We start from the raw sequence: 57,671 nt of genomic DNA, 5'->3' as shown, positions 1-57,671 counted from the left end.
GGCAATGGTTTTCTATGGATGAAGTCGGCAAGGAAGGTATTGGCGCGGCCTTTCTGATAATTCAGCACTCTCCCGACACGGCGTTTCAGGAAAAGATGTTGCCGGTATTAAAGACATCCTACTTAAATAATGAAGGCGTATCGGGGCAGGAGGTCGCATTATTGACCGACCGTGTACTTATTCATAAAGGGCAAAAGCAACGGTATGGCACCCAAGCAAATCTTGAAGATGGCGAGATAGTGTTTATGCCCATTGCAAATATCGATACAGTAGACGAAAGAAGAGCCGAGATGAACATGCCACCTTTAGCATTTTATAAAAAGCTGATGGAAGAGATGTATGGCATTAAGGACCACCCTGAAATAGATCTCAATTGAGCAACGCATTTTGTTGTTTGAATGATATTTAGCTCGCAGGGCGTTAAGCAATAAGCAATAAGCCTACTGTACTGTGACCCATTGTTTGGGCTAACGGTTAACTATCAGTGTGGAATAATTTTAAAAATCATGGAAGGTACACAGTGAGAATAGTCGTATTATTGGCGGGTTGTTTTATGTTGGCAGGCTGCAACGCTTTAATCGGAGTGCCTGAAACTAGTGACGAACAACCCTGGCGAACGGTTTACCTCATTGCCCTTTCTGCTATATGCATGGTGCCGGTTATTTCACTTAGTACGCTTATTGCGGTAAGGATCACGAGGCCGGCGTTTATCCGGCGCAGTCAGTTACTTTTTGTATTCTCAGCCGGTATGTTTATGCTGCTGCTTTGTGCCTGGCTGGTGTTGGAGCTTTCTTTGCCTAAACACGCTAATATCCGGATAGATCTGTTTATTGTCATCCCGGCGGCTGCGCTGCAAGCTATATTGATTGCTTTGTCAGGGTATTTTTATGGTCATAGCCACAAAGATGCTGCGTAACATGGCTTTTCTGGCGTCTTGCCGCAAACAATTGCGCCTGGCGATATCCCGGCAGATGTGCTGGTGGCGCAAAGAATAAGCGTTAATAGGGAGCTAAGATACGATGAAAGAAAAGGAATTCAAAAACTGGCAAGAAGCAAGAAAGCATGGGGCATTAACATTTACCCTGGTGAAAGGCTTGCTGCCTTGGGTGTCCCAATGTTTATCCTTATGACGTTTATAGTTAATGATGTAATTGATGAACAAGGTCATATTGAGTGGGCTCATATTGTTATCGGAGCCATAGTATGGACTGTCGGGGGATGCCTGTTTGGCATTGTTTTATGGTTTGTTACAGAGCGGCAGTACCAAAATGAGTTACAAAAGCGAGGCAACGAAGAGCAAACCCCCTGATGATGCGTAGTTGCCAATGGACGCGGCCAGCCAGGATTAACGTTGGGATAATCCTCATCGGTTTATTATGCGGATTTAGTTGTTGTGAAAACCGGCCGGTTTAAACCGAAAGCCGGGTGGGCGGTTGCGGCTTTTGTCAAACAATACGGCTACATTGTTTTTGGTGTGTTTGTCTTTTCTTTTTTGTTTACCCTGTTTTTCGGTAATTACCCACAATGGCAGGATGAGAAATACCACGAAGCCTTAAAGCAGTTTTTCGAGCCGGAATTACAACATATTACTTTTAATCGCATCAGCACTTCACAACCGGTGATCAAACTAGTCTTTACTTATTCTGATGGTACCGATCTTTCACTCACAAACTATCAACGTCCGAATAAACAACAACTCAAAGCTGAGTGGAAAACCTCTATTCTTAACCTGGTTTGTGTTCACGATGATTTGAGAAAGCAGCTACAGCGGGGCAGAACGATTGATATTGATTTGCGTGATGGCGATAGCCAAAGCCGGGTAAGCATGATCACCAATATGGTTATCACTGATGCCAGGTGCTAAATCTTGTGAAAAAGCTTAAGCCCGAGAAGCAATAAAAACACAACATATGGAACCGGATTACAAAAACTATACAGTCGATGAACTCTGTGAGGCGCTGGACTCAATTGATAAACAGGTTTATCCGGCGCGGGTAGAATCGATAAAGGCCCAGTTAACACTTAAGGGCTATTCCGAGCCGGTAGAACCGGTTGATGAAGAGTTAGAGCAGCCTGAGGAGGGAAAAAAGCCACTGGGGCCTGCGGCACAGTTTTTTCTGTGTTGATTGCTGTTCTCTTATCATGGTTTGCATTCAATGCAATACAGACCGGCTCTATAAGTGGCCAAAGAGGCAGAGAGTACACCTTTGAGTCTTCGCCCATTATGTTTTTATTCTTACTGTCTGTTGATATTCTTCTTGTAGTGATGCCCCTCTACGCTGTAATCAAGTCCCGGTGGCTCTCGCCAGCGCATTAAAAAGGCTCCCTTGGGAGCCTTTACATTAATTACTGATTTTTTCGGTACTCTTCGTAATCCATATTGCTTAACCATACGGTTTGATAGGGTTTTAACTGAATAAAGCCCAGTACATCATCAATTTGTTCACGGGTAACTAAATCAATCCAGTTATCGGTGCCAATCAGGTTAAGATCAGATAACAGGATAGATTGTTCTTCATCAGTTACGTTCGAGATACAGAAAATACTTTGTTTGCGATTCAGGCTTTGACGCCAGTAACCAAACAGAGTCGCGCCTAACTGCAGGGTAAACTGCGTAGCGTTAGGATGGAAAGCTTCCTGTGCCTTACGGATGCGGATTAACTGCGACAAACGGGTGAGCACCTTATGATGTTGCGAATAAGGTGAGTCCAGCTGTGACTCCAGCTCTGAATAGTCCCAACGTTTGCGGTTTATGGAACGATTCTGGCCGGTATTTGCCACTTTATCGTAGTCGTTGGAGGTACCCAGCAGACTATGAATATACAGTCCTGGTATACCTTCCATCCCCAGCATAATAGCGTGAGCACATAAAAAACGGTCGACCTGGAATTTATCCGGCCCTTTAACCGTGCCTTGCATGGCATCAAATAGCGTAATGTTAATTTCATACGGCTTTTGCTGACCATGCTCACTGGAGCGCCATGAGATGCGGCCACCAAAGTTTTGCATCGACTGCACCAGCGTACCAATTTCCTCGTCACTCAGCAGGCCTTCAGCCGGGCGTAACCCTATGCCGTCGTGGGAAGCAATAAAGTTAAAGTAGGTCGTCCCGTTTTGGGCCGGCGGCATACTCATCATCCAGCTTTTCAGGTAAGTACAGTCACCGGTTACCATGGTGTTAACCAACAGCGGCGGCAGCGAGAAGTTGTATATCGCGTGGGCCTCGTTGGCATTACCAAAATAGGTCAGGTTTTCACGATTGGGAATGTTAGTTTCGGTAATAATAATAATACTCGGGTCAACATGCTCAATCAGCGTGCGCATTAAGCGGATCACTTCGTGCGTTTGCGGCAGGTTAATGCACTTGGTGCCAATGATTTTCCATAAAAAAGCCACTGCATCCAGGCGGAATAATTTGGCACCGTTATCAATGTAATGCTTGATGATTTGGATAAACGTGATCAGGACCTTCGGGTTTCTAAAATCAAAATCCACCTGGTCGTGGCTAAAGGTACACCATACATGCTGGGTACCGTTTGCCGTTTCTGTTTCACGCAGTAAAGGGCTCGTGCGGGGGCGGGTAACATCTGTTAAGTCGGCCGTTGGATCGGCGGTTAAAAAGAAGTCACTGCCCGGGCCTTCGCCTTTAATAAAGTTGTCGAACCACATACTGCGCGACGAGCAGTGGTTGATCACCAGGTCAAACATCAGGCCGTACTCCGCTGCAATACGATGTACGTCTGACCAGGTGCCCAGTGATTCGTTTACACTTGAATAGTTTATTACCGAAAAGCCATCATCAGAACTAAACGGAAAGAATGGCAGGATATGCACTTTGTTGATCGTGCTTTTACAGTAGGTGTGTAAAAACCTGAACAAGGTAAACAACGGTGACTCGTGTTCGTTGACCACGCTGTCACCGTAGGTGATCATGACAATGTCCTGCTCATCCCAATAGTTTCTGTGTGGCTCGGGGATCACTATGTCATCTTCTTTTTGCAGGCCAATGGTATTCATCAGCTCTGTGGCCAGATCGCCTATAGGCGTGCTAGTAACCACATCTGCATAGATAAACTGAAGATGATGACTAATTTTTTCGTGTAAGTAATCCCAGCGTTTTGTCATTGATTATCCTTTAAATTCTTCTGTATCAGCTTCAACCGCTTCGAGCAGACGGTCAAGAATGTCGGGTACTGCACTGGTTACCCGGTTCCAGCTTGGAATAAACGGTGTTTCCATTGGGTTTTCAAGGAAATGCTGACCGGCTTTCATAATGTTACTGGCAAACATTTCAACGGCTTTTTCTTCGCTGTGAATATCCAGTGTCAGGCCATTCATAACCGCATCGTTGTGATAGGTTTCAATGAAATCCAGGGCAATACGGTAATACGTGGCTTTAATCGAACGGAACATTTCATTGCTGAATGATTGCCCCTGAGTCGCTAACTTACGGAACAAGGCTTTGGTAATGTCGATAGACATTTTGGATAACCCGCCTTGCTCATTGTTCAGTGACAGGTCCTGATGTTTGTGATCGTAGGTTTCAGCAATATCGGCCTGACACAAACGGTTGTGCGAGTAGTTGCGGTGCATTTCAGACAGCACGCCAATTTCCAGTCCCCAGTCACTTGGGATACGGATATCGTTAAGTACATCGCGGCGGAATGAGAATTCACCTGCCAGTGGATAGCGGAAGCTGTCCATAAATTCAATGTATTCGTTGTCACCCAGCGTGCGCTTAAGCGCTCGCAGCAATGGTGTTACCAGCAAGCGTGATACACGGCCGTTGATTTTACCGTCGGCAACGCGGGCGTAATATCCCTTACAGAATTCATAGTTAAACTGTGGGTTGGCTACCGGATAAATCAGGCGTGCCAGTAAGTCACGGTTGTAGGTAATAATATCGCAGTCGTGCAGTGCCACCGATTCGGCTTTATTAGAGGCCAGAATATAGCCCATGCAATACCAGACGTTACGGCCTTTACCAAGCTCTTTAGGCGCCAGATCCAGGGCCTGGAGCTCTTCATCGATGGCTTTTAAACGCGGGCCATCATTCCATAAAATACGGTGGTGTTGGGGCAGACGACTGAAAAAGCCCTGTGCATGGCGGTACTGATCCAGGCTCGCGCGGTCCAGTCCGATAACAATTTCAGACAGGTAAGGGACATTCGTTAGTTCGTCAACGATATGGCCTAATGCCGGTCCTTCAAGCTCCGAAAACAGCGATGGCAAAATAAGTGCCATGGGACGTTTCTGAGAAAAGCGTAACAGCTCAGCTTCGAGTGCTTCGGTCGAGCGGCTGGCGAGATTGTGTAGCGTTGTCACGACACCATTTTGGTAAAAATCGGCCATGTGTCCTCCTAATCTTTCAATGAAAGCAATTGTGTAAGCATTTCTGTCCAGCCCTCAGGGCCAAGTTGTGTGCTGGTATATACGTTATCTTTTTTATCTACCGGGGGAGGCTCATGCGTGGGTGACGCAATACGTACGGCAATATCTGCAGCTTCCATCATGGCGATGTCGTTCTTACCATCGCCAAGGGCTATAGATGTTGCAGTTACCGCCGACTGACGTTGATACTCCTCCATAAACCAGCTTAGTGCTTTACCTTTAGTACAGTCTCCGGAAATATGGATGAAACGGCCGCCTTCCAGCGGTGTTGCGCCACGTTCTCTGACTGACTCGATAAATTCGGCTTTGCGAATTTCACTACCAAGCCACATTACCGGTTCGCCAAATTGGCGTTTGGCTGCTAAGCGGGCTTCGTCCTCGCTCAAACCGGTGGCAGCCATTAAATCTTCGGTGCTCATTTCACTAAAGTGGGTAAACTCACCTGCAAAATCAGCTTTAACAATTTCCAGTAGTTTTAACCAGTAGCCCTTTGAAGAGATAAAGGACTTACACCAAAAACCGTCCTGCCAGATCGTGCCGGCCGGTTTTTGTTTAAAAAAGCCATGTGGGATATACGCTGCAGCGCCATTCTCTACCACGAAAGGGCCGTTTAAACCGATTTTTTCCCGCAATTCGGTCATTTCTGCGAAGGTTTTGCTGGTATTAGGTATCACCGGTACCCCGCGTTCAGCCAGCGCATCCAGCGTTGGCTGTGCGGCTGCAAAGCTATAGGTGTGATGATCCAGCAACGTGCCGTCCATGTCAGTAAAGATCACAGTACTTGATTGATCCATTAAACAGCCTTTTCTACATGAGTGATTTGACGGGTGTCGTCCAGATGGTAAACGTAATTACATCGCTCGGGCAATGTCTCCAGACTTTGTTCGGTTAAACGCTGGTAGTGCTGTATAAACCGTTCGATTTCCAGATCGGTCATAATGCCACTGTGCGCCTCAGATGAACCCAGTTTAGCAGCGAGTTTATGTTCCTGCTCTTTGCGCCAGTTGTAAACCTGCCCGAAAGAGGGGGCTTTTAACATGACCCAAAAAGCCATCTGGTCGAACAGCCCCTGATAGCTTTCGCTGAGTTGCTTATTGACGTAGGTCCGCCAGATCCCCAACGGATCCTCATCCTGTTCCAGTGCGTTAACCGGTGTCTCCAGTTGCGCTTTGGTTTGCGGGCTTACGCCCCAGCACCAGCCTTCAACCAATACAATATCCGGTGGCGAGTGGATAACCGGCCAGTCGACCACCGGGAAGGGGTTATCGATAGCTTTATTGAAGCGTGGAATAGACACGGTGCCGTAACCGCGTAACCTGTCAAACGTTGTCTTTGCCAGGTCTACATCGTGTGTCCCGGGGACGCCACGGGTAGCCAGCAGAGGGTGAACTTTTACCGCCAGTGCGTTACGGCTCGACTTGTCCAGATAAAAATCATCCAGCGACAGCGAGACCACATTGAGCTTTTTATACTCAGTCAGATAAAACACTAAAAAGTCACACAGGGTGGATTTTCCCGAGCCCTGGCATCCATTCACGCCCACAAAAAAAGGCTTCTTTGCACTACTTTGGTGCTCATGGATTTCATCTGCTAATGGGATGAACCATTTTTGTGCAATGTCGCGGTAGCTCTCTGGAAGTTGATGCGCCGCAAGAAATGTAGAAATGTCCATAAAGCTGCCTTAGTTATTGATGATTCGCACAGCATGTTCGTAATTTTGTTACAACATTTGTGCCAATTCAGTCGATAATTACTGCTTAACGATCCCTTTTGGTAATGATTGCACAAAAAGCGATCGAATGCAGGTCTCTGCATGCTTTAAGAATGGATTTATCCCTTATTGGCGATAATCACAGCCCGTTTGGGGGCTGGATAGCCCTCAATCGTTTTAGACGGATCCTCAGGGTCAAGAAAATCCACCAGGGAGTGGGTGCTCATCCAACTGGTAGCGCGTTGTTCGTCGGTGCTGGTAACGCATTCATCCACCACCTGACAATCGGTAAAGCCAAGACGCTGCAGCCATACCAGTAAGGCTTTCGAACTGGGCAGAAACCACACGTTACGCATTTGTGCATAGCGGTCACCCGCCATTAGAACGGTTTGTTCGTCACCGTCGACCACCAGGGTCTCCAGCACTAACTGGCCGCCTTTGCGTAATTGTGACTTCAGCTGCTGTAAAAATTCCATAGGATCACGGCGGTGGTAGAGCACCCCCATAGAGAACACCGTATCGAATGCGCCAGTGGCCTGCATTTGTTCGATGCCCAGTGGCAGAAAATGCACCGGCGCGTCGCCAATAAAATGCTTGATGGCTAAAAACTGGATCAGGAATAACTGCGTGGGGTCGATGCCATAAACACCGGCTGCGCCTTCGCCATACATGCGCCAGAGATGATAACCACTGCCACACCCTACATCCAGCACCTGCCTGCCTTGTAATGGCGCAAGATGCGGTAACACCCGGTCCCATTTCCAGTCGGAACGCCACTCGGTATCAATGTGGATCCCGTGCACATGATAAGGCCCTTTGCGCCAGGGCATAAACTGGCGGAGTAAGCCCTCAATTTGTTTTTGGGTGTAAGTATCGATGTCTGCTGCTGCGCCAATGGTAACGCTGTCTTTAAAGTTAAGCGCACCGGCTTCTGTGGCAGGCAGTTTGGCAACCAGCTTTTGCCACTTCTTAAACTCACCGTGCAAGGCGTTGCCATACCAGTCATCCATTTGCCGGGGCAGGGTATTTAACCAGTGTGATAGCGGACTATCGAGTAAGTCTTTATAGCAGTTGTAAAAGAGTTCAGATGCAGACATAAATTCAGGCCCGGATTATTTAATTGCCACCAGTGACATAAAGTTAAAACAGCGATACCACATTACCACATCAGTAAAGCCCGCTGCTTTTAGCCGCGACTGATGAATATCAAAGGTGTCAATTAGCATGACGTTCTCTAAAGCGGCGCGCTTTTGACTGATTTCAAGCTCGCTGTAGCCATTTTGACGTTTAAACTGCAGGTGCAGGTCATTAATGACATTATTACCCTGATCATTGTCGTGGCGAATCTTTTCGGAGATAACGAAGATCCCCCCCGGTAACAAGCCATCATAGATTTGCCTGATAATACCGGCGCGCTCGGCAGGCGGAATAAACTGCAGGGTAAAATTCATTACCGCCATCGACGCATTAGTAATGTCTTCTGATTGCGCAAAACCCTGCTTTACGGTGATTGGGTTGGGCAACTGAAACGCTCCAACTTTGCGCTGACAACGTTCAACCATGGCCGCTGAGCTGTCGACGGCTATAATATTGCAGTGGTCTTGTGGGCAATGGCGTGACACCGAAAATGACGCAGCGCCTAAAGAACAACCCAAATCATACACGTTGGTATTGGCTTTCACATGGCTGGCTGCCAGTTGACCTATGGTTTCGATAATGGTTTGGTAACCGGGAATAGAGCGGCTAATCATGTCGGGAAATACATCCGCAACGGCATCATCAAACTGGAAATCGCTGACCTGTTTTAAAGGCGTTGCAAACAGATTGTCTTTATTCGACACGATAAATTCTTCTTTAGTAGCAGTTTGGTCGGCAATTTTACCCGGTGGCGGCAGAAAACCAAGCCTGTATATAAAAAAATTCGGTTATACGGCATTCTTTACTTCAATCGTTTAATCTTTAGTATTAACCTATACTCATTGATAATAATGACAGCCACCGAGGCACCGATTTAATGAAGTTTATAATTGCCGACGATCATCCGCTTTTCAGGGAAGCTTTATCAGGTGCGTTAACCCCGCTGTTTGAGGGACTGGAAGTTCTTGAAGCTGAATCGACGGATGCATTAATTGAACTCCTGGCTCGCAGCAATGATGCTGACCTCCTGCTACTGGATTTATCCATGCCGGGTGCCAACTGGTTCGAAACGCTCACCACAGTGAAAGAACGTTATCCGGCGTTACCTATTGTGATGGTTTCGGCCAATGACGATATTGATGTTATTTCACAGGCAATCACCCTGGGCGCAAAAGGTTACATCACTAAAGCCACGCCAACTAAAACCATTGCTGAAGCCATTGATATTGTGCTCAGCGGTGAACAGTGGCTACCCGCCGATATTGCCGAAAAAATGACGTTCAACAGCGGTAACATGAATGACATGCTTGAGCGTTTCAAAGAACTTACTCCTAAACAGGTATTAGTGCTGAAATACGTGCGTGCAGGCATGATGAACAAGCAAATTGCGCACGAAATGAATGTTACCGAGGCAACGGTGAAAGCACATATTAGTGCGGCGCTTAAAAAACTGGATATCAATACCCGCACGCAAGCGGTGCTGTTGATGGACAAGCTTCAGATTAACTGATCCACTGTGATAGACCCGCAGCTTCCACTGGTGGATATCCACCGTCACCTCGACGGTAATATCCGCCCTGAAACCATATGGGATCTTGCCACCAGGCATAACATTGCACTTCCTGCTAAAGATCTCGACGAACTTCGCCCGTTGTGCCAAATCCAGGATAAGACTGCCGACTTACTGGCGTTTCTGGCGCGGCTGGATTATGGCATTTCCGTGCTTGCAGATACCGAGGCCTGTTACCGCATCGCTTATGAAAATATGCAGGATGCCAAACGGGCCGGGCTAGACTACGTTGAGTTAAGATTTTCCCCGTTCTACATGGCGCAGTCACATCAGTTAAACGTAGCGGATGTGGTGGAAGCGACCATAGCCGGCTGCGCCGAAGGCAGTCGCGATTTTATGATTAAACATAATTTAATCGGTATCCTGAGCCGCACTTTTGGTACGGATGCGTGCACGCAGGAACTCAACGGTTTGCTGGCACATAAAGATCATATCACGGCACTGGATTTAGCCGGCGATGAGTTGGGTTACCCGGCGCCTTTGTTTACCGAGCATTTTAAACAGGCCAGGGATGCTGGCTGGCAGATAACCGTACACGCCGGCGAAGCCGATGGCCCGCAGAGTATCTGGAATGCCATTGAGCTGCTGGGCGCCAGTCGAATAGGGCACTGCGTGGCCGCCAAAGACGATGACAGGCTGCTCGAGTATCTGGTAGAGCACAACATTGGTGTGGAAAGCTGCCCCACATCCAATTACCAGACCGCCACCGTAGTAGACACTGCCAATCATCCTATGAAAGCTTTTTTAGCAGCGGGTATTGAAGTCACTCTTAATACTGATGACCCGGGCGTATCGGCCATCGACATTAAAGATGAATACCGGGTCGCCAAAGAGGTTGTTCAGCTAACGGATGAGCAGCTGCGGCAAATTCAAATCAATGGTGTTAACCAGTCGTTTATCTCCGCCACAGAAAAACAGCAATTGTTCGAAATGGCTTTAAACCGCTAATCACTATTGATTACAAACGTGGTTGCTTACTATATTTTCAGGGACTGAAAAATGAATAAAATCACCGTGTGTTTTTTAGTGCTGTTTCTGTGTGGGTGTGCGAACACTAAAAACGAATTCTTGGTTGATGGCAGTTCGGCTCAAAGTACGCAAAACAGTTTGCAGAAAATTGATAAAGCGTTGAGTAAGTAACAACGCATCGACTTGTTAATGGCGCTGCTGGCCATTCAGCTTGATAACGCGAAAGCCACGGATTTTATCGCTAATGCCGGGGCAGACGGTAACAAAAAGGTGGGCATGGAATATGGTCCGCTGGGCAGTAAAATTGACGGCCTCAATTACTACCAGATTCTGGAGTTGGCTAAGCAATCCTCAACCCGGGTAAGCCGCCAGTAACTAAGCCTGTAATGAGTTAAGTGAAACTACAAAGATACCGGGCCAGACAGACATAAAAAAGGCTCCTTAAGGTGCCTTTTTTAGTAACGGTTATCGCAGAATTACCTGATTGCGGCAACCAGCTCTTCCGGCGCAAAATCATCGACAGCAATAATCTTAGCGCGGCCTTTTTCGGTGCGCTTAAGCAGCTCTGCTTCTGCTTCACTGATGAGATCCTTCGCCAGTGCTTCTTCGGCCAGTTTGTCGAGCTGGGTAAAGCTGCGTCGTTCACCTAACGCCCTGCAAATATTGTCGAACACCGGCTCGGCAGCCACTACGTCTTCCAGCGTTTGCTCCAGTTCACCAGGCAGGCTGCCCGGCTCGCGGGTAAGATACTGGCCCTGGCCAAGGCGGGTTCTGGCCGTGCCGGGGGTCTGTAACAATCTGGCGATGGCATGCTCGTTAGCGTCACTGGGTTTTGATACCCGATGCCCGAAGGGGATCAGTTTTAGTTTTAAGACCTGTCCCAGCCATTTAATCGGGAAGTTGTCCAGGAAGTCCATCAACGCGGTTTCCAGATTATAAATCAGATCCTGCATTGCCCAGTGAAGCAAAGGCAGGTCTTCATGCTGACGGCCTTCTTCGTCAAACCGTTTAAGGGTAGCACTGGCCAGGTAAATATAGCTCAGCAGGTCACCAAGTCGTGCTGATAACCGTTCACGGCGTTTCAGCGAGCCACCCAGAATCCCCATGGACAAGTCGGTAAGCAGCGCCAGGTTAGCGCTATAGCCCTGTAACAGCTGATAATAACGGGCGGTGCTGTCTTTAAACGGTGACTGATGGAAATAGCCCCCGGTCAGCGTAAACCAGACGCTGCGGTACGCATTGGCAAGGGCAAAGCCGATATGACCAAAGACGGCTTTATCAAAAGCCTGAATGGCTTCCTGTTCATCCGGCAACGCCGCGGCTTTAATCTCGTCAAGCACAAATGGATGACACCGCATGGCACCCTGACCGAAGATCATCATATTACGGGTCAGAATATTCGCACCTTCCACCGTGATAGAGATAGGCATACCCTGATACCCGCGGCCGAGATAGTTATTTGGCCCAAGCATTATGCCTTTACCGCCATGCACATCCATCGCGTCGTTCACCGTGATCCGTGAACGTTCGGTCAGGTGATATTTACAGATGGCCGAAATCACCGATGGCTTTTCGCCTAAATCGACGCCCACTGTGGAAAAGCGTGTCACTGCATCCATCATGTAGGCATTACCGCCAATGCGGGCGAGCATCTCTTCCACGCCTTCCATATGCCCGATGGGGAGCTTGAACTGGCGTCTGATACGGGCATAAGCACCGGTAGACATAGCGCAGGATTTAGCGCCGCCAGCCGAGGTTGAGGGCAGGGTAATACAGCGGCCTACCGACAAACATTCCATCAGCATCCGCCAGCCTTTCCCGGCCATATCTGCGCCACCAATGATGTAATCCAGCGGTACAAAAATATCGTTACCGCGCACCGGGCCGTTCTGGAACGGCGTATTCAGCGGGAAGTGGCGTCGGCCAACGTCCAGTCCCTTAGTGTCGTGGGGAATTAACGCACAGGTAATGCCCAACTCTTTCTTGCCGCCCAGCAGCCCATCGGGATCGTACAGCTTAAACGCCAGACCAATCACTGTGGCAACCGGTGCCAGGGTGATATAACGCTTGTCGAATGTCAGGCGCATGCCGAGTACTTCTTCGCCTTCCCATTCGCCTTTACACACAATGCCCTGGTCAGGGATTGCGCCGGCATCAGAGCCTGCTTCGGGACTGGTTAAGGCAAAGCAGGGGATCTCATCGCCACTGGCCAGGCGCGGCAAATAATGATTCTTCTGCGCCTCTGTGCCGTAATGCTGGAGTAATTCTCCCGGCCCTAACGAATTTGGTACCCCTACTGTGCTGGAGAGCACGGCGCTGGTGCCGGCCAGTTTCTGAATAACCCGAGACTGGGCAAACGCCGAAAATGCCAGACCACCGTATTCTTTTTTGATGATCATGGCGAAGAATTTATGTTCTTTGAGATAGGCCCATACCTCTGGTGGCAGATCGGCATCTTTGTGATTCACCTGCCATTCGTCAATCATGCTGCAGACTTTGTCTACCGGCCCATCCAGAAACGCTTGCTCTTCCGGGGTCAGGCGACCCATCGGGATGGCATGGAGCTTTTGCCAGTCCGGACGACCCGAGAAAATCTCGCCGTCCCACCACACGGTACCGGCGTCGATAGCTTCCTGTTCGGTGGTCGACATTTCCGGCATGACCTTGCGGTAAAATGCCAACATGGGCCTGGTGAGATAAGGAATGCGAATTGACGACACGGCAAAAGGCGCCATGACAACAACAAACACGAGCCAGCTAAGTAGCCCAAGGGAACCAAAAATGGTACCGATCAACAGTACGCCGCCTGCAACAATAATGGCATTCATTAAGGGCAGGCGTTGATAGGCGGCCACACACAGTGACAGTATTACCAGTAACACCCAGATAAAATCAGACATTTTTTCTCCTCGTCCAAGTACTCTTTGTTTTGAGGTCTGACCAGATAATCTAAAGCTATCTTCGCTGCCGGAAAAAATCAAGTTATAGTGACAGGAGAGTTGGCCAGGTAAGTGTCATAAAATGATGACGATTGGCTCACAGTCAGAGGGTAACCGCGCCGGGGAATGGTGGCATGCACGTTCAGAGCATGCCACGAATTGATTAATCGCTTCGCTTGATGGAAAAAGCTTTTAAGCGTAAATCGCCTTGCTCATCACCATCTTTAAACTGTTGCAGGCGTACCAGCTGATAATTGAGATCCGGTGCAAACCAGGCCAGCGTGTGCCGGCTTTTTGATTCACGAACAATCTCTACTTTAATCGCTTCAATTTTGCCGTAGGGTAAATCAACTAGTTCCTTGCCGATCACCCGCATACCGTAATGGCGTTGTTGGCCCCGGTAATTAATAAAGTCGTAGCTTAACGTCTCAGCCCCCCGAGCAAGGCGAATTGGCACGTCCAGGCGGTAAAGCTGATTATCCAACTCACCCTGCCAGGGCAGTGTAAAGGCTTCATCATCTTTATTTAGTTGGATTTGGCCGCCATCAACCTCCGGAAATTCCACTTTTAAACTTTTATCTGGCCCTGTACCCGTGCGCGAGTAGTTATACTGCTGCGGGATCAGATGGTCACCGTCTACCAGAAAAATCGAGTGTTCAAAACGTTTGTCGGAGAGGAAAAACTTCGACACCTTCGACTGATAAGTCAGCGAGTACAGGCCTTCCGATAATTGTTCCAGTGAGATTTTGGCTGAGCCCAGATTATCATCCCATTTGTAAGCGTAGTACACGGCTTCAAAAGGGGTTATCAGCGGGGAGGATTCTGCTGCTGCGGTATCGGCGAGTGCCGACATGCATAAAAAGCCTGACAAGAGTGTCAGGCCAAGGGATTTAGTCGTTCGCGTAACCGTTGTCCGGAAGAACTTTACCATCTAATAATGCCTTATTGTTGTTCATTTTGAGCCGGTCACTGCAATACCAGTGAACCACTAGCGGGTAAATACTACGTTCCTGCTCCTGAACCCGTTGGGCCAGAGCATCGGCGTTATCATCTTCAAACACCGGGACTTTACATTGAATGATGACGGGCCCGCCGTCAAGCTCAGGCGTCACAAAATGAACACTCAGGCCGTGTTCACGGTCACCATTTTCCAGTGCACGTTGATGGGTATTTAACCCTTTGTACTTAGGCAACAAAGACGGGTGAATGTTCAATAAGCGGCCGCTAAAATGTTCAACAAACTCAGTGGTGAGAATGCGCATAAAGCCTGCCAGCACAACACAATCGGGCTGATAGCTGTCTAATGTGGCTAGCAAGGCCTGATCGTAGTTTTCGCGATCTTCATACTGTTTGTGATCCAAACAGATAGCTTCGATGCCCGCAGCGCGGGCTCGTTCCAGACCATAGGCGTCAGGACGGTTAGAAATGACACAAGCAATGTTAGCCTTTATTTTGCCCGCTTCTACCCAATCGATAATGGCCTGAAGGTTAGAGCCATTACCCGAAATCATAACGCAAATGTTAGGTTGTGTACTCATGTGACTAATTGATCTCAACCTGATTGTCGCCGTCGAGTTCGGCTATTTCACCGAGCAACCAGGCCTTTTCACCAGCGTCGTTTAATACCGCGAGGGCGGCGTCAGCATCCTGCTCGTCAACTACCAGAATAAGACCTACACCACAGTTAAAGGTGCGGTACATTTCGTGTGTTTCAACATTGCCGTTTTCCTGCAGCCAGTTGAACACAGCCGGCCATTCCCAGCTGTTTGCATCGACCACGGCTTTTTTATCGTCAGGCAGTACGCGCGGGATATTTTCCCAGAAACCACCACCGGTGATATGTGAGATAGCCGATACTTTAACGCTTTCCAGCAACTTCAGTACTGACTTTACGTAAATGCGTGTTGGGGCAAGCAGTTGGTCGATTACCGGCGAACCGTTCAGGTTGGCGTTAACATCGGCACCGCTGACTTCGATAATTTTACGAATTAATGAGTAACCATTGGAATGCGGACCCGATGAGCCCAGTGCCAGAATCTTCTGACCGGCTTTAACCGTACTGCCGTCAATCACATCCTCGGCTTCAACCACGCCAACGCAGAAACCCGCGATATCGTAATCGTCGCCATGATACATGCCGGGCATTTCTGCCGTTTCGCCGCCAATCAGCGCACAGCCAGCTTGTTCGCAGCCGGTACCAATGCCGGAAACCACTGCCGCAGCGGTATCGACATTAAGCTTGCCGGTGGCATAGTAATCGAGGAAAAACAGCGGCTCAGCGCCCTGTACAATCAAATCGTTTACGCACATAGCAACCAGGTCGATGCCTACGCTGTCGTGACGCTCAAAGTCCATGGCTAAGCGTAACTTGGTGCCAACCCCATCTGTTCCAGAGACCAACAGCGGATTTTTATATTTTTCCGGCAGTGAACACAGTGCACCGAAGCCACCTAAACCACCGCGTACTTCAGGACGGTGAGTACGTTTGGTGACGGACTTGATGCGTTCAACGAGTTGGTTTCCAGCGTCGATATCGACACCGGCATCTTTGTAACTTAATGACGTATTTTTTTCAGACACGGGTAAGCCTTGTTGCATGGACTGGTTTGAATGCGCGGATTCTACCAGTATCCGGGGGTAAGTCCAACGTGTAAGCAGGGTTTACTTGGCAAATTGCACCAATGTTTAAGCTGGTGTCTGTATAAATTGTCGCCAGTCAGTCGGCTTATTGGCAAACAGAACGCAGATAAGCCAATAATTAAGGTGAAAAACGTGTTTAAATAGATAACAATAAACCGCCCAGAGGGCGTGCGCCTTTGTTGGTATTAACATGGAGTTTGCTAAGCTTTTGCCCGTACCAGTATTACTCAGATTACCGAGAAAAATTTCGCAGCTGACCGCCGCAATAACCTTGTTAGTGGGGGCGGGATGGATCGGCGCAGCGCATGCCAGTACCACTATAGAACTCGGTACCGGAAAAGTGATCGTCGATAACAAATCGAGCCGGGCACTGACCAACGGTACCCGCGAAGCGCTGGAACAGTTGCTGGTTAAAATAACCGGTCAGCAGGACATCAGCGATTACCAGACCGTGGATACCCTGCGTAAAAATGCCAACCGCTATTTACGAGCCTACCGCTTTACCGAAGAGCAGGGTGAACTGTTTTTAGTGGCCGAGTTTGACCGCGAACTCATTGAAGCCGAACTGGTTAAACAAGGCTTGCCCATTTGGGGCAGTCGCCGCCCTGATGCGTTGTTATGGCTGGCCATCGAGGATCAGGAAGGTGAACGTCGGATTGTTGACGATGGCAATCAAAGTTCGCTGGCCAGAATGACTCGTCGCCAGGCTGATACCCGCGGTATTCCGCTGGCGCTGCCGTTAATGGATTTAGACGATACACTCACTATTAACGGTTATGATGTGTGGGGATTGTTTCCTGAGCAATTGGTTAACGCAGCAAAACGCTACAATGTAGATTATGTTTTAGCGGCAAGATTATACCCCAATCGCACCCGCGAGCTTGTATATAAGCAGCCCGAACGCCCGGTTTCTACCCGCTTTGTGCCAGCACCGTTTAAAGTCCCTGCGCTGAGAATAAACGAATACGGTGAAGTCATTTTGCCGTTACTGGCAGAGTTGGATGCCATCCAGATGTCCTGGGTAGAAAAAGAATCGGCCAGTGGGCCGGTGTTCACCCAGGAAGAGTTTTCAACCGTTGCGGCACGCGCCAGAAAAGGCCGCTACTCACTGGATTATCTTTACCTGGCGGCCAGCCAGGGGGCGTATCAGATTACCCATGACACCCTGATAGGCGATGAACCGGAAGCACTGCTGGCTACCTTTATTAATGATTACGCCAACTATCTTGGGCAGAACTTTGCGATCCTGCCCACCGATGGCGACAGAACCCAGGCATTTGAAATCTCGGTTGGCAATTTGTCGAGCCTGGCCGGCGTAGTGGCCGTACAAAATTATTTGCAGAACCTGAGTGTTACCGACAAAGTCATGCTGGTTAAACAGCAGGGCATGGTCAGTACTTTCAGGCTTAACCTGTTGGGGACCGAACAGGATCTGCGCTCGGTATTGTCGCTGGACAGTCAGTTGCAACCATTGACCGATGCATTTGGTCAGCCTCTTCAAGGCATGCATTACTTCTGGAGTCAGTAACCATGCAGCTGCCCTTACCGGTTACGCTTCCTGATGATGAGACCTTCGACAGCTTTATCCCTGGCGGTAATGACGAGGTGGTTTCATTGTTGAGCTGTGTCGCCAGTCATTCGCCTGACTGGCGAGGCGAGCCTGCATTGGCGTTACTGGATGCCGCTTCGATTCCGCTTATCAATCTGGTGGGCAGTTCCGGTCGGGGCAAGAGTCACTTGCTGTATGCCATGTGTCATCAATTGGCTGCCCGCGAAATCCCCCATGCTTATGTGAATTTTACCGATGTAGTGACCTTGTCACCGAAGCTACTTGAAGCGCTTGAACAGCTGCCGGTGATTTGTTTGGATAATCTCGAAGCTATTGCCGGCCATGCGGCGTGGGAAGAGGCGGTTTTCGACTTAATTAACCGGGTCAGTGAAACGCGCTTCGGGATGTTAATTGTTGCCGCCCAGTCGGGGCCAAACGCCAGTGACGTCAGGCTACCGGATCTGCGTTCACGTATCAGTGCCGGATTAACTTATCAATTAGTATCGCTGAGCGATGAGCAGCGTGGCGAGGTGCTGAGTTCCCGGGCACAACAACGGGGATTATCGTTATCAGCGCAGGCGCTTCACTATCTACTGAATCACAGCCAGCGTGACCTGCCCAGTTTAATGGCGCTGCTCGACCGACTCGACCAGCGCTCATTACAGGAACAAAAGAAAATCTCAGTTGCTCTGGTTAAACGAGAGCTGGCTGAAGATACGGATCCTTCTGCTTCCTAGTACCTCAGGTGATTATCCCAGTGTCGTATTTGCAGAGCCGGGCGGTAGGGCTGCGTTGAATCGTCCACTCGCAATGGTGATAAACGCGGTGAACTGGTCAGTGATGCAAAATCAAACCACGAGGTATTCGCTCGCAGTTGGATCGTGGCCGGTAATTCAGCCTGGATCTGCGTTACATTCAGGTTAGGTAATACCCGCTCTACCGTGAACGCCGTTCTGGCCTGCAGCGTATCCTGATTGATCCGGTTACGCTGGCCCCAGGTGATGAGCGCATCGGGATTGTTATTGGTACCAATGACGCCCACATCGGCACTTACGCCCAGGCGATGTAGCATCATAAACCGCTCAAACAGCGTGGCATAATCTTCCCGCTCGGTGTAATAAGCATAAAACGCCGGTGCGATATCAGCGCTGAATTCATCGGCGGCTTCACTCGCCGTGTAATTACGCTGCGCGGTGGTAGCCGTTTCGCCGCCAAAGGAAACATCAGCCAGGGCATCCAGTACTGAGGAATTCAGTGGATATTGGTTGTAAAGCAGGGTAGAGCGCGGCGCATTGTTCTGGAAGAAACTCAATGGCGTTTGCGTGTCAGCGATGCTTGCCCAGGATGTCGGCGGAAAGAAATCGTTAGCGTGGGCCAGTTCGTGATACATCAGCCACGCCAAAGCGGCTTCCAGTTGTGCCAGATCACGGCTGTTACGGCTACTTTCAGCCAGAGACGCCTGTGGATAGTAATAGCTGTTGTCTTTAACGTAACGCCAGTAGATACCAAACTGCAAATCGTTACCAAAATCACTGCGGTAATCCGGCGCGGTGTTTAACGTATCCCGTTCTTCAGGTGTGCGCCAGAAGTTGCGCGCATCAAGATAAATAGCACCGGTGCGGACCCAGTAAAATGACGGGCGTACCTCGTAGGAAATCACTATAGCCGTCACCCCGCGCAGCAAGTTCAGCATGTCTTCTGATGTGGCAGAATTTTGCAGGAACTCAGCAAACCGGTCGCCCATCCACGGGTGTGACACCAACGTTTTATCTAAAATGGTTTCAATGGTGGGGTTATTGGTTTGCATGCCTATTAATGGCAAATCACTAAAGGTACAACTGTTAACCAGCTGATTGGTATAAACGCAGCGTGCCAGCCCCTCTGCCCATGGCGTATCAGCCCGGTACGGAATAAGGTCGGTAGTCAGGTACATATCGTTTTGTGTAAAGATACCATTGCTGCTGATCGTAGCATCGTTGATCCCCACTAACACGGTGTCACTGGCTGTGGTGCCATCATCAAAGGTCAGCGTTACCGCAAATTCCATGACCTGGTCTTCAGACACTTCCGGTGCGGCAAAAAATGCGCTTTGCAATGGTCCGCCGGTGCTGTCTTCCTGATATACAATCTCTTCGGCCTGGGGCCCGGCCAGTTGTTCCCACTGGGCATCGGTTATGATTTTGGCGGTGGGCGAGTCGACCCGTAAAGACACCCGGCCGCGCTCGGTTGCCATGTGGTCGAGACGAATATTGGCCTGATTCTCTGCACCGGAGGCTTCGGCGGTGAGGGTGAAGCTTAATGCGCGTTGCTCACCGGATGTCGTTGTAGCGGTAACGGTGAATTCATAGGTGCCAGTTGCCGGAATATCAAAGCCAACGGCCTGGGTATGGGCCGCCAGTAAATCAACGGCGGGGCCGCTGGTTTGCTGCCAGTCAATGGTGTCGAGAGTCTGGCTGTCGTTGCTTAGCACAACAAAGCCCACCGAGGCATCGACACTGGGATTCAGGTCGCCAAACAGGCGCAGGTTATCCACGGTGAGGGCCGGTGCAACTTCGGTGAATCCGGGCGCTGGAGTTCCTGGTGTGGGTGTTACGGTGCTGCCACCGCTATCGCCACCACCGCCACAACCACCTATCAGTAACGCAGCCGATAAAGCGGCCGCACTGCGGGTGGCTAAGAACGCTTTGAAAACCTCTCGCATTCCTCTTTCATCTCCTCTTTTAGCTTTTTCAGCCCCAGGCCCAGTTCGCGCCCTCTTAAGCGGGCAAATACGCTGCAACCGGTAAACATACCGACTACCAGCACAACTTCCACTGCGGCCAGCCAACGTTCACTGTCGACGGCATAAAAGACAGTGAGTCCATGAAGTAAATAATATAAAGCAATAAAATTTGCCCAGGCATGGGTGTAAGGCTTTGCCTTAATGATGCCATGCAACGGCAATAATAAGGGTAAAACGTACAACAGAAAGATAAAGACCAGTGAATACTGCTCATCGGTTGTTAAAAAAAGTTGCCACAAGGTGATCCAGGCCAGCAAACCAAGATGGCTGACCAGTGCCAGTAAACGAAAACGTTGGGTCTTTGCCGACATGGGGATCATACTGCTTTACCTTTTTCTGTGTTCATTGATATCAGTGTTCCGGCCAGCTTAGCCAGTCGTTTGCCCTGGGCGTGGCAAAGTTGCTTTTCGTCACTGCTTAACGTGGTGACATTGCTGGCGGCAAGGTGAGTTACGCCATAGGGCGTGCCGCCGGTTGCAGTGCTGTGTAAGGCCGGCTCAGAGTAGGGCAGACCTGCGATCACCATACCATGGTGAAGCAGCGGCAGCATCATCGACAGCAGGGTAGACTCCTGGCCACCATGCATACTGGATGTAGAGGTAAACACGCAAGCGGGTTTGTTGATCAGCGCACCGTTTAACCACAGTCCACTGGTTGAATCGAGAAAGTGTTTCACCGGCGCGGCCATATTACCAAAGCGGGTCGGGCTGCCAAGCGCCAGAGCGCTACAGTCTTTTAAATCATCAAGCGTTACGTATGGCGGACCGGCAGCCGGGTCGTCTGGTTGCTCGGCCTGCGGATCGGATGAAATGGCGGGCACGGTGCGGATCCTGGCTGTTGCACCGCCGGCCTCCACGCCTACGCCAATTGCCCGCGCCAGCTGCTCAGTGGCACCGTGTCGGCTGTAATACAGGATCAGTACCGGCCCCATTATTAAAGGATGTCCAGTACGGATTCTGGCGGACGACCAATTCGGGCTTTATCGCCGTTTATGACTACCGGGCGCTCCAGCAGTTTCGGATACTGCACCATGGCGGCAAAGCGCTGTTGGTCAGTCACCCCCTCGGCGTTCAGTCCGGCTTCTTTATATTCAGCCTCTTTAACCCGCATCATTTGCTTCACGTCACTCAAGCCCAGTTTAGCGAATAAGGCTTTAAGCTCGGCTTCAGTCAGCGGCTGCTTTAAATATTCGACCACGTCGGCTGCAATGCCATTTTCCTCGAGAAGTTTTAGGGTTTCGCGACTTTTTGAACAGCGTGGGTTATGCAGTATTTTTATTTCAGACATAGTGTTCTACTTATTTATTGTGTTGTTATGATAGCGCCAGATGTTTTACTTACGCTTATCAGGTTGAACAGATTGAAAATTGTCGCAGATTATAAACGAATAAAGCAACAACGTGGATCTTTCCGTGTTGTTCTGATGCTGCTTGCCGGGATTGTGGCGCTGGCAGGCGGCATTGCCTTCAGAGCTATGCAGCCGCTAACGGTGCACACGGTGCAAGGTCAGCCGTTTAGCTGGCAAAGTGAGCAATGGACGGTAGTAAATTTTTTTGCCGAGTGGTGTCTGCCCTGTTTACGGGAAATTCCCGAGCTTAACCAGGTATACAATGAACAGCAGTTCAGAGTGCTTGGTGTGAGTTTTGATGAACTCGACGACGAAGCGCTCAGCGCAGTGGTAACAAGACAAAACATTCGTTTTCCGGTAGTAGTCAGTAACGCCATGACGGATTTGCCGGTGTCGATGCCCATTGTATTGCCCACTACCTATATTATTTCGCCCGAAGGCGAGGTTGCGGTGACCCTGCGCGGAGAAATTACACAGGAAAAGCTGATTAGTGCTATTCAACAGGCTCAATCAGAACTGCTTTAGTTTTTCCTGTTCGTCTCTGAACTGTTGAATTCGCGCCCGGATGCGCTGTTTTTCAAGGTGATCGTCGCCCGTAAAGTTGTACGCGTGCTGAAGCTCATCAATAGCGTTGGGATAGGCACCATACAGCGCCAGTAATTCAGCCTTGCTTTGGTGCATCCCCTTATAAGACTTTTCGGCTTTATAGGCATTACTTAATAGCTGATAAGCCAGCTGATCGTGAGGATGTACCAGCAAATAATCGCGGATTAACTCAATGGCAGTTTCATGATCTTTATTGGCCATGTAAGCGTTGGCCAGGTTTAGTACCACTACGCTGTTGCGCGGTTTGTGTTGCAGCTCTTTTTGTAGCATCGCTATGGCTTCATCAGCCTGGCCCATTGCCAGCGCGATATCCGTAGCTAAATCGACATAAAACAGGTTGCCCGGCGTTCTGGCCAATAGCTGATCGTTTATCTGTTTGGCTTTTTGATTTTCTTCGTTGGCCAGATAGGCAATAGCCAGTCCGTACAGACCCGCATCGCGGATTGGGAACGTGTCATTCTCGACCACCGCTTTAAAGTGTTCCAGTGCATAATCCGGAGCAAACTGGTACCGGGCCAGCAAGCGCGCTTTAGCAAGATTAAACGACAGGCTAGGGTGGAGTCTTACATCCGGGTACCGCCGCATGCGGTTGCGGGCATCGGCAATCCGTTTTTCGGTTAAGGGGTGCGTTAACAAGCGCTCTGGCGGAAGCGACCTGGTGCGATATTCTTCGGCCATTTTACCAAAGAATGTGGATGCGGCTTTTGGATCGAAACCCGCCTGATACAAAATATCAATACCAATCCGATCAGCTTCCTGCTCGTTGGAACGGGTGTAATCAATATTGAGCTGGTGAGCGACAGCCGTGGAAGTCTGCATGGCGGCAATACCGGCTTCCGGATTGGCCATGGCCAGCAAAATACTGCCTAACATCGAAGCGATCTGCAGCGGAGAGCTTCGTTGCTGCGATAAGGCGCGACGAGCCAGATGGCGCTGGGTAACGTGGGTGACTTCGTGCGCCAGTACCGACGCTACTTCGCTTTCTGTGTCGGCGCGGGTAATTATACCAGAGTGCACGCCCACGTGGCCGCCATAAAAGGCGAAAGCATTCATTGCGCTGTTATTGATAATAAAAAATTCGAAAGGGAACTTGGTGTTTTCGGCCTGAAGCACCAGCCGGTTGCCGAGATCCTGGATGTATTCGGTGAGCACCGGATCGTCAATGACCGGAGCCTGGCCGCGCATTTGCCGCATTATGGCGTCACCGACCAGCATTTCTTTATCCAGCGTAAGGACTTCTGATGCGACCACGCCAATGTCCGGCAGCGTATTTTTATCGCTACCGATAGACTGGCCAACAGAGGATACCGGCAACAACGCCGTAGCCATGCCCATTGACACACCCAGGATACCGGGTCGAAAAAATTGTCTCATTTTCCCTCAAATAAAGCCTGATACTGCTATATATACGACAATCTGACGGCATTCAGTTCCCTGAATTTGGTAATATATTTCAGATTTCACCCTTACCATGCCATGGTGCAGTGAAGCCGAAGGGGCAACACTGCAATCGCGCTGATGGTCTGATCACACCATAAGGGGCGTCAGGGTGCAAGTTCTATGCGTTACAATTCAAGTGTTTGTCGGTATAGTAGCGCTCTCAATTGTAAAGTGCCGGTAGTTAGCTTTTTAGCCGGGCAGTGCAATCACTGCTGGCAGAAAATGCGTGAAGGAATTTTAAATGTTTAGTGTTTTTGGGCGCTGGTACAAACGCAAGTTTTCCGACCCTGATGCAGCCATGCTGCTTATACTTATTTTGATCAGTAGTGCCTTGCTATTGCTGTGGGGCGACATGCTGATGCCGGTTATTGTAGCCGCCGTGGTCGCCTATTTACTGGACTGGCCGGTCACTCAGTTAAACCGTATGGGCCTGGGGCGTTCTCCGGCAGTGGCCCTGGTGCTGCTGTGCTTTATTCTGGTCATGGTGTTACTGGCCATTGGTTTGGTACCGGTAGTCACCAAGCAGAGCGTGAGTCTGGCTCAGGAGTTGCCCACTATCTGGCAGAATGCGCAATCCTGGCTTTTGACCTTGCCGGATAAATACCCGGAATATGTGCAGTTTTCACATATCTACGAGATGATGGAAGGCGCTAACCAGCGGCTGGTTGATTTTGGTGAGCAGGCCTTATCGGCGTCAATTGGTTCAATTACCAGTGTGGCAGCGTTGTTGATTTATTTCATTCTGGTACCGCTGATGGTGTTTTTTATGCTTAAAGACAAGCAGTATTTCACCGACAGTATCTCCCGGATTCTGCCCAGAGAGCGTCGTCTGATCGCTCAGGTAGGAAATGAAATGAACGTGCAGATAGCCAACTACATCCGGGGCAAGGTCATCGAAATTATTATTGTTGGCGGGGTGTCCTGTGTAACCTTTGCCATTATGGACCTGCGGTATGCTCTATTACTCGGGGTACTGGTCGGGCTTTCGGTGCTGATACCTTATATCGGCGCCGCCGTGGTAACCATTCCTGTAGGGGTTGTGGCCATGTTCCAATGGGGAATTTCGCCCGAGTTCTGGTACCTGATGGTCGCTTACGGCATTATTCAGGCGCTGGACGGCAACCTGCTGGTACCTATTCTGTTTTCCGAAGCGGTTAGCCTGCATCCGCTGTATATCATTATTGCAGTGCTGTTCTTCGGTGGATTATGGGGCTTCTGGGGGGTCTTCTTTGCCATACCGCTGGCCACTCTGGTGAAAGCGGTGGTCACTGCCTGGTCGTCATCCCCGGAACACAAACCTACCGGCGATGAAGCCTGAATACGGATAAAACGGCCAGTCTGACTGGCCGTTGTTGTTTTGTAACCCTTTTTCTCTTTAAGTCACAACGCCTGGTTGAATAACGCCAGCGTTTGTTGCCAGGCTCGTTCAGCCTGCTTCTCGTTATAGACTCTGGAATCCGGTGGCGTCCAGCCGTGTAAAGTCTCTGCATAGACTTCAATATGAGCGGTGAGGCCTGCAGCCTGATACGCCTCTTTAAGCAGGGGCTGCATCTGTGGTGAACGTTCATTGTCATTCTCGGCAATGGCATGCAGTGCCAATGCATCAGACTGCGCGACTGTATGGTGGGGACTATCGGCCTTATCGGTTGCCAGACCACCGCCGTGGAAGCTGGCAATGGCCCCAATTCTGCCGGGCATGGCGGCTGCCGCAAACATCGTAAATGCGCCACTCATGCAGTAACCCATTAACGCCCCCTGGCGTTTTGCATCAACCGAAGATTGCTCATCAAGAAAGGCGAAGAATGCCTGGGCATCGCTTACCACGGCTTGTTGTGTGAGCTTTTCGCGCATGGGCGAAAGTGTTTGCCACGCTTCAGGTGAGGGAAATTCAACGCCTTTTGGCAGGGCGGCGCCGCTGGTATCCCGGTAAAAAGGATTCACCACCAATACCGCGTAGCCTTGTGCGGCGAGGCGTTGGCCCATTACATCAAAAGCCGCTCTGCGGCCTTTAATATCAGGCCACATGACAATGGCCGGATGCGTGCCGCTTTTGGGTGCCGTAAACAAACAGTCTGCCATGCCGTCAGGGGTTTTCACTGTCACTTCCTGATGCATAATACTCTCATCGGCTACTGCAAACTGCGGCATGACTGCGCTAAGGGTGCCCAATGCCAACAACTGATTAAACTGGCGTCGGTTAATCGTGCCGCCTTGCGCGGTAACGCGTTGTATATCCTGTTCGGTTGAATTGTCACACATGATATTTCCTCAAAAGGGGGAGCTAAGGAAATAATACGCTGAAATGACGGGGAAAGTTTGTTTACTTGCGTGATTAAATGCTGGCAGGTCGGGCGACCTGCCAGGAGCCGGCGTTATTCGCCGTTATTCAGATAATTAAGGATGACCAGGTGGTGTTCTTTGGTTTTAAACTTATTAAAGACCTGTTCAACGTTGCCTTCTTCATCTATCAGGAAGGTAATACGATGGATGCCGTCGTATTCTTTACCCATAAACTTTTTAGGGCCCCATACGCCAAACGCATCGGCAACCGTATGATCTTCATCTGACAGCAGGGTAAAGTTCAGCTGTTCTTTTTCGATAAATTTAGGCAGACGTTTTACCGCGTCCGGACTAATACCCAGAACCACTACATTTTTCTGCTGTAGTTCGTTTTGAATATCACGCAGACCCTGCGCCTGCACGGTGCAGCCTGGTGTCATGGCCTTAGGGTAAAAATAAACCAGTACCTTTTTACCTTTCAATGACTCAAGCGCAACCGGGTTACCGTCCTGATCGGGCAGGCTAAAAAGTGGCGCAGCGTCACCGGCAGTAAGTGTATTCATATTATTATCCCTTATGTTTATCAATAATGTTGGATGTCAGGTGAAGTACCTGACACAGCAAATTCAGGTTATAGCGAAACTCCGGCATGGCAACGTCGTCAGGGATATTTACCACCAACTTAAAGCGCATCATTTTGTGGCCGTTATCATCGTCCACACTGGTGGTCTGACGAAAGGCGCTGATAGAGACGTGCTGGTCGGCAAAAAAGCGAGTAATGGCCTGGATCTGCCCCGGATTATCCACACCATTAAATTCAACGTCGTAAAGGTGAGTCAGATTTTGTTTGGTGTGTTCGCGAGTACGTTTCAGAATCGACAACAGATCACGGCGCTGGCACATCTCAGGAATACTGAGTTCGACCCGCGTAATGGCGTTATGGGTGCCTTCGATGATCATGGTTAACGAGAATTCCTGACCATAAATAGCGTGTCTGCTGTCAAGAATATTGCAATCTGATTCGCTGACCAGGGTGGCAATATCGCTAAGAATACCCACCTGATCGGTACCTAAAATAACCGCGATTAACTGTTGTTTCATGGACCTGACTCGTATTAAGGGGCGCAGATTCTACCATAGCCGTGGCCAAAGTCGAACCGCCCGCAGGTCTGATTTCCCCCGGATATAAATTCAAGGATATCGGTAAACAGATTTAAATTAGGGGCTGTAAAATTAAAAACGGTCATTTTCTGGTAATAATATGCATTCGGGGCGTTCAAATGCTTGTTTTTAACCAGTACGGCAATTACCATGTGCGCTCGCAAAAAGTGGAGAGAATATGTTTACCGGTAGTTACGTTGCGCTTGTCACCCCAATGTTTGATGACGGCCAAATTGATTATCCTGCGCTGCGGGAATTGGTGGAGTTCCATATCCAACAGGGCACTCACGGTATTGTGTCGGTAGGCACTACCGGCGAGTCAGCCACACTGCCTTTTGATGAACATATTGAAGTGGTCAAACAAACGGTTGACGCTGCTGCAGGACGCACCAAAATCATTGCCGGGAGTGGTGCAAACTCCACGTCAGAGGCTATTTTTCTAAGCGAACAGATGGCCGGCCTGGGCATCGATGGCTTTTTAAGTGTTGTACCTTATTACAACAAGCCTCAGCAAAAAGGCATGATTGCCCATTTTGAAGCCGTAGCCGACGCCACCGATTTACCGGTACTGCTTTATAACGTGCCCGGGCGCACTGTGGCAGACATGCTGCCTGAAACGGTAGCTGAGCTGGCTAAACACCCTAAAATTGTTGGCCTGAAAGACGCCACCGGCGATATCGCCCGTTTAAAAGCCACCCAGGCTTTAGTTAACGATGACTTCGTTCTCCTTAGCGGTGATGATGGCACTTCATGTGAATTTTTATGTGAAGGCGGCCATGGCGTTATTTCGGTAACCGCCAATATTGTGCCTGCGGCCATTGCTCAAATGTGCGAAGCGGCCCTGGCCGGCGACCACGCCCGTTGTCGGGCGCTCAATGCCAGCATTGAAAAACTTCACTCAGCACTGTTTATTGAACCAAATCCGGTGATCCCGAAGTGGGCATTGTATAAAATGGGCATGATGAAAAGCCCCTTTTTACGCTTGCCGATGGTTTTACCGGAACTTGCGAGCCAAAAAAGCATCGAAGCGTTATTACATGAATACGCTTTAATTTCAGAATAAGAGATAACTATGAATAAAAAACTGGCTTTGGTCAGCGGTATTGCCAGCCTTGTTCTTACTGCTTGTGCTTCACAACAAGAACGCGTGACGGCCTCCGGGAGTTACGAATACTTAAAATCGACAGAGCGCACGCAGTTACAAGTGCCAACCGAACTTGATGCGCCGGAATTTACCAGCGACTATAATATTCCGGCCCTGCAACAGACAGCAGATACCACGCTGGTAGGACGTAACCTCGAAGTAGTGCCACCGGCACTGGTGATCCCGCTGGTACAGGGCTCACACGTGGAAGAGGGCTCTAAAGGCGCATCGGTACTGCTCGATCAGATTAGAGATTCAGAGACGCTGGATAAAACTATCTGGAATTCACTGATTGGTTACCTGGAAGAAAAAGGGATCAGCGTTGATAACTTCAGTCCTGAACAGGGTGAGCTGATCACCGGCTGGATGAATGTTGCCCCGGCCAGCACCGAAGAAGGTAATGGCGGCTGGTTCGACTGGTCGTCTGACGAAGGTGAAGTGACTGGTAAAGGTCGCTATAAGTTTGATGTTGAATTAAAACCTCATGGCCGCACAGCGCAGTTATCGGTTGCGTTACTGGATTACGAAAATGGCGATAAATCGATTGGCGATTTAAACGCCATGGAAAAACGCCGCGACGAAGTGATGGTGTTAAACCGTGTGATTGGCCACTACGAGTACCTTAACCAACTCGAAACCAATCGTCGTATCGCACAAATTCGTCAGGGTCTGGACATGGATATGGGCTTTGATGACGACGGTAACCCGGCGTTTGTGCTCGATGCGAACTACGATATTGCCTGGCCACGTATCCAACTGGTACTGCGTAAACTGGGCTTCAACGTAAAAGATTTAGATAAGTCGAACGGATTGATTTTTGTGCAGTATACTGATGAGCAGGTGAGTTGGTGGCGTGACCTGTTTTCATCCAACGATGCACAGTTGCTGGATTATGAAGACTATCGCCTGAAGGTGACGAAATTAGGCCCTAAAACGTCTATCACCTTTATGGATAATGAAAGCACACCATTTGATGCCAAACAGGTTGCTGATCTGTTCAAACCTTTTGAACAGGTAATGACTGAAGACGGCTTAGACATTTAATACGAGACCTATAATGGAAAAACGCGACGAGCTTTATCGCGGTAAAGCGAAAACTGTTTATCACACAGACGACAGTGACAAGTTAATTTTATTGTTTCGCAACGATACTTCGGCTTTCGATGGTGAAAAAATCGAACAGTTAGATCGTAAAGGCGAGGTCAATAATAAGTTTAACCACTTTATCATGACCAAGCTGGAACAAGCCGGTATTGCTACGCAGGTAGAGTCACTGCTGTCGGATACCGAGTCACTGGTGAAAAAGCTGGATATGATCCCGGTTGAGTGTGTGGTTCGAAACGTAGCGGCGGGCTCTCTGGTTCGTCGTCTGGGCGTCGAAGAAGGCAAGCTGCTAAACCCACCGGTGTTTGAATTCTTTTTAAAGAACGATGCGCTGCATGATCCTATGGTCAATGATTATCACATTGAATCATTCGGTTGGGCGACAGCCGCTCAGGTAGCCAGAATGAAAGAGCTGACTTTTGCCGTCAATGATGTGCTCAAAGCCTTGTTTGATGAAGGCGGCATGATGCTGGTTGATTATAAACTGGAGTTTGGCGTAGACAGTGCAGGTAACATTGTCCTGGGTGATGAGTTTACACCAGACGGTTGCCGTTTGTGGGATAAAGAAACCCGCAAGAAAATGGACAAAGACCGTTTTCGCCAGGGCCTGGGCTCAGTGGTAGAAACCTACATTGAAGTAGCTGACCGTTTGGGTTTAAAACTTTAATTGCCACATTTTGAAGAATACCCGCCATTGAGCGGGTATTTTTTTGCCTGTAATACGGTCTGGTATTTAGCGCTATCAGTAATGAATAGGCGCTAAGTGGTATTGAATTTAGTAAACCGTATGTAACACTATTTAAAACGATTAGCGGGACACCCTATGTCACTCATAAAACTGGTTTTGTTGGCATGCTTAGCCATGACGGCTTTTGCGGCTAACTCGTTGCTGTGCCGGATGGCGCTGGTAGAAACCGATATCGACCCGGCCTCGTTTACCTTCTGGCGATTAACCAGTGGCGCCCTGATGTTAACCCTTTTAGTGGTTATGCGTAACCAAAAACCACTACAAGAAGGCAATATGGCTTCGGCTATAGCGCTGTTTGTTTATGCTGCCGGCTTTTCGTTTGCCTATATCAGCATGACTACAGGAGCCGGCGCTTTGCTGCTCTTCGGTGCGGTGCAGGTGACTATGATCAGTTGGGGGTTGTTTAATGGCGAAAGGATGAGTGCACTGCAGTGGGGCGGATTTCTGCTCGCCCTGGTTGGCCTGGTTCTGCTCCTGCTTCCTAACGCGGCAGTACCACAGCTTTCCAGCGCGCTGATGATGCTGGCGGCAGGCATAGCGTGGGGCATTTACTCGTTAAGAGGGAAAGGCGCTAAACTTCCTATTGAGGCCACAGCGGGTAACTTTATCCGCGCCACGCCGCTGGCGCTGGTATTGCTGGTGATATTCTGGCCGGGCGGGGAGTTTCATGCTGAAGGCATGGCTTACGCAGTTGCTTCAGGTGCTATTGCCTCGGCATTAGGTTATGCCTTGTGGTATAGCATTCTTGCACACATACCAGCAGTTAAAGCCGCTACCTTACAACTATCCGTACCCGTTCTGGCGGTATTTGCCGGGTGGTTGTTCCTGGATGAAACGGTCACTCTGAGGATTATCTTAAGTTCACTGGCCGTTCTTGGCGGTGTGGCCATGGTGATTTGGGTGAAAAAAATCGCTGCGTAAGCGGCGTTTTTCATGCCGAATTATGTTCTTTCTCAACCTTAAACTGTCGATTCATGCCGAAAACACCCGTGCCGCACAATCACAAATAAGAGATACAGACTACGCCAGCGAAACGGCCAGCCTGGCAAGAAACCAAATCATCCAGCAAGCCAGTCAGTCGATACTCAGTCAGGCCAACCAGCGGCCTCAAATCGCCTTAACCTTACTAAACAGTTAAAAAACCAATTTAATTTTTAAATGGTTAAGCGGCTTGCAGCAGCAGGGTAGGATCTCATCATCATCAATAAAGGCGAGGGGATCGGTAGTGTATTCCACTTCGCCTTCCAACAGGGTGGTGCGACAGGCACCACAAAACCCTTCGCGGCAATGGTATTGCACGTCAATCTGTTGAGATTCAAGGCTTTCCAGCAGCGTTTTATCGGGTGATGCGGTCACCGTTACCGTATCGAGGATATCGATACGGTAGGTGTTGTCGCGGTCGGTCATGCCTGCTATTTATAATTCGAAATCGGCAAAGTCGTCTTCGCTAACAGCAGAGTCAATCTGACCTACCAGGTAAGAACTGATCTCAGATTCTTGTGGTGCTACCTGCACGTTGTCAGAGATCAGGTAGTTGTTCATCCATGGCAGCGGGTTAGAGGTTACGTCATAGGGCTGACCCATGCCGATAACGGCCATTCGCTGGTTCGCGATGTATTCTACATACTGACACAGAATTTCTTTGTTCAGGCCGATCATAGAGCCATGCTGGAACAGGTACTCTGCCCACTGCTTCTCTTGTTCGACAGCCTTCATAAAGATGGCTTTGGCTTCTTCAGCGCATTCTTCTGCTATTTCTGCCATTTCCGGGTCATCCTTGCCTTTAGCCCACAGATTCAGAATGTGTTGGGTAGAGGTAAGATGCAGATTTTCATCACGGGCAATCAGACGGATGATCTTGGAGTTACCTTCCATCAGTTCACGCTCTGCAAAGGCAAAGGTACAAGCAAATGAAACATAAAACCGAATGGCTTCCAGTGCGTTAACCGAGTTCATGCATAGGAAGAGCTTTTTCTTTAGCTCGCGCATGTTAACCGGGTAAGGTTCGCCATCGTTGGTGTACATGCCTTCGCCCTGGGTTTGCCAGAGTTGTGTGGCGTAAATCAGGTCATCATAGTACTTGGAGATATCGGTAGCGCGACGTTTAATCTCATCGTTAACCACAATATCTTCAAAAATGCTGCTCGGATCGGTAAACAGGTTACGCAGAATGTGCGTGTAAGAACGGGAGTGGATGGTTTCAAAGAACGACCATGTCTCTACCCAGGTTTCCAGTTCCGGTAACGAGATAATCGGCAAAAAAGCGATATTCGGGCTACGGCCCTGAACCGAATCAAGCAGTGTCTGATATTTCAGGTTGGAGATGAAAATGTGCTTTTCGGGCTCGGTCAGCTTTTGAAAGTCGACCCGATCACGGGTGACATCCACTTCTTCCGGACGCCAGAAAAAGCTAATTTGCTTTTCGATGAGCTTTTCAAATATTGAATGTTTTTGTTGGTCGTAACGGGCGACGTTAACCGGATTACCAAAAAACATCGGCTCGTCGAGCTGATTCACATTTTGCTGATTAAACGTGGTGTATTTCATATTTTATTATCACTTCACTAGCGCAATAAGAAGCCCGGCTAACGCCGGGCAAATGAACAAATGTTATATTTTACAAGCACCGCCGGCACAATCGTCGTCTTCTTCTATCACGACTTCCTGAGCGGCTGGTTTTGCTGCGGCGGCGGTAGTTGTTTCCACCGGCGCATCGGCAGCACCATCACGGGTGTTGTGGTAATACAGTGTTTTGACGCCCAGTTTATAAGCCGTAAGCAGGTCTTTAAGCAACAGGCGCATAGGCACCTTGCTGTTCTCATACTTAGACGGGTTATAGCTGGTGTTAGCCGAAATGGTTTGGTCGACAAATTTTTGCATAATACCGCACAATTGCAGGTAACCATCGTTAGACGGGATATCCCACAGTAGTTCGTATTGATCTTTTAAGCGCTCATACTCAGGAACAACCTGTTTAAGCACACCGTCTTTACTCGATTTAACGCTAATGTGGCCGCGTGGCGGTTCAATACCGTTGGTCGCGTTAGAAATCTGAGAAGAGGTCTCCGATGGCATCAGTGCCGACAGGGTAGAGTTACGTAAGCCGTGTTCTACGATGTCTTTGCGCAGTCCTTCCCAGTCGAGATGCAGAGGTTCGTTACATACCGCATCGAGATCTTTCTTGTAAGTGTCGATTGGCAGAACACCCTGCGAATAGGTGGTTTCATTAAACTTAGGACATGCGCCTTTTTCTTTCGCCAGATTGTTCGACGCTTTGAGCAGGTGATACTGCATGGCTTCGAAGGTTTTGTGTACCAGGCTGTTAGCACTGAAGTCTGAATACTTAACGCCATTTTTGGCCAGGTAGTAAGCAAAGTTAATCACACCAATACCCAGCGTACGACGATTCATCGTGGCATTGTAAGCTGCCGGTACCGGGTAGTCCTGATAATCTAACAGGCTGTCCAGGGCACGAACGGCTAAATCTGATAACTCTTCAAATTCATCCAGCGACTTGATAGCGCCTAAGTTAAAGGCCGACAAAGTACAGAGCGCGATTTCGCCGTTTTCATCGTTAACATGTTCAAGTGGTTTGGTTGGCAGCGCAATTTCCAGACACAGGTTGCTTTGACGTACCGGCGCAACGGTAGGATCAAACGGACTGTGCGTATTACAGTGATCAACATTTTGCAGGTAAATACGGCCAGTGCTGGCGCGTTCCTGCATAAACAAACCAAACAGTTCCATGGCTTTAATGCGTTTCTTGCGGATTGACTCGTCCTGCTCGTACTTAACGTACAGCTCTTCAAACTTAGGCTGGTCGGCAAAAAAGGCATCGTAAAGGCCCGGTACATCGGATGGGCTGAACAACGTGATGTAATCGTCTTTCATCATGCGCTGATACATCAGCTTGTTAAACTGTACGCCGTAGTCGAGATGACGTACGCGGTTTTCTTCTACACCACGGTTATTTTTCAGTACCAGCAGTGATTCAATTTCCAAATGCCATAACGGGTAAAACAACGTTGCTGCGCCGCCACGAACACCGCCCTGAGAACAGCTTTTAACCGCTGTCTGGAAGTATTTGTAAAACGGGATACAACCGGTGTGGAAGGCTTCACCACCGCGAATAGGGCTGCCCAATGCGCGAATTCGGCCGGCGTTAACACCGATACCGGCACGCTGGCTCACGTATTTAACAATGGCACTGGCGGTGGCATTAATAGAATCCAGGCTGTCGCCGGTTTCAATCAATACACAAGAGCTGAACTGACGGGTAGGGGTACGTACGCCCGACATAATAGGCGTTGGCAGAGACAGCTTGAATGTAGAGGTGGCATCGTAAAAACGACGTACGTACTGCAAACGGGTCTCTTTTGGATAGTTTGCGAATAAACAGGCCGCTACCAAAATGTAGAGGAACTGGGCACTTTCGTAGATTTCACCACTAACCCGGTTTTGCACCAGGTATTTACCTTCCAGCTGTTTAACGGCCGCATAGCTGAAATTCATGTCACGCCAGTGATCGATGTAGCTATCCAGCTCGGCAAATTCTTCTGGCGTATAATCTTCCAGTAAGTGCGTATCGTACTTACCCATGTCGACCATACGGGCAACATGATTGAATAACTTGGGTGGCTCAAATTCACCAAACGCTTTTTTGCGTAAATGGAAAATGGCCAGGCGCGCCGCCAGATACTGGTAATCCGGCGCTTCAGTTGAGATCAGGTCTGCTGCTGATTTAATGAGAGTTTCATGGATCTCGGCGGTTTTGATACCGTCGTAAAACTGAATGTGGGCTTTAATTTCTACCTGTGATACCGAGACATTATTGAGTCCCTTGGCTGCCCAGGTAATGACTTTGTGAATTTTATCGAGATCAATGGGCTCTTTTTCACCATTGCGTTTGGTGACTGATAAATTGTTATTCATTTTAGTGGCCGTTTGTCAGTTAGCGCTTTTCGCGGGGCAAGCTTGCACTGCCCAATATGTTTTAAATTATAAATTTCGAAGGGATCCATCGGCGATCGCTTCGATCCGTGAATGTTTAATCCGCCTGAGAAATACCTGTATCAGTCGGTTTTTTAAACAAGACTGCTATCGGATAAACACAAGATAGTGAGGTTTTGACTTTAATGCAACCCAATATCTGGTGCTTAATTCAGCGATCAAATCTTCTCTGTAAAAAGGTTAGTATTGACTAACCTTTGACGTTTGAACGAAGCAAGATCTGGACGAATGCAAGCACTTTAGATTTTTTTTACGATCGCTTAAAACAATTTAATCCGAATATTTAATTTTTATAAAATTGCGATATATAGTGCTTAGAATAATTTATTGGCACTATATATTGTGTGACGCTCATTTTTCACATTGCAAAATATAGTTGACGTCAACGTTCCGATCCGATAATACGAATGCCTGATTAAAGGGATCAAAATGTAAGCCGGTGGCAGAGCGCGTAAACAAGCCAGCCTGATCGGCCATCTTCATTAATTCAGACGGTTTGAGGAAACGCTGATACTGATGTGTCCCTTTAGGCACCCACTGTAATACATACTCGGCTGCGACTATGCCCATCAGGTAAGATTTGAGATTACGGTTTAACGTCGAAAAGAACACCTTACCGCCGGGCTTTACCAATGTTGCACAGGCCCGGATAACCGAACTCGGGTCGGGCACGTGCTCGAGCATTTCCATGCAGGTTACCACGTCGAAAGATTCTGGTTGTTCCAGCGCCAGGTCTTCAACACTTACACAGCGATAATCCACTTTCACGCCACTTTCCAGGCTATGCAACTGGGCGATTTCCAGTGAAGCACTGGCCATATCGATACCGGTTACTTCCGCGCCTCTTGCAGCCAGCGATTCGGCCAGAATACCGCCACCGCAACCGACATCCAGAATGTGTTTGCCAAATAGGCCGTCACTTCTTTCTTCTATATAAGAGAGTCGTAAAGGGTTGATGGCATGTAAAGGCTTAAACTGGCCTTGTGGGTCCCACCAGTGGGCGGCGATTTCAGAAAACTTATCGATTTCCGTTTGATCTACATTTTGCTGTGTTTGTGTCATGAGTGTGAGATTTCATCTTACCTGAAGTTCAATATCCGTTTTACATTACCGCAAATCGGTAATCTGCACATGGCTTATTTGCCGCCCGGGATAGCAATCGCGCAAAAAATAAACGCTTGGCGGATAAGTGGTCGTAAGGATGCATTAATCACTACATAAATGCTGATTTGGGTGATAAACTCATTGGTTAATTAGAAGACCCCCAATGCGTGATCCAAGGGGATCCCGACGCAGGATCGTCAGGAACTATCAGGATTACGACAAACTTATAATAAGGGACCAAGCAGTTTATGACTGATAACGCCAAAGAAATTCTCCCCGTTAATATTGAGGAAGAGCTCAAAACGTCGTATCTGGATTATGCGATGAGCGTTATCGTTGGGCGCGCACTGCCTGACGTACGTGATGGCCTGAAACCAGTACACCGCCGTGTACTGTTTGCCATGAATGAGTTGAAGAATGACTTTAACAAACCTTATAAAAAGTCTGCCCGTGTGGTGGGAGACGTCATCGGTAAATATCACCCCCATGGTGATTCAGCGGTGTACGACACCATTGTACGTATGGCGCAGCCATTTTCTTTACGTTACATGCTGGTCGATGGTCAGGGTAACTTTGGTTCGGTAGATGGCGACTCCGCCGCCGCTATGCGTTATACCGAAGTTCGGATGGCAAAAATTGCTCACGAACTGCTTGCCGATCTGGATAAAGAAACCGTTGATTTTGTACCTAACTATGATGGTACAGAACATATTCCGGATGTATTACCAACAAAAATCCCCAATCTGTTGGTCAACGGGTCTTCTGGTATTGCGGTTGGTATGGCTACTAACATACCCCCACACAATCTCACCGAAATTGTTAACGGCTGTATCGCTTTAATTGATGAGCCGTCACTGGATGTTGACCAGCTAATGGAATACATCCCGGGTCCGGACTTCCCAACCGCGGCATTAATCAGTGGTCGTAAAGGCATTGTTGATGCTTACCGGACTGGTCGCGGTAAAATCTACATGCGCGCCCGCGCTGAGATTGAAACCGAAGACAATGGTAAAGAAACCATTATCGTTACCGAAATTCCTTACCAGGTTAACAAAGCCCGCTTAATCGAAAAGATTGCCGAGCTGGTAAAAGAAAAACGTATCGAAGGTGTTTCTGCTCTGCGCGATGAGTCGGATAAAGACGGTATGCGCATTGTTGTTGAAGTGAAACGCAACGAATCAGCAGAAGTGCTGCTTAACCACCTGTATGCCAATACACAAATGCAAACCGTGTTTGGTATTAATATGGTGGCACTGGATAACAATCAGCCGAAGGTCTTTAACCTTAAAGAAATTCTGCAGGCGTTTGTATTACACCGCCGTGAAGTGGTTACCCGTCGTACGGTTTACGAATTACGTAAAGCCCGTGACCGCGCCCATATCCTTGAAGGTCTGGCGATTGCACTGGTTAACATCGATCCGGTGATCGAATTAATTAAAGCGTCACCCAGTCCGTCAGAAGCTAAACAGGCATTAGTAGGTTCCGGTTGGGAACTCGGCGACGTGGCAGAAATGCTGCAACGTGCTGGTAATGATGCGGCACGTCCAGACTGGCTGGAGCCGGAGTTTGGTATCCGTGATGGTAAATACTATCTGACCGAACAACAGGCACAGGCCATTCTTGATCTGCGTTTACACAAGCTGACTGGTCTTGAGCACGAAAAAATCCTCGACGAATACAAGCAACTGCTTGAACTGATTGCTGAGTTACTGCACATTCTGGGTAGCCCGGAACGTTTGATGGAAGTTATTCGTGAAGAACTGGAAAAAGTGCGTGATGAGTTCGGCGATGAGCGTCGTACCGAAATTACCGCTGCCAGCCACGATATAGACCTGGAAGACCTGATTGAACGTGAAGAAGTGGTGGTTACCCTTTCTCACGAAGGCTACGTGAAATATCAGAAACTGTCTGAGTATGAAGCCCAGCGCCGCGGTGGCCGTGGTAAGTCGGCAACGAAGATGAAGGATGAAGACTTCATCGACAAGCTGCTGGTTGCCAATACTCACGATCATATTTTATGTTTCTCTACCCGTGGCCGCTTGTACTGGCTGAAAGTGTATCAGCTGCCACTGGCCAGCCGTAACGCCCGTGGTCGTCCGATTGTTAATATTCTGCCATTGGAAGAAGACGAACGTATTACCGCTATCCTGCCAATCAAAGAGTTTGAAGAAGACAAGTTCGTGTTGATGGCAACGGCAGCCGGTGTGGTTAAGAAAACCAGCCTGACAATGTATTCACGTCCTCGTTCTAACGGTATTATTGCAGTTAACCTGAATGACGGTGATGAGCTGATCGGCGTAGCGATTACGCACGGTGATGATGATATCATGTTGTTCTCAGACGCTGGTAAAGTAGTGCGCTTCAACGAGAAGCAACGCGACGCAGAAACCGGTGCAGTGAAACTTGATCCGGAAACCGGCGAAGAGCTGCTGGCACTGCGTCCAATGGGCCGTACTGCAACAGGTGTTCGTGGTATTAAGATGCCAGATGGCCAGAAAGTTGTTTCGCTAATCGTGCCACGTGGTGACGGTGCGGTACTGACTGCCACCGAAAACGGTTACGGTAAACGTACACCGCTGGATGATTACCCAGCTAAGAGTCGTGCAACCCAGGGCGTTGTGTCAATCAAGGTATCGGATCGCAACGGTAAAGTGGTAGGGGCGGTTCAGGTTGATGAAAACGATGAAATCATGTTGATCAGTAACGCCGGCACGCTGGTAAGAACCCGAGTGAGCGAAGTCTCTACCGTTGGGCGAAATACCCAGGGTGTGAGATTGATCCGTACGGGTGAAAATGAGCAGTTAGTTGCCCTGCAGCGAATCGAAGAAATCGAAGAGGCTGATTTAATCGAAGCCGAAGGTGACGAGGCTGAGGCCGTCGACACCAACGCCGCGCAAGACGGCGCAGATGAGTCAACGACAGACGAATAATCCTGCGATAAAGGATACAACAAGCATCGCAAGCGGCTCTTATTGCCGCTTGTTTTTTAGTGTATGAAAGCATTTATTCATCAGTACCCCAATAGTGCTGTAAAACAATAAGTGCTTCCTGACAGTATTTAAGAAGCTCATGAAAAACGTATTCAATTTTAGTGCTGGCCCGGCCATGCTGCCTCCTGCAGTGATGGCACAGGCACAACAGGAATTTATTAACTGGCGGGACAGTGGCTGCTCGGTGATGGAAGTCAGCCACCGCGGCGCGGACTTTATCGAAATCGCCGCGACGGCTGAACAGGATTTGCGTGATCTGCTCAACGTACCGGAAAACTATAAGGTCTTGTTCCTGCAAGGTGGTGGGCGCGGTCAGTTTGCTGCGGTACCCCTTAACATTTCAACGCAGGACGATACCTCGTTACATCTGGTCAGTGGCTCCTGGTCTAAAGGCGCAGTGGCCGAAGCGGCCAAATACAATAATGCCAAAGTGATTGGTGAAGTGGTTGATCATAATGGCTATCAGTTTATGCCTCAACCGGCGTTAGCTGACATTGACCAAAGTGCCGCTTACCTTCATTTCTGCCCCAATGAAACGGTAGATGGGATCGCCTACAACTGGCTACCTGAAGCGGGCGATGTTCCCCTGGTGGCAGATATGTCATCGAACATTCTGTCGGCACCGATTGACGTCAGCAAATACGGTATTATTTATGCCGGTGCACAGAAAAATATTGGGCCTTCAGGCTTGTCTGTGGTTATTGTACGCGACGATTTGGTGGGTAAAGCGCGTCAGAGCACCCCTTCGATTTTCGATTATGAGCTGATGGCTAACAATGACTCCATGTATAACACGCCGCCCACGTTTTCGTGGTATCTGGCCGGGCTGGTGTTTAAATGGTTAAAAGCCCAGGGCGGGGTAGAGGCCATGGCGAGTCTGAATCAACACAAAGCAGACACACTGTATAAAGCGATTGATGATTCATCGTTTTACCGCAATAACGTGCATCCGGGCAACCGTTCTATTATGAATGTACCTTTTCATTTAGCCGATCCGGCGCTGGATAAAGTGTTCCTGGAAAAATCCAAACAAGCGGGTTTACTGGCACTCAAAGGTCATCGCTCGGTAGGCGGAATGCGCGCCAGCATTTATAACGCAATGTCTATCGACGGCGTAGAAGCCCTGGTGAGCTTTATGAAAGACTTCGAGGAGCATCACGCATGAGTGCAGAGCAGTTAACGTTACAGCCGGTCAACAAAATCGACGGTACCGTCAATGTGCCAGGCTCAAAGAGTTTGTCTAATCGGGCGTTACTCCTGGCAGCTCTGGCACAGGGCGAAACCCGACTGACTAACTTATTAGACAGTGATGACATCCGTCATATGCTCGATGCGCTTAAATTGCTTGGCGTAGAGTACAGCTTAAGCACCGATAAAACCGAATGTAAAGTAACCGGCTTAGGCGGTGCGTTTAACGTAGCAGAACCGTTGAGCCTGTTTTTGGGTAATGCTGGTACCGCCATGCGCCCTCTGTGTGCTGCACTGGCGGCGTCTGATGTCACCGTTGAATTAACCGGTGAGCCACGCATGGAAGAACGTCCCATTGGTGATTTGGTTGATGCCTTACAGGAAGCCGGAGCGGATATTCAGTATCTGAAAAACGCCGGCTACCCACCGCTTAAAATCAATGGCAGCCAGTTAAAAGGCGGGGCACTTTCGGTAGATGGCAGCGTGTCGAGCCAGTTTTTGACTGCCTTGTTAATGGCGGCGCCATTATTTGCTGAAGACACCACCATTTCCATTAAAGGTGAGCTGGTCTCAAAACCTTATATCGATATTACCCTCGATACCATGGCCAAATTTGGGGTATCCGTTGAAAATCAGGCTTATCAGCATTTTGTGATCAAAGCAGGACAGCACTATATAGCACCGGAAACCTTTATGGTGGAAGGCGATGCTTCCTCGGCGTCTTATTTTCTGGCAGCCGGTGCAATTAAAGGTGGTACCGTAAAAGTCACAGGGATTGGCAAACAAAGTATTCAGGGCGATATTCGTTTTGCCGATGTGCTGGAAGCCATGGGCGCGAAGGTAGAATGGTTTGACGATTGCATTGTGATTCATGGCGCGCCGCTTAAAGGTGTGGACATGGATATGAACCACATCCCGGATGCGGCCATGACAATTGCCACCACGGCCTTGTTTGCGGAAGGTGAAACCTGCATTCGTAACATTTATAACTGGCGGGTAAAAGAAACCGACCGGTTATTTGCAATGGCTACTGAGCTGCGTAAACTGGGTGTGGAAGTAGAGGAAGGGCACGATTATATTCGGGTAACACCGCCAGCTTCGCTGCAACATGCCGCTATTGATACCTATAACGATCACCGCATTGCGATGTGTTTTTCACTGATATCACTCAGTGACACGCCGGTTACTATTAACGATCCGGGTTGTACTGCTAAAACTTTCCCCGATTATTTCACCCGTTTTGCCACAATCTGTCATCGATAAGACAGATTTCAGATCTACTATCAATTGCGCTGGTCGGCAGGCCAGCGCGCATTGACTTCAAACTTAGGTATTATCCCCGGGGATTTATTGACGTGTATCATTGCCTATTTGGCTTACACGGGTATAATTGCCGCCGTTTTCGAGTTCTTATTAACATTTTATTAAATAACTGGAGCAGGTATGCATCCAATACCCGTAGTAACGGTAGATGGTCCGAGTGGCGCAGGGAAAGGCACACTTAGCGCATTGATCGCTGAACAACTGGGTTGGCACCTTTTAGACAGTGGCGCAATTTATCGTGTTTTAGCCGTAGCCGCTATGCACCACGATCTACCCGTAGACGACGAAAGTTCAATAGTCCCGCTGGCCTCTGGTCTTGACGTAAGTTTTGAGACCGACAACGAACAGCGCCGCGTGGTACTTGAAGGTGAAGATGTCACCGATGATATTCGCACTGAAGAAGTCGGCGCAGCCGCTTCACAGATTGCCTCGCTGGCCCGCGTGCGTGAAGCATTATTACGCCGTCAGCGTGCGTTTCAACAAACGCCGGGACTGATTGCCGATGGTCGCGATATGGGCACGGTGGTGTTCCCTGATGCCAATGTAAAATTATTCCTGACCGCCAGCGCTGAAGCCCGCGCCGAGCGTCGCTATAATCAGTTGAAAGATAAAGGTCTGGATGTTAACATTGCGCGCCTTTTAACCGATATCAAAGCCCGGGATGATCGCGATGCGAATCGTTCCATAGCGCCATTGGTACCGGCAGAAGACGCTGTAGTGATCGACTCAACAGATTTGGATATTAACCAAGTCTTTGAAAGTGCAATGGAAATTATCAATTCCAGGCTGTAAAGCCAGGGTTGTTTTGACCAGCGCAATCGTTGTCACAGGAGGTGACGACTTTGTTTAATAACCCCACGTTATCCGGATAGAAATGTGGATGTCAACTTAAATTATTTACTGAATCATATGACTGAAAATTTTGCACAACTTTTTGAAGAGAGCTTACAAGAACTGGAAACTCGTCCTGGTTCAATTGTAAAGGGTACCGTAGTTTCAATTGATAAAGACATCGTTCTTGTTGACGCAGGTCTCAAATCAGAAAGTGCTATCCCAGCTGAACAATTTAAAAATGCCGAAGGCGAATTAGAAATCGCAATCGGTGACGAAGTCGACGTAGCGTTAGACGCAGTAGAAGACGGCTTTGGTGAAACTATCCTGTCTCGTGAAAAAGCTAAGCGTCACGAAGCGTGGGTTGAGCTGGAAAAAGCTTACGATGATAAAGCCACTATTAAAGGCGTTATCAATGGTAAGGTTAAAGGCGGTTTCACTGTTGAAGTAAACAGTGTACGCGCATTCCTGCCAGGTTCACTGGTTGACGTACGCCCTGTACGTGACACCACTCACCTGGAAGGCAAAGAGCTTGAATTCAAAGTAATCAAGTTAGACGCTAAGCGTAACAACGTTGTTGTTTCTCGTCGTGCTGTTATCGAAGCAGAAAGCAGTGCAGAGCGTGAAACTCTTCTGGCTAACCTGGAAGAAGGACACGAAGTTAAAGGTATCGTTAAGAACCTGACAGACTACGGTGCGTTCGTAGATCTGGGCGGTGTTGACGGCCTGCTGCACATCACTGACATGGCTTGGAAACGCGTTAAGCACCCAAGTGAAATCGTAAATGTTGGTGACGAAATCAACGTTAAAGTGCTTAAGTTCGACAAAGAAAAGCAACGTGTATCTCTGGGCATGAAGCAAATGGGCAACGATCCATGGCAAGAAATTGCTCAACGTTACCCAGAAGGCACTAAGATCACTGGCCAGGTTACTAACCTGACTGACTACGGTTGTTTCGTAGAGATCGAAGACGGTGTTGAAGGTCTGGTTCACGTTTCTGAAATGGATTGGACTAACAAGAACATCCACCCATCTAAGGTTGTTAACCTGGGCGATTCTGTTGAAGTTATGGTACTGGAAATTGACGAAGAACGTCGTCGTATTTCTCTTGGCCTTAAGCAGTGCATCGACAACCCTTGGGAAACTTTCGCTAAGTCACACGAAAAAGGTGACAAAGTGTCTGGTAAGATCAAGTCAATCACTGACTTCGGTATCTTTATCGGCCTTGACGGCGGCATCGATGGTCTGGTTCACCTGTCTGACATTTCATGGAACAAGTCTGGTGAAGACGCGGTTCGTGATTATAAGAAAGGCGACGAAATCTCAGCGGTTGTACTGCAAGTCGACCCAGAGCGTGAGCGTATTTCTTTAGGCGTTAAGCAAATCGAAGAAGATCCTTTCAACAAGTATCTGACAGATACCAAGAAAGGTGCTATCGTTAACGGTACAGTTACAGCAGTTGATGCCAAAGGCGTTACTGTAAACCTGGCTGAAGAAGTTGACGGTTACATTCGTGTAGCTGACCTTTCTCGCGACCGTATCGAAGATGCGTCTGAAGTGGCTAACGTTGGCGACAGCATCGAAGCGAAGTACACCGGTGTAGACCGTAAGAACCGCATCGTAAACCTGTCTGTTAAAGCGAAAGACCAGGCTGACGAGAAAGAAGCAATCGACAAAGTGAACCAGCAAGATGATGGTGGTTTTGCTAACGCGATGGCTGAAGCTTTCAAAGCAGCAAAAGGCGAATAAGCTTTTTGATACATCAGGTATACGGTGAATGCCGTATACCTGTTGATGTAGCTGTTTGATGGATTGAATGACAAAGAGGTTTACACATGACCAAGTCTGAATTAATTGAGCGGCTCGCTGATCAGGCACGCCACATCCCGGCAAAAGAATTAGAAACCGCTATCAAAGAAATGTTGGAACAAATGGCGCAAACCTTACAAAAAGGGGATCGCATCGAAATCCGCGGATTTGGTAGTTTTTCTTTGCATTACCGCGCACCACGCGTGGGGCGTAATCCTAAAACAGGTGAAACGGTTGAGCTGGACGGTAAATACGTTCCTCACTTTAAACCTGGTAAAGAATTACGTGACCGGGTGAATGAGTCTATCGCCTGATTATTATCTGAACGGATAGAAATAAAAAGCACTGTTATCAGTGCTTTTTTTGTATGTGCATGCTGTAACCCCAGCAACATTTTGTTATCCTGATTTTAATTTCTTTATTTAGGATCACGCTCTTGAAAGGCTTAGCATTTTTACTTTGCATTATTGCGATTCTGGTACTGGCGATTGCCGTTGGTTCTCAAAATGATGCTGTAATTTCAGTAAATTACCTGATTGCTAAGGCTAATATGACCGTTGCTACGCTAATTGCCATCGCACTGGGATTAGGCGTTGTAGTAGGCGTTCTGGCCATTCTAAGCAGCTGGCTCACGCTGAGGGTTAAGCTGATGCGGGCGCAGGCTAAGCTTAACAAGCTGCAGAAAGAATAAGCGTCATGCTGGAGCTGTTATTCTTACTGCTACCAGTAGCAGCCGGTTATGGTTACATAATGGGCCGCAACAGCGTTCGCCAGGCGCAGCGAAAACAATCCAGTATTCTCTCTAAACATTATTTCCGTGGATTAAACTTTCTCCTGTCTGACCAGCCCGACAGGGCCGTGGATACGTTAATTAAAATGATTAACGTCAACAGTGATACCGTGGAAACCCACATTGCCATGGGGAATTTCTATCGCCAGCGCGGTGAGATAGACCGGGCAATACGCGTGCATCAGAATCTGGTCAGTCGTGATGAAATTCAGGCTACCCAGCGTGAGTTAGCCCTTAAGGAACTAGGCCGCGATTACATGCAGGCCGGTTTTCTGGAAAGAGCGGAAGGGGCTTTCGTAAGCCTGCTTAATTCCGACAAGCATTTCGAGTTTGCCCAGCAGCAGTTATTTGCAATATACCAAACCACGAAAGAGTGGGGCCGGGCCATAGAGCTCGCCGAAAAAATGCTGGCTGAAAATGACAGTATTCGCAGTAAACTCGGTCATTTTTATTGTGAGCAGGCCCAGCTCGAGTTAGATAACGAGGATATTCCGGCAGCACTGAAGGTACTGCAAAAAGCCGTCAACGTAGATGAACAAGCGGTCAGACCCTGGTTGATGCTGGGTGAAGTTACCTTTGATCAGGGCCGTTTAAAAGAAGCCGGTGAATACCTGGTGCAGGTCGCTAATCGTGATAAGAACTGGTTTATTGAAGCGGTGCCGTTACTTGAGCAAATTGCCAGTGAAACCGGTGATTGGCAGAAATTTGAGAACCTGTTAAATGATAACTGGGTGCAAAGTGCCACCTTGTACCTGGCTATGGTGGATGTATTTTCCAACAAGGGCGAAGTGCAGCACGCCGCTGATTATTTATTTGAACAACTGCAAAAAACGCCTACCATGCGTGGCTTCCATCGCCTGATGCAGTTGTATTGTGAGTTAAGTGATGATGCCAACGCGAAGGCCACCTATCAGCAGTTACGGCAACTGGTGGCCAAGCAAATTGAACAGCGTCCGCGTTACCGGTGTAAGAGCTGTGGCTTTTCTGGTCGCAAACTGTATTGGCTGTGTCCATCCTGTAAAAAGTGGGGGGTCGTTAACCCCATTAGAGGTCTAGACGGAGAGTAAAGAGAATGAACCAAGAAGCCCGTGTGATCGTCGCATTGGATTTCGATGATGCCGATAAGGCCATGGCCCTGGTAGATCAACTGGATCCTGGTGCTTGTAAGCTGAAAGTCGGCAAAGAGATGTTTACCCTGTTCGGGCCTGAGTTTGTAAAATCGCTCATCGCCAAAGGGTTTGATATTTTTCTGGATTTAAAATTTCATGATATCCCGAATACCGTAGCCAAAGCTTGTAAAGCCGCGGCCGAAATGGGGGTATGGATGGTAAACGTGCATGCCAGCGGTGGTAAGGAAATGATGATGGCGGCAAAACAGGCCATTGCAGAGTCTGCTCATCCTCAAACCAAACTGATTGCGGTAACGGTGCTGACCAGCATGGATCAGGCGCAGTTGAATGATGTGGTGCCAGAGGTATCACCAGCCGAGCAGGTTAACAAACTGGCCCAGCTAACGGCCGATAGCAGGCTCGACGGCGTTGTTTGTTCTGCAAAAGAAGCGGTAATGTTACGTGAAACACATAACGACGAGTTTCTGTTAGTAACACCTGGAATTCGTCCTGCCGGGGCAGATGTGGGCGATCAGAAAAGGGTTATGACACCGGTTGATGCCATCGATGCAGGTGTAAGTTATCTGGTAATGGGCCGGCCAATTACACAAGCTGAAAACCCGTTAGCCGCCCTGCAGGCAGTAAATCAAAGCCTGGCGTAAAACATCTAAGACCAAATAAAAAATAAAGGGGTCAGAGTTAATTAATATTAATTAACTCTGACCCCTTTAACTTTTTAACTCTTTAACTCTTTTTAATTTTTGACGATCAGATTCCAAATTCGATAAGCGATTTATGTCGAAATTGGCATGCTTAAAGCCTGCTAAATGTTGAAAGGGCTTTATATGTCACGAGTTATCACTTCCGATTTGAACACTCAGCCATCGTTCCAATCGAGGCTAAATCACAAGTTCGAATTAATGTTAAAAGCCTGGGTGGCGATTATTCTCACCGGCCAGTGGATATTTGCGTTATACATCCTCGTACAATTTACGTTGCCGCTGTTAACCGGGCATTTGGATGAGTCCCGCTACGCTTATATGATCAGGGGATATGTAAACGGCGACACCATTAATAACGCCATTTTATTGCTCCATGTGATACCCGTGATGCTGATTAGCCTGAGCGGCACATTCCAGCTGTTTCCGGCGATTCGCCACCATTACCCACGATTTCACCGTATCAATGGCCGTGTTTATCTGACCTTTGGCCTGTTGGGGGCCATTGGTGGCTTGTATCTTACCTGGGTAACCGGAAGTCGCCTGAGTGATTTAGGCGCGTTGGGGGTTACCTTGAATGGTTTACTAATTCCGGTAATGGTTTACTTTGCCTGGCGCTATGCAGTGCAACGGGATTTCGAGCGTCATCAGCGTTTTGCCGTGCATGCGTTTATCTTAATTAACGGGGTATGGACATTTCGATTACTGCTGATGGGCTGGTTTATGCTCAATCAGGGACCACGGGGTAACAGCGCCAACCTCGATGGTCCGGCTGATGTTATTCTGTCGTTTGCTTCTTATCTGTTGCCCATGTTGATTGCGGAACTAATTTTAAGGGCTCGCGCTCGTAATACCGTGGCCAGTCGCGTTATAGCCACCATCGCAGTGGGAATTGCCATACTTATCACTTTGATTGGTACCGCCGCGGCTACCATGATGATGTGGGGGCCACGTATCATTGCTGGCTGACTGAGGGCTGCGAGTTACCCACTCAGGCTTGTGCTGACTCAACCGCCAGATGTTGCTGGCGGTATTGATTAGGCGTACAGCCCTCGCTGGCTTTAAATGCACGATTAAAGGGCGCTAGTGAGGCAAATCCCGATTCCAGACTAATGACTAAAATGGTCCAGTGCCGACAATGCCCGGCAGTTAATAATTGTTTGGCATGGGCAATTCGGTAGCCATTGATAAACTGATTCACATTGGCCGAGGACGTCATAGTGCGGATGACCCGGCTGACCTTGTATTCTGATACCTGCAGGGCGGTCGCTATATCAATGGTCTTTAAGTCGTGTTGAAGAAAGCACTTTTGTTGTTCCATTAGTTGCCGGATTTGTGCGGCCAGCTGTTTGTCTTCGAAGGTCGCGGTATTATCTAATTGACTTTGTTGACTGGCAGCCGACGTTAACCGGCTACTTTGCCTGCGTACCTGGCGCTGCCAGACTAAAATGACCAGGGTTGTCAGCAGAATGGCCAGAGCTGAACTCACCACGAGCCAGGGTCTAACCTGCCCACTGACTGCGCCGGATAACATGCCGTCTGCTATCACCGTACAACTGAATACGCCGCTGAAAAACGTGGTGGCAAACAATAACCGTTGGTGCCGCATCGGTTTATCTGCATTATTAAAGCCACGTACTGCCTCCCAGAAAGCCAGTGCCAGAATGGTAGAAGATAACAACTGCGTGACTTCAGAAACAGCACCCTGTATCCAGCCAATCTTTTGCGCTGTAAGCCAGTCAACCGACACCATCAGTTCCAGACTGCGATTGGTGACGACTAACAGGGCGATTGCGCCGGCAAATAGATAATGCTGTGTTGCAAGGGCCTGAGTGCCCCTGAACAACGCACGGGATATCAGCCAGATAACATTACAGGTAGCGCAGGTGCCCAGTGCAAACACATACTGATAAGCACTGCCTGATTCGGCGGTAAGTACCTGCAGCGCCACCATCGCCAGCGACCCGCTAAAAATAGCAGTAAGGATATGCTCAACTCTTACCGGTCTGAATGATAACTGGGCCAGCATTACAGCGAGCGCGGTAAGCAATAATACGTAATAAGCGTAACTAAGCCACATAAGTGAACCACATAAGATTGAGCTGTCGATGGTGATGGAGTGACTGTTAATACTAATGCAAAGCAGGGCAGAGGCAAGGGCAGATTTGTTAGTCTTTGTGTCATAAAAAACGGGGCCTGCCAGCCCCGTTTTAAAATATTTACTTTTACGCGCTAGCGCAACCTATGCTAACGCATCCATTGCTGGCGTATATTGAATGCCTAACTGATCGCCTAAGGCTTCAACAACCGCTTTGTAGGTGACTTTACCTTCATGAACGTTAAGGCCGTTTAACAGGTGAATGTCTTCCATCATGGCCTGCTTAGGTCCTTTATTGGCTAACGCCAGACCAAACGGTAAAGTAGCGTTGTTTAGGGCCATAGTAGAGGTACGTGCTACACCGCCAGGCATGTTTGCTACGCAGTAGTGCACCACACCGTCAACAATATAAACCGGATCCTGGTGAGTGGTGGCTTTTGATGTAGCAAAACAACCGCCCTGGTCGATAGCCACGTCTACTACTACAGAGCCTTTTTTCATATTGGCAATATGTTGCTCATTGAGCAGTTTCGGCGCCGCTGCACCCGGGATAAGTACCGCACCAACCACCAGATCAGCAGACGCTGAATAATGCTCAATAGCATCAACGGTAGAATAAACGGTTTTCACCTGACCATTAAAGATATCATCCAACTGGCGTAAACGCGGCAGTGAACGGTCCAGAATAGTCACATCGGCGCCAAGGCCTAATGCCATTTTAGCGGCTTGTGTACCCACCACACCGCCACCAATAACCAGCACTTTACCCGGAGCTACTCCAGGTACGCCGCCTAATAAGGTGCCGCTGCCGCCGTGCGCTTTTTCAAGATAATGAGCGCCGGCCTGAACCGACATACGGCCAGCCACTTCACTCATAGGCGCCAATAATGGCAAGCCACCCCGTGCATCGGTAACCGTTTCATAAGCAATACAGGTTGCGCCGGACTCAATCAGTAATTCAGTCTGGGTTGGGTCGGGTGCCAGGTGCAGGTAAGTGTAAAGTGTTTGGCCACGGCTTAGTTGTTTACATTCCTGCGGCTGCGGCTCTTTTACCTTAACGATCATTTCCGCTTCGGCAAAAACCTGCTCGGCACTGGCGGCAATGCTAGCACCGGCTTCCACATACATCTCATCGGTAAAACCAATGGCTGTGCCAGCGTTAGTCTCGACCATTACCTTATGACCATGCGTTACAAACTCTTTCACCGCCGCCGGAGTTAAGCCTACGCGGTACTCGTGGTTTTTAATTTCTTTAGGAACACCCACTAACATAATTGTCTCTGCCTGTTTAAACTATTGAGTTACTAATGATGCTAGTATATCGAAAGGTTTTAAAATATATCTGCTGTAGTTTTTTTATTGCCAGTGTAATATTCTTCTAAAAAGGCCTTTTGGAGTATTTAATATGCTGGTGAAAACACCCAAACATCTCGACAGAATAGACCGCAACATACTTTCCATGCTGCAAAAAGACGGTCGAATTTCTAACGTTGAGCTGGCAAAACAGGTTGGGTTGAGCCCAAGCCCCTGTTTAGAAAGGGTAAAGCGCCTGGAGTCTCAAGGGTATATTAAAGGTTATCACGCTCATCTGGACCCTCATCAGTTGGGTGCCGCCATGCTGGTGTTTGTGGAAATCACTTTAACCAAAACATCGGTGGATATTTTTGCCGAATTTTCAGCTGCCGTTCAGCAGCACGATGATATACAAGAGTGTCACCTGGTCTCTGGTAACTTCGACTTTTTGTTAAAAGCCCGGGTGGCGGATATGTCGAGCTACCGAAAATTGCTGGGGGACACATTATTAAGGCTGCCTGGTGTGAGTGCCTCGAGAACCTACGTGGTAATGGAAGAAGTTAAAAGTACCAATAGCCTGCGAATTAATACAAAATAAGGTCAGGATGGTATGATAAACTTTTGGGTCACCCGCTGAAGCCAGCCGCTTCTGTGACCCGGGTACGTGCGCAAAAATAAAACCAATGACTGGTGTCTGTAACACCGGCAAAGAGAGATATTTAGGGATATGGTGCGACTTTCTGGCGTTCAACGCATATGGGAGACAGGTATTATTATTGCCTGTGCTCTGGCGTTCTTTTTATTATTGGCGTTAGCCTCTTTTCATCCGGGCGATCCTGGCTGGAGTCAGGCTGGCCTGCAGAATAGTGTTCATAACTGGGTGGGTCCTACCGGCGCCTGGACAGCCGATCTGTTCTTTTTTACCTTTGGTTACCTGGCTTACGCCACGCCATTTTGCTGTGCTTTTATTGGCTGGTTTATTTTTCATAACATCAAGACCTGGCGCGAACTGGATTACCTGACAATTGGGCTGCGTTTGATTGGCGCAATCCTGATTTTGCTTGGCTTAACCGGCATATTCAGCATTAATTTTGATGATCTGTTCAGCTTTACCGCCGGTGGGTTGATTGGCGATGTGATCAGTTCTGCGCTTATTCCCTATTTTAATGTGGCCGGAACCGTACTATTACTGCTGTGCTTTTGCTGTGTTGGCTTTACGTTGCTGACTGGTATTTCCTGGTTGCTGATTGTGGATAAGCTGGGCGAAGGGACCCTGTGGTTTGGCCGTAAATCCATCGCTGCGCCACAAAAATTGCTGGCCCTTAATATGCCAACATTATCGTTACCCAATAAATCGGCCAGTAAAGACAAAGACAGTGATGAACTAAACATCACCAGCCTGCGTGCCGAACCGCCATCGGATAAAACGGCCGATAAAGTACCGCCAAAACAAGCCGCCCCGATTAAGGCTGAGCGCAGCGAACCTACCTTCACCATTCCGGATGAAATCTTTGCCTCACAGGAGGATGAAAATGACGAGATGCCGCCCTTTATTGTAGATACCAACGATGGGGCAGGGGAGTCCTTCAGTACTGATGAGCCAGTCATTGCTACCGAGGCTGAACCTCGAAAAGTGGCACCAGCGGCGCCTGCAGCCCCCCAACAACCGGCCGCCCGGGGCGCTAAACAAATCAGACCGCCACGCACTGAATCCGATGGGGATGTGGACATTGGCCCTATGCCTTCGTTCGAACTGCTCGACCGTCCGGATAAAAAGGAAAACCCCATTACCCAGGAAGAACTGGATATGGTTTCCCGTTTGGTGGAAGAAAAGCTGGCAAACTTTAACATTGATGCTGCGGTGGTGGGCGTGTATCCAGGCCCGGTGATTACGCGTTTCGAAATTGACCTGGCACCAGGTGTAAAAGTGAGCAAAATTAGTAGTTTGTCGAAGGATTTAGCCCGTGAGATGTCGGCAACATCAGTACGGGTAGTGGAGGTAATCCCCGGTAAGTCGGTGATTGGCCTTGAACTACCCAATAAAAAGCGTGAAATGGTGCGCATGAGTGAGGTGATTGAGTGTGAGGCTTTTCAGTCGAATGCGTCAGCTCTGACCATGGTACTAGGCTCCGATATCAGCGGCGATCCGGTGGTCGTAGACCTTGCCAAAATGCCGCACCTGCTGGTAGCAGGAACCACCGGTTCCGGTAAATCGGTGGGTGTAAACGTGATGATTCTGAGCTTGTTATACAAATCCACGCCAGAAGATGTGCGGATGATCATGATTGACCCCAAAATGTTGGAGCTATCGGTGTATGAAGGTATACCGCACCTGCTCGCTGAGGTGGTCACCGATATGAAAGAGGCCGCCAATGCATTGCGTTGGTGTGTAGGGGAAATGGAACGCCGCTATAAGCTGATGTCGGCATTAGGGGTTCGAAATCTTAAAGGGTATAACGCCAAAATTAAACAGGCGATTGCCGATGGCGAGCCGATTAAGGATCCGCTCTGGCGTACCGAAGACAGTATGCTTGAAGAAGCCCCGGATCTGGAAAAACTGCCTTCTATTGTAGTAGTGGTTGATGAATTTGCCGACATGATGATGATTGTGGGCAAAAAAGTCGAAGAGCTGATTGCCCGGATTGCGCAAAAAGCGCGGGCGGCCGGTATCCATTTGGTACTGGCTACACAGCGCCCTTCGGTAGACGTGATTACCGGTTTGATAAAAGCCAATATTCCCACCCGGATAGCATTCCAGGTATCGAGTAAAATTGACTCGCGCACTATTCTCGACCAACAGGGCGCTGAAACATTGCTGGGAATGGGGGATATGTTGTACCTGCCGCCTGGCAGCCCGGTGCCCACCCGTGTGCACGGTGCGTTTGTTGATGATCACGAGGTACATGCTGTGGTAGCCGACTGGAAGAAACGCGGCGAACCGGAGTATATCGATGAAATCCTCAATCCCGAGTCTACCGCCGAAGTCTTGTTACCCGGTGAACAGCCGGAAGGCGGCGATCAGGAAGTGGATGCATTCTATGATGAAGCCGTGGCATTTGTTACCGAAACCCGCCGTGCGTCGGTATCCAGTGTACAACGCAAATTCCGTATTGGTTACAACCGGGCAGCCCGGTTGGTTGAACAAATGGAGCAAAGCGGTGTCGTTACTCCTGCGGGCCATAATGGTAATCGTGAAGTATTGGCGCCGCCTCCACCGAGAGATTAACAGGAAGTCGTTTATGAAAGCATTTTTTAGCAGAGCCTTACTGACTCTGTCATTTTTTTCTGTTCCAGCACTGGCCGATGACGCTGAAGCGCTAAAAACCAGACTTGCCGCCCTTGAGTCTTTCAAGGCCGCTTTTACCCAGTCGGTTACCGACGAGAAAGGCGAAGTGGTGCATCAGGCCACCGGTAATCTGACGATGGCCCGGCCGGATAAACTGCGCTGGGAAACCTTAACGCCGGACGAAACGGTATTGATAGCGGATGGCAGTGCAGTGTGGCATATCGATGACTGGGTAGAGCAGGTTACCGTTATGGCGCAGGACCAGGCGATAGACAATAATCCCATGGTGCTGCTTACCAGTAACGACGATGCTATCTGGCAACAATATACTATTCACGCTACGCAAGCTAACACCTTCAGCGTTTCTGCCAAAGCTGAAGGTGGCCAGATTCGTAGCCTGAGCCTGAGTTTTGACGACCAGGGTCTGGCACATCTGGTGATGCTTGACAGTCAGGGTCAGCAAAGTGCCATTGATTTCAGTCAGCGTGAATTTAATACACCCGTTTTCCCTTCGGCATTTATTGCTGATGTGCCGGAGAGCTTCATGGTAGACGATCAGCGTCCATGAGTTTGTTTAGTCAGCAAACCTATGCGCCACTGGCTGCGCGCATGCGCCCGGTGAACCTGGATGAGTATGTTGGTCAGGGGCATTTGGTTGGGCAGGGGAAACCCCTGCGCAAAATGCTCGAGTCGGGCCATTGCCATTCCATGGTACTGTGGGGCCCGCCGGGCACCGGCAAAACCACCATGGCCGAGCTGATTGCGGTGTATACCAATGCGCAGGTCATTAAGCTCTCTGCGGTTACGTCGGGCGTTAAAGATATCCGTGCGGCCATGGACCAGGCTGAACAGAATAAGTCTATGGGTGAGCGTACGCTGTTATTTGTAGACGAAGTGCATCGTTTTAATAAATCCCAACAGGATGCGTTTTTACCCTTTGTGGAGTCAGGCGTGGTGACTTTTGTTGGCGCCACAACTGAAAACCCGTCGTTTGAGCTGAATAATGCTTTGCTCTCCCGGGTTCGAGTGTATGTGCTGAAAGGTATTGACGATGACGCCCTTAATAACCTGCTCGACAGAGCGTTGGCAGATGCTGAGCGCGGTCTGGGAGAACGTAATTTAAGTCTGGCCGACGATGCCAGAAATGCGCTCATTGGCTTGTCTGGCGGTGATGGAAGGCGTTTATTAACCTATTTGGAACTGGCCAGCGATTTTACTAACGAAAGTCAGATCAGCCTCAATGATATCGAACAGGCGGTTGGCGAGAAGGTCGCCAGTTACGACAAGCAGGGTGATACTTTTTACGATTTAATCTCGGCGTTCCATAAATCAGTGCGTGGCTCCGACCCCGATGCGGCGTTGTACTGGTATGCACGAATATTAAATGGTGGCGGTGATGCCCTTTACGTGGCCCGCCGGCTTCTGGCAATATCTTCTGAAGACATTGGTAACGCCGATCCCAGAGCTATGCAATTGTGTATCAACGCCTGGGATGTGTATCATCGCGTTGGCCCTGCTGAAGGGGAGCGTGCTATTGCTCAGGCCGCGGTTTATTGTGCCCTTGCAGCCAAAAGTAATGCGGTTTATATGGCGTTTAGTCAGGCCAAACAGGATGCCAGAGAAAAACCGGATTACCCGGTGCCGGTGCATTTACGCAACGCGCCAACCAAATTATTAAAAGAAATGGGCCATGGTGCAGAGTATCGCTACGCACACAATGAGCCCAATGCATTTGCCGCAGGCGAATGTTATTTGCCTCCGGAACTGGCCGATGCAAGATATTATCAACCTACCGAACGTGGGCTGGAAAAGCAGCTTAAAGCCAAGCGGGAATATCTGGATCAGTTAAATAATAGCAGCCAACAAAAACGGAACGGCTAATGTCTCATACTCTTTCGATATATCTGTTTATCGCCACTGGTGGTGCCGTAGGGGCGTGCTTGCGCTTTTTCTGTACCGGTTTAGTGGATTCGTGGTTTGGAAAAGCGTTGCCCTTTGGTACACTTGCGGTCAATATTATCGGCTCATTTTTACTGGCCGTTTTGTATGGCTTTATTGAGCGCGGCGAGATTGCCGAACAGCCTTTCCGGGCGCTGATTGGCGTAGGGATGTTAGGGGCGTTAACTACGTTTTCAACCTTTACCATTGAAACCCTCACGTTACTTGAGAACGGACTGTGGATTAAGGCGCTGGCCAATATATTATTAAATGTGTGTGCCTGCCTGCTTGCAGCATGGCTGGCAGTAGAACTAACCAAAGGATAAAGAAAAGAACATGTTAGATGCAAAGTGTTTGCGCAGCGACATCGTAGCAACGGCCGAACGACTGGCCAGTCGGGGATTCACCCTGGATGTTGACGCTTTTAATGCCCTGGAAGAAAAGCGTAAGGCATTACAAATCAAAACCCAAGATTTGCAAAATGAACGCAACACGCGAAGTAAATCCATTGGTAAAGCTAAAGCACAAGGCGAAGATATAGCGCCTTTACTGGCCGAAGTGTCTGATTTAGGCAATAAGCTGGATGCAGCCAAAGTAGAGCTCGATGAAGTACTTGCTGAAGTGAATGCTCTGATGCAAGGCATTCCTAACCTGCCACACGAAAGCGTACCGGTGGGTAAAGACGAAGCCGAAAACGTTGAAATAAGCCAATGGGGCGAGATCCCATCATTTGATTTTGAAGTTAAAGATCACGTGGACATTGCAGATGCCCTGAATAAAGGTATCGACTTTGAAGCATCGGTTAAGATTACCGGTAGCCGCTTTGTGGTAATGCGTGACAAGTTTGCTCGTTTACACCGTGCACTGGCTCAGTTCATGCTGGATACCCACACCGCTGAGCACGGTTACACCGAAATGTACGTGCCGTATCTGGTCAATGCCGACAGCCTTTACGGCACCGGTCAGTTACCCAAATTTGGTGAAGATCTGTTTCATACCAAACCGGCAACGGAAGAAGGGCAGGGCTTGTCGCTGATCCCAACTGCCGAAGTACCGTTAACTAATTTGGCCCGTGATGAAATTTTCCCTGCCAAAGAACTACCGATTAAAATGACTGCGCATACACCTTGTTTTCGCAGTGAAGCGGGTAGCTATGGCCGTGACACTCGTGGCCTTATTCGTCAGCACCAGTTTGATAAAGTCGAAATGGTTCAGTTGGTAAAACCGGAAGACAGCTTTAACGCGCTGGAGGAGCTGACTGGCCATGCCGAAATGATCCTGCAAAAGCTGGGACTGCCATACCGTAAAGTACTGCTGTGTACCGGTGATATGGGCTTTGGTTCATGCAAAACTTACGATTTAGAAGTGTGGTTACCAGCACAGAATACCTATCGTGAGATCTCATCTTGCTCAAATATGCTGGACTTCCAGGCGCGCCGTATGCAGGCTCGCTATCGTAATCCCGAAACCAACAAGCCTGAATTACTGCATACCCTGAATGGTTCTGGCTTAGCAGTGGGACGTACGCTGGTTGCTATTTTAGAAAACTATCAGCAAGCCGATGGCTCGGTAAAAATTCCGGAAGCGCTGGTAGGTTACATGGGTGGCGTTACCGAAATAAAGTAAAACGTAGTGATACCAAAAGGCCGCTAATCAGCGGCCTTT

At 48.9% G+C, this 57,671-nt stretch carries 56 protein-coding genes and 1 pseudogene (1 of these 57 running past the window's edge); 33 read left to right on the top strand and 24 right to left on the bottom strand.

Going from position 1 to position 57,671, the window contains the following annotated elements; translation table 11 throughout:
* From AC27IB_RS19950 to AC27IB_RS19930, 5 genes are all read left to right on the top strand, one after another.
* A protein-coding gene (locus AC27IB_RS19950) for a DUF6624 domain-containing protein (RefSeq protein ID WP_487123117.1) crosses the window boundary here: on the top strand, positions 1–377 show its 3' portion. The gene continues 220 nt to the left of window position 1, outside the view; only the last 377 of its 597 coding nucleotides appear in the window; its start codon lies off the left edge, out of view; the stop codon is at positions 375–377.
* A 107-nt stretch (positions 378–484) separates the two neighbouring features.
* Positions 485–916 carry a hypothetical protein gene (locus AC27IB_RS19945; protein WP_296052914.1) on the top strand — a complete coding sequence of 144 codons (432 nt, stop codon included), beginning with the start codon at positions 485–487 and terminating at the stop codon, positions 914–916.
* Positions 917–934: 18 nt separating this feature from the next.
* Entirely contained in the window at positions 935–1,309 is a 375-nt protein-coding gene (locus tag AC27IB_RS19940; protein ID WP_487123115.1) for a hypothetical protein, read from the top strand.
* Between the two features lie 84 nt (positions 1,310–1,393).
* Positions 1,394–1,864: a hypothetical protein gene (locus AC27IB_RS19935; RefSeq protein WP_487123113.1), complete on the top strand. Its 471-nt coding sequence runs from the start codon at positions 1,394–1,396 to the stop codon at positions 1,862–1,864.
* A 46-nt stretch (positions 1,865–1,910) separates the two neighbouring features.
* Positions 1,911–2,126, top strand: a complete 216-nt coding sequence (locus AC27IB_RS19930; RefSeq protein ID WP_487123111.1) for a hypothetical protein — start codon at positions 1,911–1,913, stop codon at positions 2,124–2,126.
* 220 nt (positions 2,127–2,346) lie between these two features.
* Here AC27IB_RS19930 and AC27IB_RS19925 read toward each other — a convergent pair whose 3' ends face one another.
* The 6 genes from AC27IB_RS19925 to cmoA form a co-directional block, all read right to left on the bottom strand.
* Positions 2,347–4,125: a sugar phosphorylase gene (locus AC27IB_RS19925; protein ID WP_296052922.1), complete on the bottom strand. Its 1,779-nt coding sequence runs from the start codon at positions 4,123–4,125 to the stop codon at positions 2,347–2,349.
* 3 nt (positions 4,126–4,128) lie between these two features.
* Complete coding sequence (locus AC27IB_RS19920) at positions 4,129–5,352, bottom strand: glycosyltransferase family protein (protein ID WP_487123109.1); 1,224 nt, start codon at positions 5,350–5,352, stop codon at positions 4,129–4,131.
* Between the two features lie 8 nt (positions 5,353–5,360).
* A complete protein-coding gene (locus AC27IB_RS19915; protein ID WP_296045784.1) occupies positions 5,361–6,185 on the bottom strand; it encodes an HAD-IIB family hydrolase in 825 nt (274 codons plus the stop codon).
* Positions 6,185–7,063, bottom strand: a complete 879-nt coding sequence (locus AC27IB_RS19910; protein ID WP_487123107.1) for a kinase — start codon at positions 7,061–7,063, stop codon at positions 6,185–6,187. Before AC27IB_RS19910 ends, AC27IB_RS19915 begins: the two co-directional genes overlap by 1 nt.
* Positions 7,064–7,221: 158 nt before the next feature.
* Complete coding sequence (cmoB, locus tag AC27IB_RS19905; protein WP_487123105.1) at positions 7,222–8,199, bottom strand: tRNA 5-methoxyuridine(34)/uridine 5-oxyacetic acid(34) synthase CmoB; 978 nt, start codon at positions 8,197–8,199, stop codon at positions 7,222–7,224.
* 15 nt (positions 8,200–8,214) lie between these two features.
* Complete coding sequence (gene cmoA / locus AC27IB_RS19900) at positions 8,215–8,943, bottom strand: carboxy-S-adenosyl-L-methionine synthase CmoA (protein WP_487123103.1); 729 nt, start codon at positions 8,941–8,943, stop codon at positions 8,215–8,217.
* 173 nt (positions 8,944–9,116) lie between these two features.
* Between cmoA and AC27IB_RS19895 the strand changes: the two genes are divergently transcribed.
* From AC27IB_RS19895 to AC27IB_RS19885, 3 genes are all read left to right on the top strand, one after another.
* Entirely contained in the window at positions 9,117–9,749 is a 633-nt protein-coding gene (locus AC27IB_RS19895; protein WP_487123101.1) for a response regulator transcription factor, read from the top strand.
* A 6-nt stretch (positions 9,750–9,755) separates the two neighbouring features.
* A complete protein-coding gene (gene add / locus AC27IB_RS19890; RefSeq protein WP_487123099.1) occupies positions 9,756–10,757 on the top strand; it encodes an adenosine deaminase in 1,002 nt (333 codons plus the stop codon).
* A 210-nt stretch (positions 10,758–10,967) separates the two neighbouring features.
* Positions 10,968–11,153, top strand: coding sequence for a hypothetical protein (locus AC27IB_RS19885; protein ID WP_487123097.1), 186 nt, complete (start codon positions 10,968–10,970; stop codon positions 11,151–11,153).
* 101 nt (positions 11,154–11,254) lie between these two features.
* Here AC27IB_RS19885 and fadE read toward each other — a convergent pair whose 3' ends face one another.
* The 4 genes from fadE to purM all read right to left on the bottom strand — a co-directional run bounded on the left by fadE (position 11,255) and on the right by purM (position 16,297).
* Positions 11,255–13,678, bottom strand: a complete 2,424-nt coding sequence (gene fadE, locus AC27IB_RS19880; RefSeq protein ID WP_487123095.1) for an acyl-CoA dehydrogenase FadE — start codon at positions 13,676–13,678, stop codon at positions 11,255–11,257.
* Between the two features lie 202 nt (positions 13,679–13,880).
* Complete coding sequence (locus tag AC27IB_RS19875) at positions 13,881–14,648, bottom strand: DUF3108 domain-containing protein (protein WP_487123093.1); 768 nt, start codon at positions 14,646–14,648, stop codon at positions 13,881–13,883.
* The gene (purN, locus tag AC27IB_RS19870; RefSeq protein ID WP_487123091.1) at positions 14,608–15,255 is read right to left on the bottom strand and encodes a phosphoribosylglycinamide formyltransferase; all 648 of its coding nucleotides are present in this window, start codon (positions 15,253–15,255) and stop codon (positions 14,608–14,610) included. Before purN ends, AC27IB_RS19875 begins: the two co-directional genes overlap by 41 nt.
* Before the next feature lie 4 nt (positions 15,256–15,259).
* Positions 15,260–16,297, bottom strand: a complete 1,038-nt coding sequence (gene purM, locus AC27IB_RS19865) for a phosphoribosylformylglycinamidine cyclo-ligase (protein ID WP_487123089.1) — start codon at positions 16,295–16,297, stop codon at positions 15,260–15,262.
* Between the two features lie 250 nt (positions 16,298–16,547).
* Here purM and AC27IB_RS19860 point away from each other — a divergent pair, with 250 nt between their 5' ends.
* Both AC27IB_RS19860 and hda read left to right on the top strand, forming a co-directional pair.
* Positions 16,548–17,885: a DUF2066 domain-containing protein gene (locus tag AC27IB_RS19860; RefSeq protein WP_296045814.1), complete on the top strand. Its 1,338-nt coding sequence runs from the start codon at positions 16,548–16,550 to the stop codon at positions 17,883–17,885.
* Positions 17,886–17,887: 2 nt separating this feature from the next.
* Positions 17,888–18,643, top strand: a complete 756-nt coding sequence (gene hda, locus AC27IB_RS19855; RefSeq protein ID WP_487123087.1) for a DnaA regulatory inactivator Hda — start codon at positions 17,888–17,890, stop codon at positions 18,641–18,643.
* Here the strand turns inward: hda and AC27IB_RS19850 are convergent.
* The 4 genes from AC27IB_RS19850 to arsC are packed head-to-tail and all read right to left on the bottom strand — an operon-like array spanning position 18,640 to position 21,975.
* The gene (locus tag AC27IB_RS19850) at positions 18,640–20,607 is read right to left on the bottom strand and encodes a hypothetical protein (RefSeq protein ID WP_487123085.1); all 1,968 of its coding nucleotides are present in this window, start codon (positions 20,605–20,607) and stop codon (positions 18,640–18,642) included. The genes hda and AC27IB_RS19850 overlap by 4 nt on opposite strands.
* A complete protein-coding gene (locus tag AC27IB_RS19845) occupies positions 20,580–20,999 on the bottom strand; it encodes a DUF2069 domain-containing protein (protein WP_296045971.1) in 420 nt (139 codons plus the stop codon). Before AC27IB_RS19845 ends, AC27IB_RS19850 begins: the two co-directional genes overlap by 28 nt.
* A 5-nt stretch (positions 21,000–21,004) precedes the next feature.
* Positions 21,005–21,619 (bottom strand): NAD(P)H:quinone oxidoreductase, encoded by a 615-nt coding sequence (gene wrbA, locus AC27IB_RS19840; protein WP_296045822.1) that lies wholly within the window; start codon positions 21,617–21,619, stop codon positions 21,005–21,007.
* A 2-nt stretch (positions 21,620–21,621) separates the two neighbouring features.
* Positions 21,622–21,975, bottom strand: coding sequence for an arsenate reductase (glutaredoxin) (gene arsC, locus AC27IB_RS19835; protein ID WP_487123082.1), 354 nt, complete (start codon positions 21,973–21,975; stop codon positions 21,622–21,624).
* Positions 21,976–22,047: 72 nt separating this feature from the next.
* Between arsC and AC27IB_RS19830 the strand changes: the two genes are divergently transcribed.
* Positions 22,048–22,560: a TlpA family protein disulfide reductase gene (locus AC27IB_RS19830; protein WP_296045827.1), complete on the top strand. Its 513-nt coding sequence runs from the start codon at positions 22,048–22,050 to the stop codon at positions 22,558–22,560.
* On the opposite strand, the gene bepA is transcribed toward AC27IB_RS19830, so the two are convergent.
* Complete coding sequence (gene bepA, locus AC27IB_RS19825; RefSeq protein ID WP_487123080.1) at positions 22,546–24,015, bottom strand: beta-barrel assembly-enhancing protease; 1,470 nt, start codon at positions 24,013–24,015, stop codon at positions 22,546–22,548. The two genes, AC27IB_RS19830 and bepA, sit on opposite strands and share 15 nt — an antisense overlap.
* A 307-nt stretch (positions 24,016–24,322) precedes the next feature.
* On the opposite strand from bepA, the gene AC27IB_RS19820 reads away from it, so the two are divergent.
* On the top strand, positions 24,323–25,399 hold the full coding sequence (locus AC27IB_RS19820) for an AI-2E family transporter (RefSeq protein WP_296045833.1): 1,077 nt from the start codon (positions 24,323–24,325) through the stop codon (positions 25,397–25,399).
* 62 nt (positions 25,400–25,461) lie between these two features.
* On the opposite strand, the gene AC27IB_RS19815 is transcribed toward AC27IB_RS19820, so the two are convergent.
* The 3 genes from AC27IB_RS19815 to AC27IB_RS19805 all read right to left on the bottom strand — a co-directional run bounded on the left by AC27IB_RS19815 (position 25,462) and on the right by AC27IB_RS19805 (position 27,462).
* Positions 25,462–26,340 carry a dienelactone hydrolase family protein gene (locus AC27IB_RS19815; protein ID WP_487123078.1) on the bottom strand — a complete coding sequence of 293 codons (879 nt, stop codon included), beginning with the start codon at positions 26,338–26,340 and terminating at the stop codon, positions 25,462–25,464.
* Between the two features lie 113 nt (positions 26,341–26,453).
* Positions 26,454–26,924, bottom strand: coding sequence for a thioredoxin-dependent thiol peroxidase (gene bcp, locus AC27IB_RS19810; protein WP_487123076.1), 471 nt, complete (start codon positions 26,922–26,924; stop codon positions 26,454–26,456).
* A 4-nt stretch (positions 26,925–26,928) separates the two neighbouring features.
* Positions 26,929–27,462: a glycine cleavage system transcriptional repressor gene (locus tag AC27IB_RS19805; RefSeq protein ID WP_296045842.1), complete on the bottom strand. Its 534-nt coding sequence runs from the start codon at positions 27,460–27,462 to the stop codon at positions 26,929–26,931.
* A 238-nt stretch (positions 27,463–27,700) separates the two neighbouring features.
* Here AC27IB_RS19805 and dapA point away from each other — a divergent pair, with 238 nt between their 5' ends.
* The 5 genes and pseudogenes from dapA to AC27IB_RS19780 form a co-directional block, all read left to right on the top strand.
* Complete coding sequence (gene dapA, locus AC27IB_RS19800) at positions 27,701–28,585, top strand: 4-hydroxy-tetrahydrodipicolinate synthase (RefSeq protein WP_487123074.1); 885 nt, start codon at positions 27,701–27,703, stop codon at positions 28,583–28,585.
* 9 nt (positions 28,586–28,594) lie between these two features.
* The gene (gene bamC, locus AC27IB_RS19795; RefSeq protein ID WP_487123072.1) at positions 28,595–29,710 is read left to right on the top strand and encodes an NlpB/DapX family lipoprotein; all 1,116 of its coding nucleotides are present in this window, start codon (positions 28,595–28,597) and stop codon (positions 29,708–29,710) included.
* A 13-nt stretch (positions 29,711–29,723) separates the two neighbouring features.
* A complete protein-coding gene (gene purC, locus AC27IB_RS19790; RefSeq protein WP_487123070.1) occupies positions 29,724–30,437 on the top strand; it encodes a phosphoribosylaminoimidazolesuccinocarboxamide synthase in 714 nt (237 codons plus the stop codon).
* A gap of 156 nt (positions 30,438–30,593) precedes the next feature.
* Complete coding sequence (locus AC27IB_RS19785; RefSeq protein ID WP_487123068.1) at positions 30,594–31,439, top strand: DMT family transporter; 846 nt, start codon at positions 30,594–30,596, stop codon at positions 31,437–31,439.
* Positions 31,440–31,482: 43 nt separating this feature from the next.
* Positions 31,483–31,656: pseudogene (locus tag AC27IB_RS19780) on the top strand (flagellin); the annotation flags it as partial.
* On the opposite strand, the gene yfaE reads toward AC27IB_RS19780, so the two are convergent.
* From yfaE to ubiG, 4 genes are all read right to left on the bottom strand, one after another.
* Positions 31,653–31,925 carry a class I ribonucleotide reductase maintenance protein YfaE gene (gene yfaE, locus AC27IB_RS19775; protein ID WP_487123066.1) on the bottom strand — a complete coding sequence of 91 codons (273 nt, stop codon included), beginning with the start codon at positions 31,923–31,925 and terminating at the stop codon, positions 31,653–31,655. The pseudogene AC27IB_RS19780 and the gene yfaE sit on opposite strands and share 4 nt — an antisense overlap.
* Positions 31,926–31,934: 9 nt before the next feature.
* The gene (nrdB, locus tag AC27IB_RS19770; protein WP_487123064.1) at positions 31,935–33,065 is read right to left on the bottom strand and encodes a class Ia ribonucleoside-diphosphate reductase subunit beta; all 1,131 of its coding nucleotides are present in this window, start codon (positions 33,063–33,065) and stop codon (positions 31,935–31,937) included.
* A gap of 63 nt (positions 33,066–33,128) precedes the next feature.
* Entirely contained in the window at positions 33,129–35,450 is a 2,322-nt protein-coding gene (gene nrdA, locus AC27IB_RS19765; RefSeq protein WP_487123062.1) for a class 1a ribonucleoside-diphosphate reductase subunit alpha, read from the bottom strand.
* Between the two features lie 429 nt (positions 35,451–35,879).
* Positions 35,880–36,590: a bifunctional 2-polyprenyl-6-hydroxyphenol methylase/3-demethylubiquinol 3-O-methyltransferase UbiG gene (ubiG, locus tag AC27IB_RS19760; RefSeq protein WP_487123061.1), complete on the bottom strand. Its 711-nt coding sequence runs from the start codon at positions 36,588–36,590 to the stop codon at positions 35,880–35,882.
* Positions 36,591–36,880: 290 nt separating this feature from the next.
* On the opposite strand from ubiG, the gene gyrA reads away from it, so the two are divergent.
* From gyrA to AC27IB_RS19710, 10 genes are all read left to right on the top strand, one after another.
* The gene (gene gyrA, locus AC27IB_RS19755; protein WP_296045871.1) at positions 36,881–39,562 is read left to right on the top strand and encodes a DNA topoisomerase (ATP-hydrolyzing) subunit A; all 2,682 of its coding nucleotides are present in this window, start codon (positions 36,881–36,883) and stop codon (positions 39,560–39,562) included.
* 139 nt (positions 39,563–39,701) lie between these two features.
* Complete coding sequence (gene serC / locus AC27IB_RS19750; protein WP_296045876.1) at positions 39,702–40,787, top strand: 3-phosphoserine/phosphohydroxythreonine transaminase; 1,086 nt, start codon at positions 39,702–39,704, stop codon at positions 40,785–40,787.
* Positions 40,784–42,073 (top strand): 3-phosphoshikimate 1-carboxyvinyltransferase, encoded by a 1,290-nt coding sequence (gene aroA / locus AC27IB_RS19745; RefSeq protein ID WP_487123058.1) that lies wholly within the window; start codon positions 40,784–40,786, stop codon positions 42,071–42,073. Before serC ends, aroA begins: the two co-directional genes overlap by 4 nt.
* A 180-nt stretch (positions 42,074–42,253) precedes the next feature.
* Positions 42,254–42,925, top strand: coding sequence for a (d)CMP kinase (gene cmk / locus AC27IB_RS19740; protein WP_487123056.1), 672 nt, complete (start codon positions 42,254–42,256; stop codon positions 42,923–42,925).
* A 117-nt stretch (positions 42,926–43,042) separates the two neighbouring features.
* Positions 43,043–44,713: a 30S ribosomal protein S1 gene (gene rpsA / locus AC27IB_RS19735; RefSeq protein ID WP_296045908.1), complete on the top strand. Its 1,671-nt coding sequence runs from the start codon at positions 43,043–43,045 to the stop codon at positions 44,711–44,713.
* Between the two features lie 86 nt (positions 44,714–44,799).
* A complete protein-coding gene (ihfB, locus tag AC27IB_RS19730) occupies positions 44,800–45,087 on the top strand; it encodes an integration host factor subunit beta (protein WP_070176179.1) in 288 nt (95 codons plus the stop codon).
* Positions 45,088–45,209: 122 nt separating this feature from the next.
* The gene (locus AC27IB_RS19725) at positions 45,210–45,464 is read left to right on the top strand and encodes a lipopolysaccharide assembly protein LapA domain-containing protein (protein WP_296045911.1); all 255 of its coding nucleotides are present in this window, start codon (positions 45,210–45,212) and stop codon (positions 45,462–45,464) included.
* Positions 45,465–45,469: 5 nt separating this feature from the next.
* The gene (gene lapB, locus AC27IB_RS19720) at positions 45,470–46,630 is read left to right on the top strand and encodes a lipopolysaccharide assembly protein LapB (protein ID WP_296045914.1); all 1,161 of its coding nucleotides are present in this window, start codon (positions 45,470–45,472) and stop codon (positions 46,628–46,630) included.
* Between the two features lie 5 nt (positions 46,631–46,635).
* Positions 46,636–47,334 (top strand): orotidine-5'-phosphate decarboxylase, encoded by a 699-nt coding sequence (gene pyrF, locus AC27IB_RS19715; protein WP_487123053.1) that lies wholly within the window; start codon positions 46,636–46,638, stop codon positions 47,332–47,334.
* Positions 47,335–47,517: 183 nt separating this feature from the next.
* On the top strand, positions 47,518–48,360 hold the full coding sequence (locus tag AC27IB_RS19710; RefSeq protein WP_487123051.1) for a DUF2306 domain-containing protein: 843 nt from the start codon (positions 47,518–47,520) through the stop codon (positions 48,358–48,360).
* A 22-nt stretch (positions 48,361–48,382) separates the two neighbouring features.
* Here AC27IB_RS19710 and AC27IB_RS19705 read toward each other — a convergent pair whose 3' ends face one another.
* Together AC27IB_RS19705 and ald are read right to left on the bottom strand one after the other, a co-directional pair.
* Positions 48,383–49,471 carry a helix-turn-helix domain-containing protein gene (locus AC27IB_RS19705; RefSeq protein WP_296045921.1) on the bottom strand — a complete coding sequence of 363 codons (1,089 nt, stop codon included), beginning with the start codon at positions 49,469–49,471 and terminating at the stop codon, positions 48,383–48,385.
* A gap of 162 nt (positions 49,472–49,633) precedes the next feature.
* Positions 49,634–50,761 (bottom strand): alanine dehydrogenase, encoded by a 1,128-nt coding sequence (ald, locus tag AC27IB_RS19700; RefSeq protein WP_296045924.1) that lies wholly within the window; start codon positions 50,759–50,761, stop codon positions 49,634–49,636.
* A 133-nt stretch (positions 50,762–50,894) separates the two neighbouring features.
* On the opposite strand from ald, the gene lrp reads away from it, so the two are divergent.
* The 6 genes from lrp (at position 50,895) to serS (ending at position 57,632) form a co-directional block, all read left to right on the top strand.
* The gene (lrp, locus tag AC27IB_RS19695) at positions 50,895–51,380 is read left to right on the top strand and encodes a leucine-responsive transcriptional regulator Lrp (protein WP_279321704.1); all 486 of its coding nucleotides are present in this window, start codon (positions 50,895–50,897) and stop codon (positions 51,378–51,380) included.
* A 129-nt stretch (positions 51,381–51,509) separates the two neighbouring features.
* Entirely contained in the window at positions 51,510–54,008 is a 2,499-nt protein-coding gene (locus AC27IB_RS19690) for a DNA translocase FtsK (RefSeq protein WP_487123048.1), read from the top strand.
* 13 nt (positions 54,009–54,021) lie between these two features.
* Positions 54,022–54,636 (top strand): outer membrane lipoprotein periplasmic chaperone LolA, encoded by a 615-nt coding sequence (gene lolA / locus AC27IB_RS19685; protein WP_487123046.1) that lies wholly within the window; start codon positions 54,022–54,024, stop codon positions 54,634–54,636.
* A complete protein-coding gene (locus tag AC27IB_RS19680; protein WP_296045942.1) occupies positions 54,633–55,949 on the top strand; it encodes a replication-associated recombination protein A in 1,317 nt (438 codons plus the stop codon). Before lolA ends, AC27IB_RS19680 begins: the two co-directional genes overlap by 4 nt.
* A complete protein-coding gene (gene crcB, locus AC27IB_RS19675; protein WP_296045945.1) occupies positions 55,949–56,332 on the top strand; it encodes a fluoride efflux transporter CrcB in 384 nt (127 codons plus the stop codon). The genes AC27IB_RS19680 and crcB overlap by 1 nt, the downstream gene beginning before the upstream one ends.
* 10 nt (positions 56,333–56,342) lie before the next feature.
* Positions 56,343–57,632 carry a serine--tRNA ligase gene (gene serS / locus AC27IB_RS19670; RefSeq protein ID WP_296045948.1) on the top strand — a complete coding sequence of 430 codons (1,290 nt, stop codon included), beginning with the start codon at positions 56,343–56,345 and terminating at the stop codon, positions 57,630–57,632.
* The last annotated feature ends 39 nt before the right edge of the window (positions 57,633–57,671 follow it).

It is taken from the genome of Alteromonas sp. 4NH20-0104, from assembly GCF_057547795.1.
Note: the sequence above shows the minus strand (reverse complement) of the source record. Positions and strands in the feature narration are given on the sequence as shown.

What these genes read in the sequence shown, in the direction of transcription:
- aroA (WP_487123058.1), top strand. Translation starts at nt 40,784, where the DNA reads ATGAGTGCAGAGCAGTTAACGTTACAGCCGGTCAACAAAATCGACGGT.
- AC27IB_RS19895 (WP_487123101.1), top strand. Translation starts at nt 9,117, where the DNA reads ATGAAGTTTATAATTGCCGACGATCATCCGCTTTTCAGGGAAGCTTTA.
- lolA (WP_487123046.1), top strand. Translation starts at nt 54,022, where the DNA reads ATGAAAGCATTTTTTAGCAGAGCCTTACTGACTCTGTCATTTTTTTCT.
- yfaE (WP_487123066.1), bottom strand. Translation starts at nt 31,925, where the DNA reads ATGACCGACCGCGACAACACCTACCGTATCGATATCCTCGATACGGTA.
- rpsA (WP_296045908.1), top strand. Translation starts at nt 43,043, where the DNA reads ATGACTGAAAATTTTGCACAACTTTTTGAAGAGAGCTTACAAGAACTG.
- ald (WP_296045924.1), bottom strand. Translation starts at nt 50,761, where the DNA reads ATGTTAGTGGGTGTTCCTAAAGAAATTAAAAACCACGAGTACCGCGTA.
- wrbA (WP_296045822.1), bottom strand. Translation starts at nt 21,619, where the DNA reads ATGGGGCCGGTACTGATCCTGTATTACAGCCGACACGGTGCCACTGAG.
- fadE (WP_487123095.1), bottom strand. Translation starts at nt 13,678, where the DNA reads ATGTCTGATTTTATCTGGGTGTTACTGGTAATACTGTCACTGTGTGTG.
- AC27IB_RS19925 (WP_296052922.1), bottom strand. Translation starts at nt 4,125, where the DNA reads ATGACAAAACGCTGGGATTACTTACACGAAAAAATTAGTCATCATCTT.
- bamC (WP_487123072.1), top strand. Translation starts at nt 28,595, where the DNA reads ATGAATAAAAAACTGGCTTTGGTCAGCGGTATTGCCAGCCTTGTTCTT.
- nrdB (WP_487123064.1), bottom strand. Translation starts at nt 33,065, where the DNA reads ATGAAATACACCACGTTTAATCAGCAAAATGTGAATCAGCTCGACGAG.
- AC27IB_RS19710 (WP_487123051.1), top strand. Translation starts at nt 47,518, where the DNA reads ATGTCACGAGTTATCACTTCCGATTTGAACACTCAGCCATCGTTCCAA.
- AC27IB_RS19920 (WP_487123109.1), bottom strand. Translation starts at nt 5,352, where the DNA reads ATGGCCGATTTTTACCAAAATGGTGTCGTGACAACGCTACACAATCTC.
- bepA (WP_487123080.1), bottom strand. Translation starts at nt 24,015, where the DNA reads ATGAGACAATTTTTTCGACCCGGTATCCTGGGTGTGTCAATGGGCATG.
- AC27IB_RS19690 (WP_487123048.1), top strand. Translation starts at nt 51,510, where the DNA reads ATGGTGCGACTTTCTGGCGTTCAACGCATATGGGAGACAGGTATTATT.
- arsC (WP_487123082.1), bottom strand. Translation starts at nt 21,975, where the DNA reads ATGTCTGAAATAAAAATACTGCATAACCCACGCTGTTCAAAAAGTCGC.
- AC27IB_RS19815 (WP_487123078.1), bottom strand. Translation starts at nt 26,340, where the DNA reads ATGTGTGACAATTCAACCGAACAGGATATACAACGCGTTACCGCGCAA.
- AC27IB_RS19820 (WP_296045833.1), top strand. Translation starts at nt 24,323, where the DNA reads ATGTTTAGTGTTTTTGGGCGCTGGTACAAACGCAAGTTTTCCGACCCT.
- AC27IB_RS19930 (WP_487123111.1), top strand. Translation starts at nt 1,911, where the DNA reads ATGGAACCGGATTACAAAAACTATACAGTCGATGAACTCTGTGAGGCG.
- AC27IB_RS19885 (WP_487123097.1), top strand. Translation starts at nt 10,968, where the DNA reads ATGGCGCTGCTGGCCATTCAGCTTGATAACGCGAAAGCCACGGATTTT.
- AC27IB_RS19680 (WP_296045942.1), top strand. Translation starts at nt 54,633, where the DNA reads ATGAGTTTGTTTAGTCAGCAAACCTATGCGCCACTGGCTGCGCGCATG.
- AC27IB_RS19705 (WP_296045921.1), bottom strand. Translation starts at nt 49,471, where the DNA reads ATGTGGCTTAGTTACGCTTATTACGTATTATTGCTTACCGCGCTCGCT.
- ubiG (WP_487123061.1), bottom strand. Translation starts at nt 36,590, where the DNA reads ATGACACAAACACAGCAAAATGTAGATCAAACGGAAATCGATAAGTTT.
- purN (WP_487123091.1), bottom strand. Translation starts at nt 15,255, where the DNA reads ATGAGTACACAACCTAACATTTGCGTTATGATTTCGGGTAATGGCTCT.
- gyrA (WP_296045871.1), top strand. Translation starts at nt 36,881, where the DNA reads ATGACTGATAACGCCAAAGAAATTCTCCCCGTTAATATTGAGGAAGAG.
- lrp (WP_279321704.1), top strand. Translation starts at nt 50,895, where the DNA reads ATGCTGGTGAAAACACCCAAACATCTCGACAGAATAGACCGCAACATA.
- serC (WP_296045876.1), top strand. Translation starts at nt 39,702, where the DNA reads ATGAAAAACGTATTCAATTTTAGTGCTGGCCCGGCCATGCTGCCTCCT.
- cmoB (WP_487123105.1), bottom strand. Translation starts at nt 8,199, where the DNA reads ATGTCTGCATCTGAACTCTTTTACAACTGCTATAAAGACTTACTCGAT.
- purC (WP_487123070.1), top strand. Translation starts at nt 29,724, where the DNA reads ATGGAAAAACGCGACGAGCTTTATCGCGGTAAAGCGAAAACTGTTTAT.
- cmk (WP_487123056.1), top strand. Translation starts at nt 42,254, where the DNA reads ATGCATCCAATACCCGTAGTAACGGTAGATGGTCCGAGTGGCGCAGGG.
- dapA (WP_487123074.1), top strand. Translation starts at nt 27,701, where the DNA reads ATGTTTACCGGTAGTTACGTTGCGCTTGTCACCCCAATGTTTGATGAC.
- hda (WP_487123087.1), top strand. Translation starts at nt 17,888, where the DNA reads ATGCAGCTGCCCTTACCGGTTACGCTTCCTGATGATGAGACCTTCGAC.
- AC27IB_RS19910 (WP_487123107.1), bottom strand. Translation starts at nt 7,063, where the DNA reads ATGGACATTTCTACATTTCTTGCGGCGCATCAACTTCCAGAGAGCTAC.
- AC27IB_RS19785 (WP_487123068.1), top strand. Translation starts at nt 30,594, where the DNA reads ATGTCACTCATAAAACTGGTTTTGTTGGCATGCTTAGCCATGACGGCT.
- bcp (WP_487123076.1), bottom strand. Translation starts at nt 26,924, where the DNA reads ATGAATACACTTACTGCCGGTGACGCTGCGCCACTTTTTAGCCTGCCC.
- AC27IB_RS19860 (WP_296045814.1), top strand. Translation starts at nt 16,548, where the DNA reads ATGGAGTTTGCTAAGCTTTTGCCCGTACCAGTATTACTCAGATTACCG.
- AC27IB_RS19875 (WP_487123093.1), bottom strand. Translation starts at nt 14,648, where the DNA reads ATGGTAAAGTTCTTCCGGACAACGGTTACGCGAACGACTAAATCCCTT.
- AC27IB_RS19845 (WP_296045971.1), bottom strand. Translation starts at nt 20,999, where the DNA reads ATGTCGGCAAAGACCCAACGTTTTCGTTTACTGGCACTGGTCAGCCAT.
- pyrF (WP_487123053.1), top strand. Translation starts at nt 46,636, where the DNA reads ATGAACCAAGAAGCCCGTGTGATCGTCGCATTGGATTTCGATGATGCC.
- ihfB (WP_070176179.1), top strand. Translation starts at nt 44,800, where the DNA reads ATGACCAAGTCTGAATTAATTGAGCGGCTCGCTGATCAGGCACGCCAC.
- AC27IB_RS19850 (WP_487123085.1), bottom strand. Translation starts at nt 20,607, where the DNA reads ATGCGAGAGGTTTTCAAAGCGTTCTTAGCCACCCGCAGTGCGGCCGCT.
- lapB (WP_296045914.1), top strand. Translation starts at nt 45,470, where the DNA reads ATGCTGGAGCTGTTATTCTTACTGCTACCAGTAGCAGCCGGTTATGGT.
- crcB (WP_296045945.1), top strand. Translation starts at nt 55,949, where the DNA reads ATGTCTCATACTCTTTCGATATATCTGTTTATCGCCACTGGTGGTGCC.
- AC27IB_RS19805 (WP_296045842.1), bottom strand. Translation starts at nt 27,462, where the DNA reads ATGAAACAACAGTTAATCGCGGTTATTTTAGGTACCGATCAGGTGGGT.
- serS (WP_296045948.1), top strand. Translation starts at nt 56,343, where the DNA reads ATGTTAGATGCAAAGTGTTTGCGCAGCGACATCGTAGCAACGGCCGAA.
- AC27IB_RS19915 (WP_296045784.1), bottom strand. Translation starts at nt 6,185, where the DNA reads ATGGATCAATCAAGTACTGTGATCTTTACTGACATGGACGGCACGTTG.
- nrdA (WP_487123062.1), bottom strand. Translation starts at nt 35,450, where the DNA reads ATGAATAACAATTTATCAGTCACCAAACGCAATGGTGAAAAAGAGCCC.